This window comes from Sphaerisporangium cinnabarinum, from assembly GCF_055567015.1.
Genome location: NZ_JBVHRG010000001.1, coordinates 397363 through 455033 on the forward strand (window position 1 = coordinate 397363; position 57671 = coordinate 455033).

The window sequence follows — 57671 nt, forward strand, 5'->3', positions numbered from 1 at the left end:
TCCGGCGAGGCGACTGGCTGGCCGGCCACCGACTGGATGGAGGACGTCGTCCTGCGCACGGCGGGCCCCGAGGTCTACGACCAGTGGGTCAACCACGAGATCCCGTTCAACGACCCGCAGATCGCGACGGCCCTCGCCGCGGTCGGCGACGTGCTGAAGAACGAGGACTACGTCAACGGCGGCCTGGGCGACGTGAGCAGCATCGCGACGACCGAGTTCACCGAGGGCGGGTACCCGATCATCGACGGCCTGTGCTACATGCACCGCCAGGCCACGTTCTACCAGGCGAACTGGACGACCCTCGACCCCGACCTCGAGGTCGCCGAGGACGGCGACGTGTGGGCGTTCTACCTGCCGGGCGAGTCGGCCGACGACAAGCCGCTGCTCGGTGGCGGCGAGTTCGTCGCGGCGTTCAACGACCGTCCCGAGGTCCAGGCCTTCCACGCGTACCTGTCGAGCCCCGAGTGGTCCAACGCCAAGGCGAGCGTGACCCCGCAGGGCTGGATCAGCGCGAACAACGGTCTCGACCCCGAGCTGCTGCAGTCGCCGATGGACCAGCAGGCGTACGAGCTGCTCACGGACGAGAGCTACACGTTCCGCTTCGACGGCTCGGACATGATGCCCGCCGCCGTCGGCGCCGGCTCGTTCTGGTCCGAGATGACCGAGTGGATCGCGAGCGACAAGTCCGACCAGGCCGTGCTCGACGCCATCGAGGCGTCCTGGCCGACGTCCTGACCCGCGAGCGGCCCGGGGGCTGACGGCGCGGCGCGAGCCACGTCGTCAGGCCCCGGGCCCCGCGCGTCGACCCGGGGGCGGGTCGCCCGGGCAGGACCCGGGCGGCCCGCCCTCGGCGACCGTCCCTCGTCGTCCACCTCGTCGTCCCGGCCGCCGCCGGCCACCTCAGGAGCCTCACATGGACTGGTTGCTCGAACCCTCCGGGACGGGGGGCAAGCTCGCGGTGATGGTCGTCGCGATCCTGCTCTTCGTCGTCGTCATGGGTCTGATCCTCTTCCTCGTCGACCGGCCGAAGCGCGTGCCCGGCTGGGTCGTCGCGATCGCGTTCGCCGGGCCCGCGGTCGTCATGCTCGCGTTCGGCCTGCTGTACCCGGGGCTGCGCACCATCCGCGACTCGTTCTACAACCGCACGGGCTCCGCGTTCGTCGGGTTCGACAACTACGTCACCGCGTTCACGCGGGACGAGTTCCAGATCGTCCTGCGAAACACCGCGATCTGGGTCATCGTCGTCCCGCTCGTCTCGACGTTCCTCGGGCTGGTGTACGCGGTCGTCGTCGACCGGTCCCGCTTCGAGAAGCTCGCCAAGACCCTGATCTTCCTGCCCATGGCGATCTCCATGGTCGGCGCGGGCATCATCTGGAAGTTCATGTACGAGTACAAGCCGGCCAGCCAGCCGCAGATCGGCCTGTTCAACCAGGTCCTGGTGTGGCTCGGGCTGGAGCCGCAGCAGTTCCTGCTCAGCGCGCCGGCGAACACGTTCTTCCTCATCCTCGTGATGATCTGGATCCAGGCCGGGTTCGCCATGACGATCCTCGCCGCCGCGATCCGCGCCATCCCGGACGACATCGTCGAGGCGGCCCGGCTCGACGGCGTCGGCGGCATGCGGATGTTCCGCTACATCACGGTGCCGAGCATCCGCCCGGCCCTCGTGGTCGTCCTCACGACGATCGCCATCGGCACGCTCAAGGTCTTCGACATCGTCCGCACGATGACGGGCGGCCGGTTCGAGACGTCGGTCGTGGCGAACGAGTTCTACACGCAGGCGCTGCGCCAGGGCGAGCAGGGCCTGGGCGCCGCGCTCGCCGTCATCCTCTTCGTGCTCGTCATCCCGATCATCGTGTACAACGTGCGGCAGCTGAAGCAGGCGGAGGAGATCCGATGAGCACCCCACTGTCCGCCTCCGTGCCCGACGCCCCGCTCGTCGACGAGACCGTCGAGGAGGGCAGCGGCCAGGGCATCGTCGCCGGCCTCGACGCGCGCGCCGACAAGGTGCGCCGCAAGGTCTCCTCGCGGCCCGCGTCGATCATCGCGATCGTGCTCGCCGTCCTGTGGACGATCCCGACGTTCGGGCTCCTCGTCACGTCGTTCCGGCCGCCGCGCGAGATCCGCCGGTCGGGGTGGTGGGAGGCGTTCGCGAACCCGGAGTTCACGGTCGACAACTACACCGACGCGCTGTTCGGCGGCTCGACGAGCTTCGCGACGTACTTCGTCAACTCCCTCGTCATCACGCTGCCCGCGGTGATCATCCCGATCACGCTCGCGTCGCTCGCCGCGTACGCGTTCGCGTGGGTGAACTTCAAGGGCCGCAACCTGCTGTTCGTCGCGGTCTTCGCCCTCCAGATCGTGCCCATCCAGGTCACGCTCGTCCCGTTGCTCACGCAGTACGTGGACTGGGGCATCGACGGCTCGTTCTGGCCCGTCTGGCTGTCGCACTCGATCTTCGCGCTGCCGCTCGCGATCTTCCTGCTGCACAACTTCATGAAGGACATCCCGCGCGAGCTCGTCGAGGCCGCCCGGGTCGACGGCGCGGGGCACGTGAAGATCTTCTTCCAGGTCCTCATGCCGCTCCTCGTCCCCGCCATCGCGGCGTTCGGCATCTTCCAGTTCCTCTGGGTGTGGAACGACCTGCTCGTCGCGCTGACGTTCGCGTCCGGCCAGGACACCGCACCCATCACGGTGCGGCTCGCCGAGCTGTCCGGCTCGCGCGGCGCGAGCTGGCACCTGCTCCCGGCGGGCGCCTTCATCTCCATGGTCGTGCCCGTGGTCGTGTTCCTGGCGCTCCAGCGGTACTTCGTGCGCGGCCTGCTCGCCGGCTCGGTCAAGGGCTGACGCCGGCCGCACCGAGCCCGAGGCGGCGGCTCGTCCCGCACTGCGGGCGGGCCGCCGTCGCACGTCCGGCGTGCGACGTCCCCGAGCGGGCGCGGTCGTAGAGTCGGTCGGTGCCCACCCGAACCGCCGCCCTCGACCGCGTCCCGGCACCGGCGCTGTTCGTCGTCTCGGGCCTCACGCAGTACCTGGGCGCGGCGATCGCCGTCGGGCTGTTCGCCGTCGCCGGGGCGGTCGAGGTGGGGTGGCTGCGCATCGCCGCGTCCGCGCTGCTCCTGCTCGCCTGGCGCCGCCCGTGGCGGCGACGGTGGACGCGGCACGACCTCGCGTGGGCCGCGGTCTTCGGGGTCGCGCTCGCGGCGATGAACCTCGCCTTCTACGTCGCGATCGACCACCTCCCGCTCGGGACCGCCGTCGCGATCGAGTTCCTCGGCCCGGTCGCCGTGGCCGCGGTCACGGGCAGCGGCTGGCGCGAGCGCGGCGCCATCGCCGTCGCGGCGGCCGGGGTCGTGCTCCTCGCCGGCGTGACGGTCGCGTCCGACCTCCCGCGCGACGACGCCGTGCTCGGCCTCGCGGCGATCGGCGTGGCCGCGGCGTGCTGGGCCGCGTACATCGTGCTCGGCCGCCGGGTCGCCGTCGGCGGCTCGGGGGTCACGTCGCTCGCGGTCGGGATGACCGTGGGCGCGCTCGCGTTCGCGCCGTTCCTCGCGCCGGCCGCCGTCCCGGTGCTCGGCGACTGGCGGCACGCCGTGGCCGTCGCGGGGATCGCGCTGTTCTCGTCCGTCGTGCCCTACGCGCTCGAGCAGGTGATCCTGCGCCGCGTCAGCGCGGCGACGTTCTCGGTGCTCCTCGCGCTGCTCCCGGCGACGGCGGCCGTGGTGGGCGCCGTCGTGCTGCGGCAGGTCCCGAGCCCCCTGGAGCTGGTCGGCCTCGTGCTCGTCTCCGGGGCGATCGCCATGACCGCCGCGCGGACGGGGACGAGCACGCGTGGGGAGCCGGACGACGTCGCGCCGACCGACCCCCCGCCCGCCTGAGCGGGCCGGGACCTCAGAGGTACTGGCCCGGGGAGGGACGGCCGTCGTGCTCGTCCGGGCGCGGCTGCTGCCCCGGCATCCCGCCGGGCGCGCCGGGGCCCATGGGCGGCAGCGAGCCGGGCGGCAGGGCGCGGCGCATCTGCGAGAGCTGCGCCTGCGCGGCCATCTGCTGCGCGACGAGCGCCGTCTGGATGCCGTGGAACAGCCCTTCGAGCCAGCCCACGAGCTGCGCCTGCGCGACGCGCAGCTCCGCGTCGGTCGGGACGCTGTCGTCCGAGAACGGCAGCGTGATGCGGTGCAGCTCCTCGACGAGATCCGGCGAAAGGCCCTCCTCGAGCTCCGTGAGGGACCGCTCGTGGATCTCCGCGAGCCGCGAGCGCGCTGCCTCGTCGAGCGGGGCGTCGCGCACCTCGTCGAGGAGCTTCTTGATCATGCCGCCGATGCGCATGACCTTCGCCGGCTCCTCGATGACGGTCGCCGGGTTGCGGTCGGGGTCGGTCGAGTCGTCGCTCTCGACGACGCTCACCCCGGTGCCGTCGGGCATGACCACGGTGGAACGGCCGGGCTCGTCGTCGCCCTGCGCGGTCGTCGCGGGGTCGGGAGCGGTGGGCTCGTCGGGACGGGGGTCGCGCGGTTCGTCAGCCATGGGTCCAGTCTTGCGCGTGCCACCCCCGCGCGCACCGACGGGCGCCCCCGCCGTCACGGGACGAGCAGCACCTTGCCGAACACCTCGCCCGAGTCGAGCAGCTCGTGGGCGCGCGCCGCCTCGTCGAGCGGCAGCCGTGCGTGCACGACCGGCCGCACCCGGCCGTCCTCCACGAGGGGCCAGACGTGCGTCAGCACCTCGTGCACGATGCGCGCCTTCTCCTGCGGCGGTCGGGCCCGCAGCGTCGTCCCCGCCACCGTGGCCCGTCGGGCGAGGAGGAGCCCGAGGTCCAGCTCCGCGCGTCGTCCCTTCTGCATGCCGATGACGACGAGGCGCCCGCCCGTGGCGAGGACCTCGAGGTTGCGCGGCAGGTAGGCGGCGCCGACGACGTCCAGCACCACGTCCGCGCCGTGGCCGCCCGACGCGTCCCGCACCGCGGCGACGAAGTCCTCCGCGCGGTGGTCGACGGCGAGGCTCGCCCCGAGCGCGAGGCACCGGTCGGCGCGTTCTCGGCCGCCCGCGGTCACGGCGACGTGCGCCCCGAGCGCCGCCCCGAGCTGGATGCCCACCGTCCCGACGCCGCCCGAGCCGCCGTGCACGAGCAGCCACTCGCCGGGCGCCAGACGGCCGACGTCGACCACGTTGCTCCACACGGTGCACACGGCCTCCGGGAGCGCGGCCGCGTCCACGAGGTCGACCCCGTCGGGGACCGGGAGCACCTGCGTCGCGCGCACCCGCACCTGCTCCGCGTATCCGCCGCCGTCGAGCAGCGCGACGACGCGGTCGCCGACCGACCAGCCCGACACCGCGTCCCCCACGCGGGCGACCGTGCCCGAGACCTCGAGGCCCGGCCAGTCGGGTGCGCCGGGCGGCGCAGGGTAGGATCCAGCGCGTTGTAGCAGGTCAGCGCGGTTCACGCCAGCGGAAGCGACGTCGACCACGAGCTCGTCCGGCCCAGGGGTCTGGTCAGGGAGCGTGGAAACCGTTAGTTTCTCAGGGCCACCGGGGCCCGTTATCGTGACGCCTCGCACATCGCCGAGACTACGCGGACGGCCCGGGAGGCGCCGGTTCGCCGACGGGGGGCACCGCGGGACGAGGGCGATTGTTCGCGTTCCTCGCGGATTAGGTGTCCGGGAGATGTGCACCGATAGTTAGTACGCACGACCGGGGAGCGAGCCCGGGAGGCGCCGCTGCCACGCGCGTCGACCATGCCGCCGAACGGGTGGACCAGGTGATGGAGGCAGGTTCGTATGCTCCGCAGGTTGAGCGTCCGCGGGAAGATCCTTGCGGCACTCGCGGTGCCCGTCCTCGTCCTCTTCGCCGCCGCGGCGATCATCTCGGCGCAGGCCATCGGGACCGCGCGCGACGCGAGCCAGACGAGCGCGCTCGTCGCGGCGCTCGCGGCGCAGGACGCGGCCGGGACGGAGATCGCGGCCGAGCGCACGTACTCGTTCCTCGACGCCAACAGCACGCGCGACACGGCCGAGGAGGCCGAGGCGCAGATGATGGCGCAGCGCGAGAAGACCGACCGCGCGCTCGACGCGCGCGACCGCGCGTACGAGCGGCTCGACACGTCGGCGCTCGACCCCCGCGTGCGCAAGGCGGTGGCCGACACGATCGGTGACCGGTCCGAGCTCACCGGTGTCCGCCAGGCGATCGACCGCTCCGGCCTCGGCCAGCTGCAGCGCAACTCGATGTACGGCGACCTCATCGACGCGGCGCTGGACGTGCCGCGCACGCTCGCGGACACCACCCCCGACCGCAGCCTCGCGCAGTACCTCGACACCTACGTGCTGCTCGACGAGCTGCTCGCGCAGCAGGCGCTCGAGCAGCCGCTGGCCGGAGCGGTGCTCCAGGCCGCGCAGGCGGGCCAGCAGAACACCGTCACCAACCAGCAGGCCGCCGTCCTCGTCACCACCGGAGACACGCTCGCCGCCCGCGCGCGGGCCGCGGTCCGCCAGCTGCCGGGGGAGTTCCGCCTCGAGACCCCGACGGCGACCTACAACCAGATCCGGCAGAACCTCATCGGGTCCCGCCCGGCCGCCACGCCGCCCAGCCAGGCGGCGCAGTGGCCGACGCTCTCGCAGGAGGACCGCGACCAGACCGCCCCCGTGCGCGACGCCGTGCGCACCGAGACCGCGGAGAAGGCCTCGGACCTCGCCGGGGCCGCCACGACCCGCGCCGTGATCACCATCCTCGTGACGCTCGCCGCGGTCGTCGCCTCGATCCTCGTGGCGGGCTTCATCGCGCGCGCGATCGTCAACCCGCTGCGGCGCCTCACCGACGCCGCCGAGGACGTCCGTGAGCAGCTTCCGAAGCTCGTCGAGCAGGTCGCCGTCCCGGGCCAGGGCCCGGGCATCGACCTCGCGCCGATCACCGTCGAGTCCAGCGACGAGGTCGGCCAGCTCGCGACCGCGTTCAACGACGTGAACCAGACCACGATCAAGGTCGCCCGCGAGCAGGCCGCGCTCCGTGGCTCGATCGCCGAGATGTTCGTCAACGTGGCCCGCCGCGACCAGGTGCTCCTCAACCGCCAGCTCGCGTTCCTCGACGACCTCGAGCGCTCCGAGGAGGACGCGGGCACGCTGTCCAACCTCTTCCGCCTCGACCACCTCGCGACCCGGATGCGCCGCAACGCCGAGTCCCTGCTCGTGCTCGCCGGGATCGACTCGGGCCGTCGCGTGCGCCAGCCCATGCCGGCCTCCGACGTCATCCGCACCGCGTCCTCCGAGATCGAGCTGTACGACCGCGTGCGCCTCAACCTCGTCGTCGACCCGCTCATGCTGGGGCACAACGCGCTCAACGCCGCGCACCTGCTCGCCGAGCTCCTCGAGAACGCGACGATGTTCTCGGAGCCGCACACGCCCGTCGAGGTCACCACGGGCCGCGACGCGGACTTCGTGCACATCACGGTCCGCGACCACGGTCTGGGCATGACGGCCGAGGAGATCGCGGAGGCGAACCGGAAGGTCGCGACGCACGCGGCCTCGGACGTCGTCGGTGCCCAGCGCCTGGGTCTGTTCGTGGTCGGTCGTCTCGCGGAGCGCCTCGGCGCCAAGGTCCGCTTCAGCGCGGGGGGTGACGAGCAGGGCACCGAGGTGGTCGTGTCCTTCCCGGCGGTCCTCTTCGTCCCGGACTCGAACGTCCCGCTCCCGCAGCCGACGGACCCGCTGGAGACGCGCACCCAGGCCGCGGCGCAGCAGCTGACGAGCACGGGCGTGATGCCCGCGCTCCCCGCCGAGCCCGCCGCCCCCGCACCCGTCCCGACGGCGTCCGTCGCGGCCGTGGAGCCCGAGGCGCCCGCCGGTGTGCCCGTCGACCTGGACGCGCTCACCGACGGCACCACGCAGACCGGCATGCCGCGTCGCCGCTCCCGCACGGTCGACCCGGCGGCGGCCGCGCCCAGCGCGTCGTTCGCGTCGGGCCCGCAGACGGGCGCCATCGTGCTCCCGCCGCTCGCGACCCCGGCGCTCCCGGACGAGCTGCCCGCGGGGGACGAGGCCTGGACCCCGCCCGCGGAGGTGGCCCCCGCGACGTCGGCGCTGCCGAGCCGCTCCCGTGCCGCCGCGACCCCGGTCGAGCCCGTCTCGGCCGAGATCCCGGTGCTCGACGTCAGCACCCGCAGCGCGCTCTTCTCGAGCTTCCGCCCCGTGGGCGAGCGGCCGGTCACCGAGAACCCGGTCGAGCTCCCGGTCGCGCCGGACGTCACGGCGACCGACATCCCGCTGGTGAGCGACGTGCCGACGGCCGAGGCCGCCGTCCACCACGAGGTCGTCTGGACCCCGTCGGAGGTCGCGGAGCAGCCGGCCGCCCCGGGCGCGGCCACGGGCACGGAGCAGGCCTGGGCGCCCGAGCAGGGCTGGGCCCCGGAGCAGCCCGCCGAGCAGACGTGGACCCCGGAGCAGCCCGCCGAGCAGACGTGGACGCCGCAGCAGCCCGCCGAGCAGGCCTGGGAGCCTGAGCCTGCGCAGGAGACCGCGTCCGCGGGCTGGGCGCCGTCGTCGTTCGCCGACGAGCCGCTCGACGCGACCCGCGTCGTCCCACCCGTGGCGGCGCAGCCCGAGCAGCCCGCGGCCGAGCACGCACCGCTCGCCGACCGGAGCCAGGCCGCGACCGAGGTCCGGCCCGTGGCGCCCTCCGCCCCGGAGCAGACGGACGTCCCGGTCGTGGCCGAGGGACGTGCCGCGGACCGCGCCGAGGAGATCCCCGCCGAGCTCTCGTTCGAGGCGCTGCCGCGCTTCGAGGAGCTCATGGCCGACCTCCCGACGCGCCGGTCGCTGCGCGAGAGCCAGGCACGCAAGCGCGGTCTCTTCGGTCGCCGCCCGCGGACGACGGCCACGCCGCAGGCGACGCGACCGGCAGGCCCCTCGGCCGAGGCGCTCGCCTCGCGCCCGGCCGGGTCGACGTCGGCACCGGCGTCGTCCGCGCCCGTCGCGCCCAACCCTGCGTCGCCTGCGCCCGCAGCGCCCGCCCCGGTCCAGCCGGCGCCCGCGCCGCAGGAGCCGGGCGCGCCGGCACGCACGTCCGCGTTCGCGCCGCGCGCCGACCTGCCCGCCGCGCCGACGCCGTCCTTCGCCCCCGAGGCGGCGGCGGATCCGGTGCAGGAGACGCGCAGCCTTCCGCCGGTGCAGGACGCGCCGTTCCGCGCCGTCGACCGGTCGTCCGCGCCGGAGCCTGCGGCGGCTGCCGCGTCGGCGTGGGCACCGGCGGAGTCGCGCCCCGAGCCGGCCCCCGCGGCCGCGTGGGACGCCGCTCCCGCCGGGGAGACGGCGTCGGGCTACGGGCCGCCGAGCCCGCTCGCCCGGCGCCCGGTCGCGGAGTCCCTCGAGCCGCTGGACGCGGGGTACGTGTCCGACTCGGTCGAGGCGCGGTCGGACTGGATGGCGTCGGCGGTGCTGTACGAGGAGATGTCCACCCTGCTGCAGGGCAGCACCGATTTCCAGGAAGCGACCTTGGCGGACCCGAACGACGGCATCTACCAGCCGCTCAAGGTCGACGCCGCGGCGTCGGGCCTCGCGCGACGCTCGCGCGGCGAGGAGCGCGACGGGTACGTCGACCGCTTCACGGCGCGGATCGACCGCGACCCGGAGCAGCTCCGGGCGCGCCTGTCGGCGTTCCAGTCGGCGACCGCCCGCGGGCGTGTCGAGGGGCAGGACGAGACGAGTTCGACGTGGAACCCCGAGGCCATGGATTATGTCCCTGATTCAGCGCCGCAGGCGCGGTGACGACATGCCGTCTGCGGCAACTGACGAGGAGGAACAGTGAACGCGCTCAGCACCGAGGCCACGAACTTCGGGTGGCTGCTCGACAACTTCGTGCGGACCGTACCGGGCAGCCGGCACACGCTCGTGGTGTCGGCGGACGGCCTGCTCATGGCGATGTCCGACCAGCTCGACCGGACGAGCGGTGACCAGCTCGCCGCGATCGTCTCGGGCATGTCGAGCCTGACCCGCGGTGCGGCCCGCCAGCTCAACGGCGGGAACGTCCGGCAGGCCATCATCGAGATGGACAACGGGTTCCTGTTCCTCATGAACGTGTCGAACGGCTCCGTCCTGGGCGTGGTGGCCGAGGCGAACTGCGACATCGGCCTCATCGGCTACGAGATGGCGCTCCTCGTCTCGCGCACGGAGGCGACCCTGACGCCGCAGCTCATCTCGGAGATGCGGGGTAGCCTTCCGGTCGACGGTGCGACCCGAACCCCGGTGGGATGAGGACTGATCGATGACGAACGTACCTTTCGGCAGCATGGGAGCCCACGACGGGTACGAGGCGGCGACCGTCCGCCCGTACGCGGTGACGGGTGGTCGCGTGCGGTCCGCCACGTCCGACCTCCCGCTCGAGGCGCTCGTCGAGGTCATGCCGGGCGCCGTGAACAGCTTCGGGCTGCCGCCCGAGAAGCGCTCGATCCTCCAGCACGCCGCGCACACGTACGTCTCGATCGCCGAGCTCTCCGCGCTCCTGCGCCTGCCGCTCGGCGTGACGAAGGTGCTCGTCGCGGACCTCCAGGAGGACAACTACATCACCGTCCACACGTCGACCCCGCTCAACGTCCACACGGGTCACGGCAGCAACCACTCGGGTCTGTCCCTGAGCGTCTTGGAGAGTGTTCTCAATGGCATTTCCACCCTCTGACGGCTCGGGGAGCGGGTCGCAGGCAGGGCAGCCGTCCGGGGCGAGCGGGGGTGCGACCGGCGGTCAGCCGGCGCTGCGCCAGACGGCGTGGGCTCCGGTGAGCGCCCCCGTCGGCGTGCCGACCCAGGCGGCTCCGGCGGCGACGCCCCAGCAGCCGGCCGCGGCCCAGCCCGTCGCTCCGGCGACGCCGCAGCAGCCGGCCGCACCGCAGCCCGCGACGGCTCCGGCAGCACCGCAGCCGGTCGCCCCGGCTCCGGCTGCCGCGCAGCCTGCTCCGGCTGCCGCCCAGCCCGTCCCGGCTGCCACCACCCGACCTGCACCGGCGCCCGTCGCGCAGGCCGCCCAGCCGCGCACCGCGCCGCAGCCCCTGGCCGCCGCGCAGCCCGCGGCGCCCGCGCAGCAGGCACCGGTGCAGCCCGCGACTCCGGTGCAGCAGGCCGCGCCCGCGCGGCCGGTCGCGGCGGCGCCCGTGGCGCAGCCCGCCGCGGCGGCGCAGCCCGGTGGCGCGGCAGCGGCGTCCCGGACCGCGCCGACGGTGGTCAAGATCGTCGTCGCGGGCGGCTTCGCCGTCGGCAAGACGACGTTCATCGGCTCGATCTCCGACGTGGAGCCGCTCAACACCGAGGCCGCGATGACGGAGCACTCGGTGGGCGTCGACGACGCGGGTGGCGTGTCCGACCGCAAGACGACGACGACCGTCGCGATGGACTTCGGTCGCGTGTCGCTCCCGGGCAACCTGTGGCTCTACCTGTTCGGCACGCCCGGCCAGGACCGCTTCCTCTTCATGTGGGACGACCTGGTCCGTGGCGCGATCGGCGCCGTCGTGCTCGTCGACACCGACCGCCTCGAGCAGTGCTTCCCGGCGATCGACTACTTCGAGTCGCGCAACATCCCGTTCGTCGTGGGCGTCAACTGCTTCGACGGCGTGGCCAAGCACAAGCTCGAGGACGTCCGCGAGGCGCTCCAGATCCCGCCGCACGTGCCGATGCTCTACACGGACGCGCGCTCGCGCGCGGCGACGAAGCAGACGCTCATCGCGCTCGTCCAGCTCGCGATGCGCCAGCTCCGCGGGGCGGCCTGACCACTCCCGCACCCCGCGCCACGGCACGACGGCGGGCCGCCCTCCACGGGTCGGCCCGCCGTCGTCGTGCACGGGCGGGGCGTGCCACAATGGCTCGCCGGGAGGGCTGACAGAGCGGCCTAATGTGACGGTCTTGAAAACCGTTGTGCGGCAACGCACCGGGGGTTCGAATCCCTCGCCCTCCGCCAAGCGTGCCATCAGGCCGGGTCGGGAGCCGCGCTCCGTCCCGGCCTGACGCGCGCCGGGCGCAGCGCTGCCGGCGCGTGCGCGGGCACCCGCGGGTGCCGCGGTGCCACCGGGTCCAGCGCGACGTACGCAGCGCCGAGCGGCGGGCGAGCGTCCTCGTCCCCCGCGTTGGGCCAGAGCGCACAGGCCCGCTCCGCGAGCGCCGTGATCGTGAGAGACGGGTTCACCCCGAGGTTCGCGCTCACGGCGGACCCGTCCATCACGTGCAGGCCCGGCTGACCGTGGACGCGGTGGTACGGGTCGATCACGCCCGTCTGCGGCGAGGTGCCGATCGCGCACCCGCCGAGGATGTGAGCCGTCATCGGGACGTCGAAGGGCTCGCCGACGGTCCCTCCCGGCATGCCGCCCATGCGCCGGGCCATGCGCCGTGCGGCGTCGTTCCCGGCGGGGATCCAGGTCGGGTTGGGCGCGCCGTGTCCCTGGCGGGAGGTGAGGACCCTGCGGCCGAGGAGCCCTCGCCGTAGTGAGGTCGTGAGCGAGTTGTCGTGGCTCTGCATGACGAGCGCGACGATCGTCCGCGACGACCAGTCGCGCAGGTCGGCCATCGCCGGCAGGTCCCGACGTCGGCGCCACAGCTCCCGCAGCCAGGTGCGCCACCTGCCCGGGCCACCGTCCGTGAGGACGGTCTGGAGCAGCCCCATGGCGCCCGACCCCTTCCCGTACCGCACGGGCTCGACGTGGGTCCGGGTGTCCGGGTAGAACGACGACGTGATGGCGACGCCGCGCGAGTAGTCGGGCGCGTCGGGCCGCCGCCGGTGGTCGCGACGCCGGACCGTGGCGCCGAGCAGGGCCTCGGAGTTGGTGCGCGTGAGGTGTCCCAGTCGCTCGGAGACTCCCGGCAGGCGTCCCGAGTCCCGCATGGCGTGGAGGAGTCTCTGCGTGCCCAGCGCCCCCGCGGAGAGCACGACGTGGCGTGCCGTGTAGCGCTGCCGTCCTGCCCAGGGCCGCCCTGAGCGGTGGGCGAGGACCTCGTGCAGGACGCCGCCCGCGCCGTCGGGCACGGAACGGACCTCGGTGACGGTCGTGAGCGGCAGGACCTGGGCGCCACCGGCCTCGGCGAGATAGAGGTAGTTCTTCACGAGCGTGTTCTTCGCCCCGACCCGGCACCCCGTCATGCACGCGCCGCACTCGGTGCAACCGCGTCGCTCGGGCCCGGCTCCGCCGAAGTAGGGATCGGGGGCGGTGACGCCCGGCTCCGGTGTCCCGCCTCGGCCGAAGAACACACCGACCGGCGCTCTGACGAAGGTGTCGCCCACCCCGGTCTCGCGGGCCACGTCCTCCATGACGTCGTCCGCGGGGGTACGTCCGGGGTAGGTGGTGACGCCGAGCATCCGGCGCGCCTGGTCGTACCAGGGCGCCAGCTCGGCCCGCCAGTCGGCGACGTCGGCCCAGGCGGGGTCCGTGAAGAAGTCGTCGAGCGGCTCGTGCAGCGTGTTCGCGTACACGAGGCTGCCTCCGCCGACACCGGCGCCGGCGAGGACGAGCACGTCGCGGAGGCGGTGGATGCGCTGGATCCCGAAGCATCCGAGGGCGGGAGCCCAGAGGAACGACCGGAGACGCCACGACGTGCGGGGCAGCGCCTCGTCGGTGAAGCGGCGGCCCGCCTCGAGGACCCCGACGCGATAGCCCTTCTCGGTGAGGCGCAGGGCGGTGACGCTCCCGCCGAACCCCGAGCCGACGATCAGCACGTCGAAGTCGGTCGGGACGTGCGGGCCTCCGCGCCCGGGTGCGTCGGCGGGGGCGGTGCGGGGGACGTCGGCGGCCATGGGCAGACGTTACGTCACGACGGCGCGGGGCTCTGGCCGGGCGTTCCGGGACCTTCGGCGAGTGCCGGGCGCGGGGCGGTACGGGATCATGGCGTCGTGACGCCTGAGCCCTCCCCGGCCGACGAAGCCGGTCTCGAACCCGTCGACCTCATCCGCCGGTCGGGCACCGTGCTGCGGATCGGTCGTCTCGCGCTGTCCGCGGGCACCGGCAGCTACCGCGTGAAGTCGCACATGACGCGCGCTGCCCGGGCGCTCGGCCTGGACCGCATCGCCGCGCACGTGACGCTCACGGAGATCACCGCGACGTCGTACCGGGGGCCGATCTTCCGCACGGAGCTCACCGAGGTGCGCTCCATCGGGATCAACGCCGACCGGCTCGCGCAGCTCGAGCGCTTCTCGGCCACGCTGCCGGCCGGGGCCGACCTCGACGAGGTCGACGCCGAGCTCGACCGGATCGCGCGGCGCGAGCCGCTCTACGGAGCGTTCCTCAACGCGCTGTGGGCGGGGATCGCGTGCGCCGCGTTCGCGTTCCTCAACCACGGCGGGCTCGTCGAGTGCGGCGCGGTGCTCGTCGCGGCGGCGCTCGGGCAGGGCGTGCGGCGCGCGATGCTCCACCGCGGCATCAACCAGTTCGGGGTGACGATGCTCGCGGCCGCGGTCGCGAGCGTCGCGTACCTGGGGCTCGTGCTGGCGCTCTCCGCGCTCGCGGGGGTCGAGGGCGGGCACGAGGCGGGGTACGTCTCGGCGGTGCTGTTCCTCGTGCCCGGGTTCGCGCTCGTGACGGGCGCGCTCGACCTCGCGAAGCTCGACTTCTCCGCGGGCGTCGCGCGCGTGACGTACGCGCTGATGATCCTCGCGTCGGCGGCGCTGGCGGTGTGGGGCGTCTCCGCCGCCGCGGGGCTCGCCCCGGACCCGGTGCCGCCGCCGGTCCTCGCGGAGCCCGTGCTGCTCGGCCTGCGGGCGGTCGCGAGCTTCCTCGGCGTGCTCGGCTTCGCGCTGATGTTCAACAGCCCCTGGGCGATGGCGCTCGGGGCGGCCTCGATCGGGATGGTCGCCAACGTGGGGCGTCTGCTCCTCGTCGACGCCGACGTCGTCCCGCAGGCGGCCGCCGCGGCGGCGGCGCTGCTCGTGGGGCTCCTCGCGGCGACGGTGGCGCCCGCGCTGCGCGTCCCCCGCATCACGGTGTCCGTCCCGGCCGTGGTCATCATGGTCCCCGGCGTCACGGCGTACCGGGCGGTGTACGAGTTCAACACCGGGGCGACGGCGCAGGCCCTCGCCTACGCCGTGGAGGCGGGCCTGGTGATCGTCGCTCTCGCCATCGGGCTCGCCGTCGCGCGGATGCTCACGGATCGCGAGTGGACGTTCGAGCGGTAGGAGGGGACGCCGTCGGGCCGGCGGTTTGGTCTGGTGGCGACGCCCTTGTACCCTGGGCGACGCAGGCTCTCCGCAGAGCCCTGCGAGGAGACGTCGCATAGTCAGGTCTAGTGCGCCACCCTGCTAAGGTGGTAACGGGGCAACCCGTTCGAGGGTTCAAATCCCTCCGTCTCCGCTCAGGAAGGTCTCGGTGTGCACGCACCCGGGGCCTTTTCTGTTGCCCGGATCGCGTGGCCGCATCACGTGGCCCGACGCGCGGGCGGGGCGGCCGGGCTCGTGGCCGAGCCCCTGCCGCCCCGGTACCGCCACCGGGCCTCTGGTGCCCTCGGCGTCGTTCCCCTACGCCGTCCCCCTACGCCGTGCCGGTCGTCGCGAGCGCCGACCGCACGACGAACCGCGACGCCCCCGCACCGGCGAGCACGAGCGCGGACGCGCCCAGCACGCACAGGAGGAACTGCAGCGCGACGCTCGCGTTCGTGAAGGCGTTGATGCCGAGGACGGGCACCATGAACAGCAGCACGGCGGCTGTCGCGACGCCCACGCTCACGGCGAGCGGCACGAGCGTCTCGCGGAAGCGCGCCCGGTCGAGCGTCCGCAGGTCGGTGCCCGCGAGGACGAGCGTGCGGTACTCGCCGCGCTGGTCGATGACCCGGCCCGCCTGCATGACGCCCGTCGAGACGGCGGCAAGGACGCCCGCGATGGCGAGGGTGAGGAAGCCGCCCGTCTTGATGTCGACGAGGAACTGGGCCTCCGCGGGGTCGGACGCCATGCCCGGGTCGAAGAGCGCGAAGATGCTCGCGAGACCCGCGATGAAGGTCGCGAGCGCGACCCCGCCCACGGACCGCCACGCGGTCTTCGGGTTGTCCACGATGCGCCGCCCGGCGAGCAGCGTGGGCACGCGGCGTGCGGAGCCGGCGGTGATCCTGCCGACGACCCAGATGACGAACGGCCCGACGAGGTTGAGCGTCGCGAAGCCGATCAGCAGGATGACGACCACGACGGTGATCCCGACCGCGGCCGAGCCGAACGACAGGTTGGTCGCGACGATCATCGCGACGGCCGCGAGCCCGGTCGCGAGCAGGCGCACCGCCTTGAGGCCCGGGGGAGTGACGCGCGCGGCGACGCCGAGCGGCGTGATCGCGACGCGCCGGAGGCTGACGAGCGCCGACACGAGCGCGACCGCGACCACGAGCACCACGGCGCCCAGCAGGGCGGGCACGCCGACCCACAGCTCGCCGAGGTCGAACGTGCGGCCCTGGAACCGCAGCTGCGCGACGAGCGGCAGGAGGGCGCCGTAGCCGACCAGGCCGACGAGCGCCCCCGTGACGGCCTGGGCGGCGGCGTCGAGCACCGTGAGCGACGTGACCTGGCCGGTCGTGGCCCCCGCGAGCCTGAGCGCCGCCAGGCGCGCGTCGCGGCGCGCGACGGCGAGCCGCGCGGCCGCCCCACCGAGCGTGACGAGCGGGATGAGCAGCAGGAGCGAGGCGATGCCGGCGAAGATCGGGTACTGCGTGTCGTACGACGTGACGGCCGCGTCCACGCCCTCCTGCATGCCCTCGATGCCGCCGGCACGACCGAGGAACGCCCCGAACCCGCCCACGACGACGAGCAGGATCGCGGTGGTCGTGGCGAACGCGATGACGGCGAGCACGTTGGTCAGGCCCTGCGGGTCGCGCTCGTCGGCGCTGCGGCGGCGCAGGAGCCACCAGAGGTCGACGGTCCTCATCGGGCGCTCTCCTGACCGGGGGCGGCCGGGGCCGCGACGTCGTGGCCGGGTGCGAAGAACTCGCCGGAGACGAGCCCGTCGCGCATCGTCACCGTGCGCGAGCAGTGCCGCGCGACCCCGGCGTCGTGGGTCACGACGACGAGCGCGGCGCCCGAGTCGCGGGTCGCGCGCGTGAGGACGTCGAGCACCTCGGCGCCGGTCGACTGGTCGAGGGCGCCCGTCGGCTCGTCGGCGAAGACGACGCCCGGCGACCCGACGAGGGCGCGCGCGATCGCGACGCGCTGGGCCTGCCCGCCGGAGAGCTCGCCCGGCCGGCGCTGCTCCATCCCGGCGAGGCCGAGGTGCGCGAGCCAGCGGGCGGCGACCGCGGTGGCCTCCGCGCGGGCCGTGCCGGCGAGCATGAGCGGCAGCGCCGCGTTCTCGACGGCGGGCAGCTCGGGCAGGAGCTGTCCGGACTGGAAGACGAAGCCGAAGTCCTGGCGCCGCAGGATCGTGCGCCGCGCCTCCGAGAGCGTCGTGACGTCCTCGCCGCGCCACGACACCGAGCCGGACGACGGCGTGATGATACCCGCGAGGCAGTGCAGGAGGGTCGTCTTGCCGGACCCGGACGGGCCCATGATGGCGAGCGACTCGCCGGGGTGCACCGTGAGGCTCACGCCCGCGAGGGCGTGCGTCGCGGTCTGGGCGGAGCCGTAGACCTTGGTGAGCGCGCTCGCGACGAGGGGCGAGCCGCCGGGGACGGGAGTGGGGCCGGTGAACGTCATGCGTCGATCGTCCGCCGCGGCGGGGCGCCGCCGCGTCGGGCTGGGGACGGGACGTCGTCGGGTCCGGGTCCGACCGTGGGGGGACCGCGCGGCGCGGCCCGTGCGGCGACGGTCGGACGGCGTGGCGTCCGTCACGCCGCGGCCTCCGGGCCCGGATCCGGTTTGGGATCAGGGCGAGGAGGCGGTAGTGTTCTCGACGGCCGGTGAGCGATCAACGGCCGGCACGACCAGCGCCCGTAGCTCAACGGATAGAGCATCTGACTACGGATCAGAAGGTTGGGGGTTCGAATCCCTCCGGGCGCACAGCGGAACGGCCTCACCCGACGGGTGGGGCCGTTCGTCGTTTCCCGCGCGTCTCGTGACGCCGCGGCCGGGCGACCTGCCCTCCCGGTTTTCGCACGGTCGTGCTACGTTCGCCGGGTGACCAAGGGCGACGACACGCGGCAGGCGATCCTGCACCGCGGCGTGGAGGCCGCGTACCGCGTGGGCCTGGCGGGCCTGACGATCGGTGAGCTCGCGCGCGCCACGGGCATGTCGAAGAGCGGGCTCTACGCGCACTTCCGCTCGAAGGAGTCGCTCCAGCTCGCGGTGCTCGACCAGGCGCGCGCGGAGTTCGTCGACACGGTCGTCGCCCCGGCGCTGCGCACGCCCCGGGGCGAGCGCCGCCTGCGCGAGCTGTTCGAGCGGTGGCTCGTGTGCGACCTGCGGCAGCAGCCCGGCGGCTGCCTGTTCGTCAAGGCGGCGACGGAGCTCGCCGCCCAGGAGGGGCCGGTCCGGGACCAGCTCGTGCGCGACCACCAGGACCTGTACGACGCCGTCGCGCAGGTCTACCGGACGTGCGTCGCCGAGAGCGGCTTCCGCGACGACGTGGATCCGCAGCAGTTCGCGTCGGAGCTCTACGGGGTGATGCTCGCGCTGCACCACGCGCACGTCTTCATGGCCGACCCGTCGGCCGAGGACCGCGCGCGCCGCGCGTTCGCGGCTCTCCTCGACGCGTCGCGCGCGCCCGTCCCGGTCGCCTGAGCGCCCGCCCGCACCTGACCGCATCCCTACGGAGAGGACCCGCGTGACCGCCTCGCGAGCCGAGAAAAGCACGACCGTTCGGCTGGAACGGCGGCGCGCCGCGCGCCGTCGCAAGGCCGCGGCCCGCCTCGCGCTCGTGCGCGCCCGGTTCGCGGTGCTCCAGACGGTGTCGCCTCGGCGCGCCGCGCGGCTCGCGCTCGACCTGTGGTGCACCCCGCCCGACGGCGCGGGTCGCCGCCGGGACGACCGCGCCGTCGCCGGTGCGCTGAGCACCGTGACGACGTCGTCCGGTGCGCGGGTCGTCGTCGAGTCGTGGGACCCGCACGCCTCCGCGGACGACGCGCCCGTCGGGGCCGCGGGACACGGGACGGGGGCCGGTGTCGTCTACCTCGCGCACGGGTGGGGCGGCCGGCGCGGCCAGCTCGGGGCGTTCGTCGAGCCGCTGCGCGCCGCGGGCCACCGTGTCGTCGCGTTCGACGCACCGAGCCACGGCGACTCCGGGCCCGGCCGCCTCGGTCCGCGGCGGAGCACGATGCCCGAGCTCGCGGACGCCCTCGCCGCCGTGGTGCGCGAGCACGGGGAGGCGACGGCCGTCGTCGCGCACTCGCTCGGCACGGCGACGACGGTGCTCGCGGTGCGCGACGGCCTGCCCGCGGGACGCCTCGTGCTCGTCGCGGCGATCGCCGACGTCCTCGGCCAGCTCGACGGGTTCGCCGACCTGCTGGGCCTGTCGCGGCCGACGCGCGCGCTCCTCCAGAGCCGGCTCTCCGACCTCGCCGGGCGCCCGCTGCCCGAGCTCGACGTGCGGGACACGCTGCGCACGCACCGGGTGCCGCCGGCGCTCGTCGTGCACGACCGCGCCGACAAGGAGGTGCCGTACCCCGTCGGCGCCGCGCTCGCGGCGGCCTGGCCCGAGGGCGAGCTGCTCACGACCGAGGGGCTCGGGCACCACCGGCTGCTGCGCGACCCCGACGTCGTGCGGGCGGTCGTCGAGTACGTGGCCCCGCCCGTCACCCGTTCCGGGCCGACGCCCGCCGTCAGGCCGGCGGCCGGTAGCCGGTGACCTGCGTGAGCGCGCGCGCCCGGTTCGAGCGCGCGAGCATCACGCAGCCCGGCACGAACGCGCCGAGCAGGAGCGGCCCGGCGACGAGCATCGCGGCCCACGTCAGCAGGGCGAGGTAACCGGCGGCGGAGTTGTTCGACGGGTCGCTGTCGGCGTAGGCGAGCAGGCCGATGCTCAGCGCGCCCGCGGCGACCATGAGGACGACCGGGACCCAGATGAGCACCCAGGCCGTGCGCCGGTACCGCGGCGTGAAGGCGGCCGCGGGCGGCACGGGCGACGGCGCGTACCCCGGGGCCGGGTGCCCAGGGGGCGGCGGATACCCGGGGCGCGGCGGGAAGGCGGGCTGCGTGCCCGGTGGGGGACCGCCGTACGGGGACCCGTGCCGCGGGTCGTGCGGGGGGAAGGGCGGCGGGGAGGTCACCCCTCCTGGATATCAGGCGTGCGGGGCCCGTGCGCGGACCGTCCGTCGGCGTGCTGCGTGTCGGCGGGGCCCGGTAGCGTCGGGCCATGCCGTCGGACAAGGTCGACCTCAAGGCGTCCCACCGCGAGCTCTACGCGCCGCCCCGCGGCCGGTTCGTCGAGGTAGACGTCCCGACGCTCGCCTACCTCGCCGTCGACGGCGAGGGGGACCCCAACACGGCGCCGGCCTACGGGCAGGCGGTCGAGGCGCTGTTCTCCCTCTCCTACGCCGTGAAGTTCGCGAGCAAGCGCGCGGGGCGGGACTACGTCGTCGGGCCGCTCGAGGGGCTGTGGACGGCCGACGACCCGGGCACGTTCGTACGTCGCGAGAAGGGCGCGTGGCGGTGGACCCTCCTCGTCCTCCAGCCCGACTGGGTGGACGAGGACACGGTGGTCGCCGCCACGGAGACGCTCCGGGCGAAGAAGGAGCCCCCGGCCGCGCTCGACCTGGTGCGCCGCACGAGCCTCACGGAGGGGCGGTCGGTGCAGACGCTGCACGTCGGCCCGTACGACGACGAGGGCCCGGTGCTCGCGGAGCTGCACGACGTCTACCTCCCCGAGCACGGGCTGACGTTCGCCGGGCCGCACCACGAGATCTACCTGAGCGACGTCCGGCGCACGGACCCCGCGAAGCTGCGCACCGTGCTCCGTCAGCCGGTCCGCCCGGTCTGACCCCCGGCCCGTCCGGCGACTCCAGGATCGACCTGGCCGCCGCGCGCGGCCCGACGCCGCGACGTCAGGGCGCGACGTCAGGCGGCGGCGCGCCGCCGCGCCCAGGCGAGGTCGGTCACGTCGAGGACGTCGGCGAGGCGGCGGCCCGCGAGGCCGCGCGCCCAGGTGGGGGACGCGCCGTCGGGCACGGCCTCCTGGAGCACCCACTCGCGCACGCCGAGGCGGCGCAGGTGCGTGCCGAGCGCGAGGAGCTCGGTGCGCGAGTGCACGCTCGGGTCGACGGTCGTGCGCACCTCGTGGTCGACGCCCGAGCGCAGGATCACGGCCAGCGCCTCGAACGCGCGGCGCCCGGACGGGATCGTGCCCGTCACGACGGGGTAGCGGGACGGCAGGTGCTTGATGTCCAGGCCGACCCAGTCGACGAACGGCAGGAGCCGGGCGAGCCGTGCGGGCCACGGGCCGGCGGTGTGGAGCCCGACGTCGAGGCCGAGGCCCCGCACGTCGTCGATCGCGCCGAGCAGCCCGGGGTGCAGGGTGGGCTCGCCGCCCGAGAACACGACGCCGTCGAGCAGGCGGCGGCGTGGCGCGAGGAACGCGACGACCTCGGACCAGGGGACCGTGTCCTGCGGGGGCGCGCCGCCGGGCGCGGCGACCGCGCACAGGCCGGGGTGGTGGCAGTAGCCGCAGCGCCACGGGCAGCCCTGGGTGAGGACGGTGGCGACCCGTCGGCCGGGCCAGTCCGTGACGGACAGCCGGTCCAGTCCGGCGACCACGAGGCCGGGGCGGGTCATCGGCGGCTCCTTCGGACCACGACGGCCCGGCGGTCCGGACCGCCCGACGGCGGTGCCGTCAGGACCTCGAACGTATCCTCGCGAGGCCCTGCGCCGGACCGGCCGAAGGTCCCGACCTGCCGGGCCCGATCCGGGCCCGACGCAGGCCCGCGCGGGGACGTGCGCGCCGGACGCGACGGACCCGGGGCCGCGCGCCACGGGCGGGCGCACGACCCCGGGTCCGGGGGAGCGGCACGGTCAGCCGCAGGCGGGCTGCCCGTGCTCCGGCGTCGCGACGGTCTCGCGCTCGTCGGCGTCGTCGGACGGCGTCGCCGTCGTGGTCACGGGGCCGCTCGTGGCCCCGCGGACGGCGAACGACTGGTACGCGTTCTTCCCCGGGGCGACCGAGGAGAAGCTCTTCGCGCCCCACGGGGTGGCGACCTCGACGTCGAGCGGGACGTCGTCGTCGTTCACGACGCGCACCGCCACGTACGCCTTGCCCGCGAGGCACCGCACCTCGGCCGTCGCCGTCACGGCGACCCCGGGGTGGGCCGCGGGGTCCGCGGCGCCGGGCGCGAGCACGCGCAGCGCCGTGAGGCCCGGGTCGCCGTCGCGCCACGACGTGCTCAGCGCGACGTACCGGGCCGTGCGGTCCACGGCGAGCGCGCCGCGCACGTCGCCGGTGCCGATCGTCCCGACGTCGGTGAACGTCAGGCCGTCGTCGCTCACCGAGACGACCGACTCCGGCGCGCCGCCGCGCTCCCACGCGGCGACGACGGTGCCGATCTCGCGCGGCGCGCCCAGGTCGGTGACCATGCGGCCGTCCGGTCCGGGCACCCACGACGTCGCGGCGTCGCCGTCCACGGCGAGCGACGGCGACGTCATGCCGGCGGGCAGCACGGACGCGGGGAACGTGAGCGTGCTGAGCGCGTGGTCCGCGACCGGGAACGGGGTCGCGTCCCGGAGGGTGACGCGCGTGCCCGACGGCGTCGCCCCGACGGTGCGCGTCGCGCCCGTCTCGGCGTGGTGCAGCACGACCGGCGCCCCGTCACCGCTGACGCGGAACGAGCGGGCGTCGTCGACGGCGACCGTGACCCCGGAGGGGGTCTGCCCGGCGGGCGTGGCGACCGTCGCGCGCGGGGCGAGGACGACGGCGTCGCCCGCGGGGACCGTGACCGCGAGCGTCGAGGCGTCCGACCCCACGGCCTGGGTGCCGGCGTAGACCGGGACGGCCCCGCCGTCGTGCGGGACGGTGAGGGTCGTCGCGACGTCGGCGCCCGTGAGGTTGAACGCGACGACGTACCCGTCGACCGCGCTCACGAGCACGCCCGCCGCGTCGGCCGTGGGCACGCGAGCCCCGGCCTGCGCGGCCGTGGCCGCGGCGTCGCCCGGGACCATCTCGACGAGCCGGGGCCCGGTCGCGCCGTCGGTGAGCCGCACGACGTGGCGCGTGTCCGTCGCGCGCGAGACGGTCACGGGGGCGTCCGAGCCGCGCACGACGAACCCGGCCTCGCCCTCGACGTTGAGCCAGTCGCCCTCGCTGCTCAGCACCTGGTCGCCCGTGTACCGGAACGACGCGGCGTCGTGCCACGTCTGCCCGTCGAGCGACGCCTGCACGCGGTACTCCTGGCCCGCGGCGACCTCCCAGCCGAGCTGGACCTGGCTCACCGCGGTGGGCACGCCGAGGTCGACCTGGACCCAGGAGTCGGGCCGCGTGCGGTCCGCGATCGCGACGGCCCAGCGGGTCGTGGCGGAGCCGTCGGTGACGGCGCTCGCAGGGTTGGACCCGTTGGCGCTCGACGCCGTGGCCGCCTTGCCCGCGGCGACGTCGGTCCCCGTGGGCGAGAACGCGCGCAGGTGGTAGAGCGAGTATCCGTAGGCCGCGTCGCCGCGCACGCCCTGCATGCGGACGTAGCGCGTCGTGACGGGGCCGGGCTCGTCGGCGCCCGCGGGCGTGAGGTCGACGGTGTCGAGCCGCGCGACGTTCACGTCCGCCGGGGCCTTGCCGTAGGCGGTCGCGGTGGTCCAGGTCTCGCCGTCGGTCGACGTCTGGACGAGGTAGCGCGCGCCCGCGCTCGCCTCCCACGCGAACCGCACGCCGCCCACGGTGGTCTCCTCGCCGAGGTCGACCTGGATCCACGAGTCGGGGCGCGTGCGCTCGCCGACCGCGACGGCCCAGCGGGTCGACGGGTTGCCGTCGGTCACGCGCGCCGCGGTGCGGCCGCCCGCCGTGTCCTGGCTCGACGCGATCGCGACCTTCCCGGCGGCGAGGTCGGTCGTCGACCGCTCGTCGCCGTAGGCGTGGAACGCGAACATCGAGTAGCCGTACTGCGGGTGGCCCTGCTGGCCGAGGAGCCGGACGTAGCGGGCCGTGACCGGCGCGAACGACAGGTCGTCGACGCGCGCGGCCTTCGCGTCCGCGGGGTCGGCCGGACGCGTCACCGGGAGCGTCGCGGTGGTCTCGCCCTCGGCGGTCGTGTAGGTGCGCGACCCGTCGAGGCCCGAGTAGCCGTTCATGTCGAGGTTGCGGACCGACAGGCTCGCGTCCTCCGTGCCGGCGCCGGTCGACGCGTAGACGGCGGCGCCCGTCGGGAGCGTGACCTGGCCCGCGTACCCGCCGCCCACCCGGAACACGGACGACGTGCCCTCGAAGCCGTCCCGCGGCCCGGTGTACGTCCGCACGTGCCGGTCGTCGACCGTCGCGCCCGTGGTCGGGTAGAGGAACGGGGTCGAGCCGGAGACGTGGAACAGCCACGAGTCGTGCGCCGGGACCCAGGGGAACTTGACGAAGCCCTTGCGGCTCGACGCCGCGGCCCACGCGTCCGCCGTCTGCTGGACGGTCAGGCCGGGCCCGGCCCCGAAGTCGCGCACGCCGGAGAGACGCTCGAAGAACTCGTCCTGCGGCGTCGGCTCGACGGGACCCTCGGGCGACTCGGCGGCCTCGACGTGCAGGAGGTAGGAGATCGCGATCTCCGCGCGGGCCTCGGGCTCGTACTTGGGCTCGCCGGAGAACTTCGCGAGCCGGTAGACGGGCGCGTACGACTGGTAGTCCTCGAGCGCCGCGGCGAGGTTCGCCTCGGCGCGCGCGGCGTCGGGGTCGCGCAGGACCTGGCCGAGGAACGCCATGGGGATGGCGTCACGGCCGTAGAGGAACTCGCGGTCGGCGACCATGGGCATGAACGGCTCGCCCGCGTCGGACATGACGAGCTTGATGGACTCCCAGAGCTCGGCCGAGTTCGGCTGGTGCAGCAGGATCTCGGGGAGCGGCTCGTCGCGCAGGAGGAAGTGGATCGCGTTGCGGCCGCCCGAGCGCCAGATGTCGGACTGGTAGTGCGGCCCGAACGACCCGTGGTTCTCCACGAGGTACGTGTCGTGGATGGTCTGCATGGTGTTCGTCGACACGGGCTTGCCGGCGACGACGGCCGGGTTGTTCCGGTCGGCCGTCGGCTGGCCCGCGGCGTTGCGGCCCCAGTCGCCGAGCTGCTCGGCCCAGCGTGCGGCGTCGGCGTCGTCGGGGGCCCAGGCGAGGCCGGGCGCGAGGGCCTGCGTGTAGACGCCGACCTCCTCCTGCGCGGTGTCGCCCTCGTGCTTGCCCGTCGGCCAGTCGGCGGTCCACGACCCCGAGAGCGGGTCCTTGCCGAAGTCGAGGTCGGCGGTGTACTTCGACTGGCCCGTCGCGATGGTGGTGAGGTTGGCCTGCGTCGTCGCGTCGAGCTCGTCCCACAGCAGCGTCCCCGCCGCGAGGAAGTAGGACTGGAACGTCGAGTCCCAGAACAGCTTCTTGCCCCACGTGCCTGCGGGGTCGACGAAGCGGTTGGTCGCCGCGTAGTGCCGGATCGTCGCGAGCGTGCGGGCGCGCAGCGTCTCCTCCGGGACGCCCGCGAGCTCGGCGTCGTACTCGCCGTGGGTCAGGAGCACGGCGTTGCCCAGCACGACGGCGAAGTTGAAGTCCTTGAGCTGGTACACCCCCGCGGACTCGTCCCAGACGGTCTCGACCCAGCGGGTGTGGCGCAGCAGCGCGCCGTAGTAGTCGGCGGCGGTCGCGTCGGGGGCGCCGTACGCCGGAGCGGCGTCGACCGTGGTCGACGCCGGGGCCGCGGGCGGGGAGGCCGGCGCGCCCTGGGCGGTCGCGGGGGCCAGGAGGAGGTAGCCGGCCGTCGCGAGCGCGAGGGCGGCGGTCGTCGTGCGGCGCCGAGCGCGGCGCACGGCAGGGGGCGGGGCGGGCGATCGGGTCATGGTGCGTGTCTCTCGTCGTCGTCGTCGGGAGCGGGTCCGCCGGGGACGGCGGTGCGGCGCGGGTGGTTGCCGAGGGGCCAGGGGTGCGGAGCGCCGGTGCTCGCCATCCTGACAGCGCTGTCTGGCTGTGTCCAGGGGTTCCGGAGAACTGCTGCGGGTGATCCTCGGCGGTGCGGGACGAGCGGAGGCCCGCCGGGGAACGTGGTGCGACCACGCTCCCCGACGGGCCTCCGGGCGGCGGACGACGCCCGGTCGGGGCTCAGCCCTTGACCGAGCCCGACATCAGCCCCCCGACGAAGTACTTGCCGAGGACGATGTACACGAGCAGCGTCGGGAGCGACGCGAAGAGCGCGCCGGCCATGGAGACGCCGTAGTTCTGCAGCAGCGCGCCGTTCGCGAGGTTGTTCAGCGCGAGCGTCACGGGGCCGTTCTGGCTGGAGGAGAAGAACACCGCGAAGAGGAAGTCGTTCCACGCGGACGTGAACTGCCAGATGAGCACGACCACGAAGCTCGGGATCGAGATCGGCAGGATGATCGACCAGTAGGTGCGCAGCATCCCGGCGCCGTCGACGCGCGCGGCCTCGACGAGCTCGTGCGGCACGGTCATGTAGTAGTTGCGGAAGATGAGCGTCGTGATCGGGATGCCGTAGATGACGTGCAGCAGGATCAGGGACGGCACGCCGCTCGGGATGCCCAGGCCCAGCACGAGCTGGTTGAGCGGGATCATGACGGCCTGGTACGGGATGAACATCCCGAAGAGGATCAGCGTGAAGACGATGTTCGCGCCCTTGAACGACCAGCGGGAGAGCACGAACCCGTTGAGCGACCCGAGGAAGGCCGCGATGATCGCCGACGGCACGACCATCTGCACCGTGCGCCAGATGGCGGGGGACAGCGCGGTCCACGCCGTCTGCCAGTTCTCCGTCGTCCACGTCTGCGGGAGCGACCACGCGCGCGCGGGCGACGCGTCGCCCGCGCCCTTGAAGCTCGTCACGAAGAGCACGTAGACGGGGATGAGGACGATGACGAGGAACAGGACCAGCGCCGCGTACTTGAGCGTGCGGCCGACGGAGAAGCGCTCGCGCGGCGTGCGGCGCGCCGGCTGGCGCGGCGTGCCGACGACGTCGGGGGCGGGGACGGCCGGCGTCGAGGTGGTCGTCATCGCTTCTCCTGACGGTTGGTGCGGATCAGGTAGGGCACGATGACGACGGCCACGATGATCAGCAGGATCGAGCCGACGGCCGCCGCGTTGGCGTAGTCGAAGCTCGACTTGAAGACGTACATGTCGACGGCCGGAACCTTGGTCTGGTAGTTCGCGGGCTTCGAGATCGACATGATGAGGTCGAACGCCTTGAGCGACATGTGGCCGATGATGATGAGCGCCGAGAGCGCGATCGGCGAGAGCTGCGGGAACAGCACGTGGCGGTACAGCTTCCACTCGCTCGCGCCGTCCATGCGGGCGGCCTCGCGCAGCTCGTCGGGGATGCCGCGGAACCCGGCGAGGAACAGCGCCATGACGTACCCGGAGAGCTGCCAGATCGCGGGGATCGCGATCGCCGTGATGCCCCACGTGACGTTGTTCCACCAGTTGTTCTGCAGGAAGTCGAGCCCGACGATCTGGAACAGCCGGTTGAGGCCGCTCGCCTGCTCGCCCTGGTTCGAGTTGAGCAGCCAGCGCCACACGACACCGGACGCGACGAACGACACGGCCATGGGGAACAGGTAGACCGAGCGGAAGATCCCCTCGCCCTTGACGGGCTTGTCCAGCATCCACGCCCACAGGAAGCCCATGAGCATCGTGCCGGCGAGGAAGACCACCGTGTAGAGCACGAGGTTCTTCAGCGAGTGCTGGAACGCCTCGCTGCCGAGGAGGGCCGTGTAGTTCTCGAACCACACGACGACCGAGGGCTTCTGGCCCGTGGCCTGTGCCGCGGTGTGGTTGTCCGTGATCGACGTCCTGAAGTTCGCGCCGATCAGGCCGTAGACGAACACGCCGACGAGGATCAGCGAGGGGGCGAGCAGCAGCAGCGCTGGGCCGGCTCGTCGCAGTGACTTGAGCATGGTGGGTCTTCCCGGTCGTGGAGTGCGGAGGACGCGGCGCTCGGGAGCGCCGGCGTCCCCGGGGACGTGTTCCGCTCGCGGGGCTGCCGCGCGCCGTCGGGACGTGCCCGACGACGCGCGGCGGCTCCGTGGAGCGGTGTCAGCCCTGTGCGGTGGCCGCGGCGAGCTCGGACTGGTAGGTCGCGAGGTCGGACCCGCCGGACGTGAACTTGCTCGTCGCGTCGGAGATCGCGTTGAGCGTCGCGACCGGGGCGGCGGCGCCGTGCGCGAGCGAGGAGACGATCGTGTCGTTGCCGAACGACTCGATCGCCGTCTGCTGGTACTCCGAGAACTCGGCCGGGTCGGCGTCGGTGCGAGCCGGGATGGATCCCTTGGCCTTGTTGAACGCGACCTGGCCCTCGAGCGAGCCCACGGTCTCGAGCCACGCCTTGGCGCCGTCGGGGTGCGGGGCGCCCACCGGGAGGGTGAACGAGTCGGCGAGGAAGTCGAACACGCCGTCGGTACCCGGGACGGGGAACGCGGTGAAGTCGGTGCCGAGCGTCTTGCCCTGCTCCTCGAACGCCGCGACGGCCCAGTCGCCCATGACGTTGAACGCGGCGTTGCCGTCGATCACCATCTGGGTCGCCTCGGGCCAGTCGAGCCCGTCACGGTCGGTGTTGGTGTAGCTCATGAGCTTCTCGAAGTCCTCGAGGGCGGCCGTGACCTCGGCGCCCTCCCAGTCGGTCGAGCCGTCCCACAGGCCGTTGTAGCCCTCGGCCCCGAGGTCCGCGAGGAGCACGGTCTCCAGGAGGTTGACCTGGGTCCAGGTCGTCGCGACCGACAGCGGCGTGACGCCCGCGGCCTTGAGCTTGTCGAGGTCCGCCATCCAGGCGTCGAGGTCCGCGTAGGTCGCGGCCGGGTCGACGCCGTTGGCCTCGAGGACCGTCGGGTTCGCCCAGACCACGTTCGCGCGGTGGATGTTCGACGGGATCGAGTAGATCGCGCCGTCGTCGGACTTGAGGCGGTCGACGAGGTCGGCCGGGAAGACGTCGGTGAGGCCGAACTCGTCGTAGAGCGAGGAGACGTCCTCGATCTGCGCGGCGTCGATGTAGTCCTGGAGCTCGGCACCGGCGTGCGCCTGGAACGTGTCCGGCGGGTCCTGGGCCTGGAGGCGGGACTGGAGGAGGTCCTTGGCGGCCGAGCCGGCGCCGCCGGCCACCGCGCCGTTGATGAACTCCACGTCGGGGTGCTGCTCCTCGAACACGCCGACCAGCGCGTCGAGACCGGCCTTCTCGGAGCCGGCGGCCCACCAGGTGAAGACCTCGACCTCGTCGCCGCCCCCCGAAGCGCCCCCGTCACCGGTGCCCCCGTCACCGGAACCACCGCCGCTGCACGCGGCGAGTGCGAGACCCACGAGGGCGGCCGTCGCCACCGTCGCGCTCGTCCTGCGATCGATTCGCATCGTGATATCCCTACGCCTTCTTCGGTCGTGGGGGACCGGCGGGACGACCACGTCGCACCGGCCGGGCGCACCGGCGCGCCCTCGAACCCGAGGCCCATACAACGGCGCCCGACCCTTGATGTCAAGAAATGAACGCAAGCGTCGCTGAATCGTGATGTACGCGTCAGGAGATGGATCCAAACCCCGCGGCCGTGCGGCGACCATCATTCTGACAGCGCTGTCCGATCCTTGTCGAGCCGTCCGTCCCCACCTGCACGGCGAGGCGTCCCACCAGGACCGGCGCGTCCCGGCGGTATCCTGACCGACGTGCGCGCTGACCGGGTGACACCGGGCTCGCAGACTTCACTGCGTGAGGCCAACCGAGCCCGGATCGTGAGCGCCGTCCAGCAGCGTGGCTCCCTCACGCAGATCGAGCTGGCCGGCGTCACCGGGCTGTCCCCGGCCACCGTCTCCAACATCGTCAAGGAGCTCACCGGCGCGGGCGTCCTGCACACCTCGCCGTCCACGCGCAGCGGGCGCCGCGCCCTCCAGGTCACCCTCGCGCGCAACCTCGGGCTCGTCGCGGGGGTGCACTTCGGCACCCGCTCGATGCGCGTCGCGCTCGCGGACGCGTCCATGCGCGTGCTCGCCGACCAGCGCATGCCGCTCGCCCCGGACCACCGCGCGGACACCGGCCTGCAGCGCGCCGCGCTGCTCGTCGGGGAGATGGTCGCGTCGGTCGACGCGTCCCCCGAGGAGCTGCTCGCCGTCGGTGTCGGGGTGCCCGCCCCCGTGGACGTGCGCGCCGGGCGCATCGCGACGGTCGGCATGATGCGGGGCTGGGACGGCGTCGTCGTCCCCGAGCTGCTCGAGGCCGAGCTCGGCGCGCCCGTGACGGTCGACAACGACGCCAACCTCGGCGCCCTCGCCGAGACCCGGTTCGGGGCGGCCGTCGGGCACGACGCCGTCGCCTACCTGCGCGTGTCCCACGGCGTGGGCGGCGGGCTCGTCCTGGGCGGGCGCGTCGTGCACGGCCGCGCGGGCGTCGCGGGCGAGATCGGGCACGTGACGATCGACGAGAACGGCCCCGTGTGCCGCTGCGGCAACCGCGGGTGCCTCGAGATGTACGTCGGCGCGGGCGTGCTGCTGTCCATGCTCTCCGAGAGCCGCGGCCACCTCACGCTGCGCGACGTCATCGCGCGCGCGCAGGAGGGCGACCCCGGCTGCCGCCGCGTCCTGTTCGACGCCGGGCAGCACCTCGGCGTCGCGGCCGCGAACCTGTGCAACCTCGTCGACCCGGAGATCGTCGTCGTCGGCGGGCAGCTCGCCGAGGCGGGCGAGGCCCTGCTCGGTCCGCTCCGCACCGCGCTCGAGCAGCGCACGGTCCCCAGCACGGCGGGCCCGGTCGAGGTCGTCGCGTCCGAGCTGGGGTCGGCCGCCGAGGTGCGCGGCGCGCTCGCCGTCGCGCTCGACCTCGCGCGCGTGAGCGGTTCCCTGGGGGTGAGCGCATGACGGGGGCCCTCGTCCGGGCCGGGGGCGCCCGCCGTCGCGCGCGGGGCGCGGTGACGGCGGCTGTCACGGCGGTCGTGCTCGCCCTCCTGGCGCTCGCGGGCTGCGCGCCGTCGGAGGAGCCCGCCGGGCCCTCGGAGGGGACCATCGGGCTCCTGCTACCCGAGGCCAAGACCGCCCGGTACGAGACGACCGACCGCCCGACCTTCGTCGGGGTGGTCGAGCGGCGCTGCCCGTCGTGCGAGGTGCTGTACGCGAACGCCGCCCAGGACGCCGCGAACCAGCAGCAGCAGGCCGAGTCGATGCTCGCGCGCGGCGCGGACGTCCTCGTGCTCGACGCGGTCGACGCCGTCGCCGCGGTGAGCGTCGTCGCCGAGGCCCAGCGCCTCGGCGTGCCCGTCATCGCCTACGATCGCTTCGTCGACGGCGCGAACTACTACGTCTCGTTCGACAACGAGCTCATCGGGTACCTCATGGGGGAGGCGCTCGTCGGCGCGGTCCTCGACCGCGCGGAGCAGGACCCGCCGGCGCAGGGCCGGCGGCCGGGTGTCCTGCTCGTGCAGGGCTCGCCGACCGACCCGAACGCCGCGGAGCTCGCCGCCGGCGCCCACCGTGCGCTCGAGGGAGAGGACATCGACGTGCTCGCCGAGTACGACACGCCCGACTGGAGCCCCGACAAGGCGACCGAGTGGGTCGAGGGGCAGCTCACGCAGTACCCGGGTCGCGTCGACGGCGTCTTCGCGGCGAGCGACGGCATCGCGGGCGGTGCCATCGCCGCGATGAAGGCCGCCGGCCTCGACCCGGTGCCGCCCACCACGGGTCAGGACGGCGAGCTCGCGGCCGTCCAGCGCGTCGTCTCGGGCGACCAGTACATGACCGTCTACAAGGCCACGACGCAGCAGGCGCGCACGGCCGCCGAGCTCGCCGTGCGGGTGCTGCGCGGCGAGGACCCCCGCGCGACCGTGGTGATCGACGGCGTCCCGAGCCTCCTCCTCGCACCGCGCGCGGTCGGCGTCGACGACGTCCAGCGCGTCCTCGTCGACGGCGGCGTCTACACGGTCGACGAGATCTGCACCCCGTCGTACGTCGACGCGTGCGTCGACGCGGGTCTCCTGGAGGCGGCGCCGTGAGCGCCCCCGTCCTGACCCTGCGCGGGGTCTCGAAGAACTTCGGCGGCGTCCGGGCGCTCGTCGACGTCGACGTCGAGGTGCGCGAGCACGAGGTCCTCGCCGTCGTGGGCGACAACGGCGCCGGCAAGTCGACGCTCGCGGGCGTCGTCGCGGGCGCGTTCCGGCCGGACGCGGGCGAGGTGCTGCTCGACGGCGCGCCCGTCGTGCTCGACTCCCCGGCGGCGGCGCGCCAGCACGGGATCGCGGCGGTGTTCCAGCAGCTCGCGCTCGTCGACGACCTCGACGTCGTCGAGAACGTGTTCCTCGGCCAGGAGGTCCTCCGCGGGCCGTTCCTCGACGAGATCGCGATGGAGCGCGAGGCATGGGGTCTGCTCGACCAGCTCGCCGCGACCGTCCCGTCGGTGCGGCAGCCGGTGCGCACGCTCTCGGGCGGCCAGCGGCAGGTCGTGGCCGTCGCGCGCGCCCTCCTCGGGTCGCCGCGCGTGCTCGTCCTCGACGAGCCGACGGCGGCGCTCGGCGTCCGGCAGACGGCCGAGGTGCTCAACCTCATCGAGAAGCTGCGCGAGCGCGGGCACGCCGTCGTCCTCATCAGTCACCAGGCGGGCGACCTCCAGGCCGTCGCCGACCGCATCCTCGTGCTGCGGCTCGGCCGCGTGCACGGCGAGTTCCCGGGCGACACCTCCTACGAGGACCTGCTCGCCGCGATGACGGGCGCCGTGCGCCCGGCGCGCCTGGGCGGTACGGGCAGCAGCGCGGGCGGCGCCGAGCGCGAGCGGCGCACGGGCGGCACCGGGGCGGTGCACCGATGAGCGTCCCCGGTCGCGCCTCGGGCGCTGCGATCGACCGGCCCGCGACGGGCGCGCTGTCCGGGTCCGTCGTGCAGCAGCTGCGCGGCGCGCACCTCGGCATGCTGCCCATCGTCGCCGCGCTCGTCCTCATCTGGGTCGTGCTCGGCGCGATCAACCCGGCGTTCCTCTCCGCGGAGAACCTCGTCAACCTCACGCTCCAGAGCGCCCCCACGGGGATCATCGCGCTCGGCGTCGTGCTCGTGCTGCTCGTCGGCCAGATCGACCTGTCGGTCGGCTCGGTGAGCGGGCTCGCCGCGGCGGTGCTCGCCGTCGGCACGGTGGGGCTGGGCTGGCCCGTCGGGGTCGCGATCGTCGCGGCGCTGGCCGTGGGCGTCGTCGTCGGGCTCGGCTACGGCCTGCTGTCCACGCGCCTCGGGCTCGCGTCGTTCGTCTTCACGCTCGCGGGGCTCCTCATCTTCGCGGGCGTCCAGCTGCGCGTCCTCGGGCCCAAGGGCTCGATCAACCTGCCGTTCGAGTCGTGGCTCGTCCGCACGGTCCAGCAGGGCTTCCTCGCCCCCGCGGTCGCGTGGGGCCTCGTGGTCGTGGTCGTGGCGGGGTACGCCGCGCTGCGCGTGACCGACCACGTGCGCCGGGTCCGGGCAGAGCTCCCGAGCCCGGGCCTGGGCCGCATCGCGGTCCGCACGGCGGTCCTCGCGGCGGTGCTCGTCGCGACCGTCGCGTACCTCGGCACGGCGCGGGGGATCGGCTACACCGTGGTGCTCTTCGTGGCGCTCGTGGTCGTGGTCGACGTGCTGCTGCGCCGCACGCGCTGGGGACGCTCCGTGCGCGCCGTCGGCGGCAACCGGCGCTCCGCGCTCCTCGCGGGCGTCGCCGTGCGCCGCACGGTCGTCTCGTGCTTCGTCGCGTGCTCGACGTTCGCCGCGCTCGGCGGCGTCCTCGCCGCGGGCCGGCTCGCGGCGGCGAACCAGGGGACCGGCGCGGCGGACACCTACCTGACGGCGATCGCGGCCGCGGTCATCGGCGGCACGAGCCTGTTCGGCGGGCGCGGGAGCGCATGGTCGGCGCTGCTCGGCGTGCTCGTGCTCCAGTCCATCGCGAACGGGCTCACGCTGCTCAACCTCGACACGGCCACGCGGTACATCGTGACCGGAGCGGTCCTGCTCCTCGCTATCGTCGTCGACATGCTCATTCGTGGTCGACGGGAGGTCTGAGATGGTGATGCAGGGGGAGAGCGCGGGGACGGTCCCGCCGGGCGAGGTCGGGGTCATGGTGCCCGACACGCCGACGGAGGCGGCCGTGACGCGTCCGCACGGCGGACGTGGAGGCCGGCGCCCGACGCTCGCCTCCGTCGCGGAGGCCGCCGGCGTGAGCCTCAAGACGGCGTCGCGCGTCCTCAACGACGAGCCGAACGTCGCGCCGCAGACGCGCGCCAAGGTGCAGGAGGCCGCGCAGCGGCTCGGCTTCCGGCGCAACGCCGTCGCGGCGGACCTCGCGCGCGGCGGCTCGTCGCGGCTCGTCGGCTTCGTCACCGGCGACCTCGCCAACCCGTTCTACTCCGCGCTGGCCAGCGGCATCGAGCGCGAGCTCCGCCACCACGGCCTCCAGCTCATCACCACGAGCTCCGACGAGGAGCCGGAGCGCGAGCGCTCCCTCACCGAGGCGCTCGTCGAGCGCCGCGTCGGCGCGCTCGTCGTCACCCCGACGTCCACCGACCACTCGGCCCTGCGTCGCGAGCTCGACGACGGCCTGCCGGTCGTGTTCATCGACCGGCCCGCGCGCGGCGTCGAGGCGGACACGGTCGTCATCGACAACCGCGGGGGAGTGCGCGACGCCGTGACGCACCTCCTCGCGCACGGGCACCGCCGGATCGCGCTCGTCGGCGACGTGTCGCGCCTGTGGACGTTCCAGGAGCGTCGCGACGAGTTCGTCGCGACGTTGCGGGCCGCGGGCGTCGAGGACCCGGCGCGGTACGTGCGCGACGGCGCGCACGACGCCGACCTCGCGCGCGTGTTCGTCGCGGAGCTCCTCGCCCTGCCGGAGCCGCCGACGGCGCTCGTGACGGCGAACAACAAGATCACGGTCGGCGCGCTCCACGCGCTGCGCGACCGGGCGTCGTCGGGCGACGCGGCGGACGTCGCGCTCGTCGGCTTCGACGACTTCGAGCTCGCTGACCTGCTGCACGTGACGGTCGTCGGGTACGACGTCGTCGAGATGGGCCGGCAGGCGGCGGCGCTCGCGGTGTCGCGCGCCGAGAACCCGGAGCTCGCCCCGCGGCTGGTCGTGGTGCCGACGGAGCTCGTCGTCCGGGGCACGGGAGAGGTCCCCGGCCCTGCGGTCTGAGCGTGGCCGCGGTGCTCGTGCTCAGCGTCGGTCCGAGCACGGTCGTGCCGACACCGTGCGACGTGCTCGGCGGTCGAGCGGATGGCGCGAGAGCCACGCTGAGCGTGACTTTCGCGCCAAGGGGGCCTCTCGTCCGTGCCTCCCGGCGGGGCCTCTGGCCGCGTTGACAAAGCCCGGAACCGACGCATAGGTTCAGGTCGCCCCTGACAACGCTTCCCCCCTGCGCGTTGTCAGGGGCACCCCTGCAGCCTGACAGCGCTGTCAGACGATCGAAGGAGATCGCGGCATGACCAGACCACTCCCGCCCGGACGCGCGGTCGCGCGGTCCGGCAGCGGCCGCGCCCGGCCCCTCGGCCTCGTGCTCGCCGCCGCACTCGCCGTCCCGCTCGGGGTGCCTCTCGCGGCCCCCGCGGGAGCCCTCGCTGCCGCGCCCGCCGCGGCCGCCGAGCCCGGTGACTTCTCGTCCTCGTTCGAGTCCGGCGACCCGGCCGCGCTGCCCACCACCGTGGCGGAGCGCGACGGCGCGCCCTGGCAGGCGAACGTCGGCTCGTTCACGGCCGGCCTGCCCGGGAGCGTCCTCGGGCAGCTGAAGGGCGTCACCGCGAGCGCGCAGAACCTGCCCAACGAGGGCGCGGCGAACCTGGCCGACGGCAGCTCGGGCACCAAGTGGCTCGCGTTCGCGTCGACCGGCTGGGTCCGGTACGAGTTCACCGAGCCCGTCTCGTTCGTGGCGTACACGATGACCTCGGGCGACGACGCCGCCGGTCGCGACCCGAAGACCTGGACGGTCGAGGGATCGAACGACGGCACGACGTGGACCCCGCTCGACCAGCGGACCGACGAGGACTTCCCGAGCCGGCAGCAGACGCGCACGTTCGAGCTCGAGGCGCCGACCGCGGCGTACACGTACCTGCGTCTCAACGTCACGGCGAACTCGGGCGACTCCATCGTCCAGCTCGCCGGGTGGGACCTCTCGGGCGACCTGAGCGCCGGCCCCTCCGCGGCGCCCATGAACACCAAGGTCGGCACGGGCCCGCGCGTGAGCTTCACGAACAAGGCGGGCGTCGGGTTCTCCGGCCTGCACTCGCTGCGGTACGACGGCTCGCACCTCGCGGACGGCGAGACCTACGCGACGAACGTGCTCTACGACGACGTGGACGTCGTCGTCGGCGAGGACACGCGTCTGAGCTACACGATCTTCCCCGAGCTGCTCGACGACCTCCAGTACCCGTCGACCTACGCGGCGGTGGACGTGCTGTTCACCGACGGGACCTACCTGTCCGACCTCGGCGCGCGCGACGCGCACGAGACGGTCGCGACCGCGCAGGCGCAGGGCGAGGGCAAGATCCTCTACGCCGACCAGTGGAACTCGGTGCGGGTGGACCTCGGCGACGTCGCCGCGGGCAAGACCGTGGACCAGGTGCTCCTCGGGTACGACAACCCGGGCGGCCACGCCGGGACGAAGTTCGCGGGCTGGCTCGACGACGTGGCGATCACGGCGGAGCCGGCGACGATCGACGGGTCGAGCCTCGCCAACTACGTCGACACGCGCCGCGGCACGCTCGCGTCCGGCAGCTTCTCGCGCGGGAACAACATCCCGGCGACGGCGACGCCCAACGGGTTCAACTTCTGGGTGCCCTACACCAACGCGTCGTCGCAGAGCTGGCTGTACGAGTACCACAAGGCCAACAACGCCAACAACAAGCCCGTCCTCCAGGGCTTCGGGATCTCGCACGAGCCCAGCCCGTGGATGGGCGACCGCAACCAGCTGACGTTCCTGCCGTCCACGGTCTCCGGGACGCCGAACGCCACGCTCTCGACGCGCGGCCTCGAGTTCGACCACGCCGACGAGACGGCGCGGCCCGACTACTACGGGGTCACGTTCACCAACGGCTCCGCGATCGAGGCGACTCCCACCGACCACGGCGCGGTCCTGCGCTTCTCCTACCCGGGGAGCGCCGGGCACGTGCTCGTGGACAAGGTGGACGGCTCGTCCAGGCTCACGCTCGACCAGGCCACGGGCACGGTGTCCGGCTGGGTCGAGAACGGGTCGGGCCTCTCCGTGGGCCGCACGCGGATGTTCGTCGCCGGCACCTTCGACCGTAGTCCGACGGCGGTCGGGACGGCGGCGGGCAACCGTGCGGACGCGCGCTTCGCGACGTTCGACACGTCGTCCGACAAGACGGTCGAGCTGCGCGTCGCGACGTCGTTCATCAGCCTCGACCAGGCGCGCAAGAACCTCGACCTGGAGGTGACCGGCAAGACCTTCACGGAGGTCAAGGCCGCGGCCGCGCAGGCGTGGAACGACCGGCTGGGCGTCATCGAGGTCGAGGGCGCGAGCGAGGACCAGCTCGTCACGCTGTACTCCAACCTCTACCGCCTCAACCTGTACCCGAACTCGCAGTTCGAGAACACGGGCACGGCCGAGGAGCCGGTGTACCGGTACGCGAGCCCGGTCTCCGCGACCACGGGCTCCGCGACCGACACGACGACGAACGCGAAGGTCGTCGACGGCAAGATCTACGTGAACAACGGGTTCTGGGACACGTACCGCACGGCCTGGCCGGCGTACTCGCTCCTCTACCCGGAGCTCGCGGCCGAGCTGGTCGACGGGTTCGTCCAGCAGTACCGTGACGGCGGCTGGATCGCGCGCTGGTCCTCGCCCGGCTACGCCGACCTCATGACGGGCACGTCGTCCGACGTGGCGTTCGCCGACGCGTACCTCAAGGGCTCGCTCCCGACGGGCACGGCGCTCGAGGCGTACGACGCCGCGCTGCGCAACGCGACCGTCGCGCCGCCGAGCAACGCCGTGGGCCGCAAGGGCCTGCAGACGTCGCCGTTCCTCGGGTTCACGCCGGAGTCCACGCACGAGTCCGTGTCGTGGGGTCTGGAGGGCCTGGTAAACGACTTCGGCATCGGCAACATGGCCGCCGCCCTCGCGGAGGACCCGGCGACGCCGGACGAGCGCCGCGACACGCTGCGGGAGGAGTCCGCGTACTTCCTCGAGCGGGCCACGCACTACGTCGAGCTGTTCGACCCCGAGGTCGACTTCTTCGTGCCGCGGCACGAGGACGGCTCGTGGGCCGTCGACCCGGAGACGTATAACCCGGAGGCCTGGGGCGGCGGGTACACCGAGACGAACGGCTGGAACTTCGCGTTCCACGCCCCGCAGGACGGCCAGGGCCTGGCCAACCTCTACGGCGGCAAGCAGGGCCTCGAGGACAAGCTCGACGAGTTCTTCTCCACGCCGGAGAAGGGCGCCGGCAACGGCGGCATCCACGAGCAGCGTGAGGCGCGCGACGTCCGCATGGGCCAGTGGGGCATGAGCAACCAGGTGTCGCACCACATCCCGTGGCTCTACGACGCCGCGGGCGCGCCGTCGAAGGCCCAGGAGAAGGTCCGCGAGGTCACCCGCCGCCTGTTCGTGGGCAGCGAGATCGGCCAGGGCTACCCGGGCGACGAGGACAACGGCGAGATGTCGTCGTGGTGGATCTTCGCCTCGCTCGGCTTCTACCCGCTCCAGGTCGGCTCGGACCAGTACGCGGTCGGTTCGCCGCTGTTCGACAAGGCGACCGTGCACCTGCCGGACGGCGACCTCGTCGTCAACGCCGAGAACAACTCGGTCGACAACGTCTACGTGCAGTCCCTCGCGGTGGACGGCGAGGCACGCACCTCGACGTCGCTCTCGCAGGCCGACCTCTCGGGCGGCGCGACGCTGGACTTCGTCATGGGTCCGGAGCCGTCGGACTGGGGCACGGGCGAGGACGACGCCCCGCCGTCGCTCACCGAGGGCGACGAGCCCCCGACGCCGGTGCAGGACGCGACGACGGCGGGCCTCGGCACGACGACCGTCGCCGACGGGGACGCGACCACGAGCGCCGCGGCGCTGACGGACAACACGTCCGGCACGCGCACGACGTTCGCCACCTCGACGCCGTCGATCACGTGGGCGGGCAACGGCATCCGCCCGACCGTCGGGTCGTACACGCTGACCTCCGGGGCGAGCGGGACGGCGTCGCCGTCCGCGTGGACCCTCGAGGGCTCCGACGACGGTGAGACGTGGACGACGCTCGACGAGCGGTCCGGCGAGCAGTTCCGCTGGGCCCTGCAGACGCGGCCGTTCACGGTCGCCGAGCCGACGGCGTTCGCGCGGTACCGGGTGACGGTCACGTCGACGTCGGGTTCCGGTGCGCTGTCGCTCGCCGAGGTCGAGCTCCTCGCCGACCCGAAGGAGTCCGGGGCCGAGGAGCTCACCCTCTCGGCCGCGCCGGACCGCGACGCGGTCACGGGCCGCGAGGTCTCGGGCTCGTTCGCGACCCTCACCGGGGTCGAGGGCGACGTCGCGGCGCTCGACGTCAAGGTCGCGTTCGGCGACGGCTCCGAGCCGGTCGCCGGGTCGCTGCGGGCGGGCGCGTTCGGCGGGTACGCGGTGGACGCCGCGCACACGTGGGCCGCACCCGGCGTCTACCCGGTGACCGTCACGGTCTCGGGCGAGGGGATCGAGCCCGTCTCGGCCTCCTCGTACGTCAGCGTCTCGCTCCTGCGGGAGGGCTCGCTGCTCGCCGCGTACGACAACGTCTGCATCGGCGACGCCGGGACGACGGTCGGCTCGTGCGACGGCCAGGGCGTGTTCTTCGACCGGGCGCAGCTCGCGGCGAAGGGCTTCGTCCAGGGCGAGCGCGCGACGGTGCCGGGCACGGACCTCGCGTTCGACGTCCCGGCGGTCCCCGCCGGGCAGCCGGACAACGCGACCGGCGACGGGCAGACCGTCGAGCTCGACGTCCCGGCCGACGCGGAGCAGCTCTCCGTGATCGGCACGGGCACGGAGAAGAACCAGCAGGCCACCGGCACGCTGACCTTCGACGACGGCTCGACCCAGCCGATCGACCTGAGCCTCGGCGACTGGTCGGGCGCGGCCCGCAACCCCGTGTTCGGCAACATCCCCGTCGCGGTGACGGACAACCGCCTCCGCGGCGGCAGCCCGCAGACCGGCACCCCCGCCGCGTTCTTCGCGACGGCGCCGATCACCCTGCCCGAGGGCAAGCGGCCCGTGAGCATCACGCTCCCGGACCAGCCGGGCGAGCTCTCGCGCGACGGCCGCATCCACGTGGTCGCGGTCGCGCACGACGGCACGTTCGCCGAGCACCCCGCGCTCGAGGTCACGGCCGCGGAGGGCGTGACGCTCGCCGTCGGGCAGACCACGGACGTGGCGCTGGCCCAGGTGGCCGGCGGCCGCGAGGGCGCCGACCTCCGGGCGGCCGTCACGTGGGGCGACGGGTCCGACGTCGCGGCCGGCACGGTGGCCGACGGCGCGGTGACCGGCGCGCACGCCTACACGGCGGCCGGGACGTACACCGCGTACGTCGTGGTCGACGACGGCTGGACCAGCCGGGTGGTCGAGGTCCCCGTGACCGTGACCGAGGGCCAGCCGACGCTCGCCGTCGACGTCACGGTGAGCACGCGCTGCCTCGCCGGCAAGGCGTACGTCGCGGTCCGGGCCGAGAACGGCGAGGACGTGCCGCTCGCGATCCGGCTCGTCACGCCGTTCGGCACCAAGGAGGTCGCGGCCGTCGCGCCGGGCGCCAACGCCTACCAGTCGTTCGCGACGCGGGCCACGGCGGTCGAGGCCGGCACCGTCACCGTCGAGGCGACGCGCGGCACCGGCGACGAGGAGGTGACGGCGTCGATCCAGGCCGACTACGCCGCCGTGACCTGCGGCTGAACCCCTGAGCCCGCCCCGCCCCGCGTCCGACCGGGGTGAGGTAGGCATGCACCACCGGCGGTGCCCCGGGATGATCGTCCCGGGGCACCGCGCCGTACGGGCACCGCGCCCGGCGGCGCCCCGCACCCAGCACGAGAAGGACCGAGAGATGACCGAGCACCCGACCGAGCAGCCCACGCCAGCGACCGACCTGCGGAGCTGGCGTCGCGAGCAGCTCGCCGACCTGCTGCGCTTCGGCGAGGCGTCGCTGCGTGCGGACGGCGCCGCGCAGTGGCTCGACGACGACGGGCGCCCCGACCTGTCGCAGCCGGTGCACACGTGGATCACGTCGCGCATGGCGCACGTGTACGCGTTCGCGTCGCTCCTCGGCGTGCCGGGGGCGGGGGAGCGGGCCGACGCCGCGCTGCACGGGCTGCGGGCGGTGCTCGTCGACGCCGAGAACGGCGGCTGGGTCTCGTCGCGCGGCCCCGCGCGACGCCCCGGTGACGGCCACGACCCGGCGGCGGGCGAGGCCGTCCCGGTCGACGGGACGAAGAGCGCGTACGCGCACGCGTTCGTGGTGCTCGCTGCCGCGTCGGGCACGATCGCGGGCCGGGAGGGTGCGCGCGAGCTGCTCGACGCGGCGCTCGCCGTGCTCGACGAGCGGTTCTGGGAGCCCGGGCCGCGCATGCACGCCGACGAGTGGTCGCGCGACTGGACCGTGCTCGACGCGTACCGCGGCGTCAACGCGAACATGCACTCCGTCGAGGCGCTCCTCGCCGCGCACGACGCGACGGGCGACCCCGAGTGGCTCGCGCGCGCGGCGTCGGTCGCGGACCGCGTCGTGGGGTGGGCGCGCGAGAACGACTGGCGCATCCCCGAGCACTTCGACGCGGACTGGAACCCCCGGCCGGACTACAACGCGGACCGGCCCCGGGACCCGTTCAAGCCGTACGGGTCGACGCCGGGCCACGGCCTGGAGTGGGCGCGCCTGCTGCTCCAGGTCGACGTCGCGGCCGGCACGCCCGGCGCGCGCACCGACGCCGCAGTTGCCCTGTTCGACCGGGCCGTCGCGGACGGCTGGGACGGCGAGCACGGCGGCGGCTTCGTGTACACGGTCGACTGGTCGGGCACGCCGGTCGAGCCCCGGCGCTACCACTGGGTCGCCGCGGAGGCCGTCGCGGCCGCCGACGTGCTGGGCCGCGTCACGGGCGACCCCCGGTTCGCCGAGGCCGCCGCGGGCTGGTGGGCGTGGATCGACGAGCACCTCGTCGACCACGAGCGCGGGTCGTGGCACCACGAGCTCGACACCGCCAACCGGCCCGACGGCGTCACGTGGGTCGGCAAGCCCGACGTCTACCACGCGGCCCAGGCCGTGATCCTGCCCGACCTGCCGCTCACCGGCTCCCTCGCCGCCTCGGCCAAGGCCGCCGGCAGCATCCTGGGCTGACGCCCGGGCCACCGACCGCCGAACCCGGGGTCGCGCGCCACGTCACCGTCGCCGTGGCGCGCGACCTCGGGCTCGGCGACGACACCCCCATCGAGTTTGGTTTTCTTGGTGGGGGGTTCGATCGGAGGGGATCTCAGGAGCGGGAATCCTCGGGCACTCGACGGCTCGATCCCTCCGAGCATGCTCGACCGGTCCCGGGGTCGGTGCCGCGACCCCGCTCGTCGCGGTCTGCCCGGCCGGTGCCGACGACGACCCGCGCCTGTCCCGGGTGGACGGCCGACGACCTGCTTGCCGCCTGGTCATGACGAGAGAGCCCCGCACCGGTCCGGTGCGGGGCTCTCTCGAAGGCTGAGCGGGTGACGGGAATCGAACCCGCGCTATCAGCTTGGGAAGCTGAAGTTCTACCATTGAACTACACCCGCGCGGCGCCGGTAGCGTTCGCCCCGGGCCCTCTGGGAGGATCCTCGGCGAACCAGCGCGCGACCCGATCATAGCGGACGACGCCGGTGATGCCAGAACCGCCCGCACCACGACCACTCCCGCGCCGACGAGCGGCGCGCCGCCCGAGGAGCCGCCTTGTCCGAGAACCCGTACCAGCAGCAGCCCGACCCGTCGCAGGGGACGCCCGCCCCCGGCGACCCGGTCTCCGGGGGCTCCGCCGCGCCGTCGGACCCGACGCCCGGCTACGGCCAGCAGCCCGGGGCCGGTGACGCGTACGGCCAGCAGGCGTACGGGACGCCGGGTGCCCCGGGCTACGGACAGCCGACGCCCGACCAGGGCTACGGCTCCGCCCCGCAGCAGGGCTACGCCCAGCAGGGCTACGGCCAGCAGCCGGGCTACGCGCAGCCCGGCGCCTACGGCCAGCCCGGGGCGTACGGCCAGCCCGGCTACGACCCGGCGTACGACCCCCAGGCGAAGTCGCGCCTCGCGGCGGGCCTGCTGGGCATCCTCGTCGGGAGCCTCGGCATCCACCGCTTCTACCTCGGGTACACCGGCATCGGCCTGACGATGCTGCTCGTGTCGGTGCTCTCCTTCGGGTTCGCGGCGCCGGTCATCGCGATCTGGGGCCTCGTGGAGGGCATCCTCTACCTGACCTCGAAGACGGGCTACTACTCCGTGGACTCGACGGGCCGCCCGCTGCGCGCCTGACCTCCCGACGGCGGGCGGGGTCCGCGCCGTCTCGACGACGAGGCGGCCCGCGGACCCCGGCCCGACGGCACCTGCCGCCCGCCGGTCCACGGCGCTGGTCCACGGTGCCGATCCACGGTGCGGCGCCCGGTCCGGGCACGCTCCGGCGTCGGCTAGCGTGGGCCCGTGCTGCTCTCCGACCGCGACATCCGGGCCGAGCTCGACGCCGGCCGCGTCCAGCTCGAGCCGTACGACCCGGCGATGCTCCAGCCGTCGAGCGTCGACGTGCGCCTCGACCGGTTCTTCCGGCTGTTCGACAACCACAAGTACCCGTTCATCGACCCGTCGCAGGACCAGCCCGACCTCACGCGCCTCGTCGAGGTCGACCCGGCGGAGCCCTTCGTGCTGCACCCGGGGGAGTTCGTCCTCGGGTCCACGTTCGAGACGGTCACGCTGCCCGACGACGTGGCGGCGCGCCTCGAGGGCAAGTCGAGCCTGGGTCGCCTCGGTCTCCTCACGCACTCCACCGCCGGGTTCATCGACCCGGGCTTCTCCGGCCACGTGACGCTCGAGCTGAGCAACGTCGCGACGCTGCCCATCACGCTGTGGCCGGGCATGAAGATCGGCCAGCTGTGCTTCTTCCGGCTGTCCTCGCCCACGGAGAACCCGTACGGGTCGAGCGTCTACGGCTCCCGCTACCAGGGCCAGCGCGGCCCGACGGCCTCCCGCTCGTGGCAGAGCTTCCACCGCACCGACGTCTGAGCGCGGCCCGCCGCGTCGGACGCCGCCCGACCCCGCAGGACCCGAGGCCAGGAGGACCGCACCGCATGAGCCCGCTCCCGCCCCTGCCGCACCCCGCCGGGCCCGGCGCCGCGCAGTCGTACCAGGCGCGGCACGTGCTGGGGCTGCCCGCCGACGTCCTCGTGGACGAGGTCGAGACGCTCGCGCTCTCGCGGTTCGCGGGTGCGCGGTGGGACGTCGCTCCGGAGGGCACCGAGCCCCTCGTGCCGCCCGCGCGCACCGCGCGGCCCGGAGAGCCGGGCGTGCTGCGCACGTCGCGCCACACGACGCTCACCGGGCCGTACGCGGGCCCCGGCTCCGGCGTGCCGGGCACCGCGCTCGTGTTCGACGTCGTCTGCCCCCGCGAGCGCGGGGACGTCCCCTACCCGGGCGGCGGGGACCGGGACGGCGTCGGGCGCGCGTTCCCCGGCGGCCTGCCGGTCCGGGAGGAGGAGCGCGTGGTCGCGTTCCTCGTCGCGGCGGCGCGGCGTCTCGGCGGCTCGCTCCGGACCGACGTCGGCAACCCGGCCGGGCCGGGCGTCGTCCTCGCCCCGGACCCGGGCGTCGCCGTCGACATGACCCTGTACTCGGACGTGTGGCTCGACCCGCACGCCGCGCTCGCGCTCGTCGGTCGGCTGAACCCCCGGACGCGGCTCGCGACGGAGGGCAAGCCGTACGAGGGGCCGCCGAAGGGCATCACCGAGCTGCCGCTCTACCCGGGCGAGAAGATGGACCCGGAGCTGCGGCGCGCGCTGCACGCCGCGGCGGACGACGTCGACATCAAGGCGCTGACGACGGGCGCGGTGCTCGACGGGTACGGCCTCCTCGTCGACCTGGGCATGGACGGTCTCGTCGCGGTCGAGGTCGGCGGCGAGGAGGCGCTGCCCCTCCTGCTGCGCGGGCTGCCGTGGACGGTGGACGGCGCGGTGAGCTACCGCGTGCGCTGGGAGCCGCAGGACCTCGCCGAGTCGCAGCGGGAGCAGCCGTCGCTCGACCACCAGATCGCGCGCAAGCGCGCCGCGGAGGTGGTCACGCAGGTCACGCGGACGCTGCACCAGGCGGTCGGCGGGGAGATCGCGGACGAGGCCGAGTTCCTCGTGGACCCCGAGGATCTGTGACGGCCGACTGAGGAATCGGTCACGGACGGGGCTGCGGGCGCCCCGCACGGCTGAGGAGTCGGTAAAATGATTCTCGGCCCGGCCTCGTCGGCGCCGTGAACTGTCGTGCCCTGCGGCTTCCCCCCGCCCGGGCGCGGCGATGACAAGTCCAGCAAGAACTTCGCCCACCCGCCCCCGACCCGGACGGAGCGGCCCGTGCTCTACGTGCTCCTTGCCCATCTCGTGATGGCACTGGGCGCGCCTGCACTCGTCTCGTTCCTCGGCCGCCGGGCGTTCCTCGTCATGGCGCTCGCGCCGGCGTCCGCGGCGGTCTACGCGCTCGCCTGGACCGAGCGCGTCATGTCGGGAGAGCACCCGACGCAGGTCATCGAGTGGGTGCCGGGGCTGGGGCTCGAGCTCGCCTTCCGCATGGACACGCTGTCGTGGCTCATGCTGCTGCTCGTCGGCGGCGTGGGCGCGCTCGTCCTCGTCTACTGCTCGGCCTACTTCTCGCCCACCGCGCAGGGCCTGCGGCGGTTCGGCGGCGTCCTCACCGCGTTCGCGGGCGCGATGGTCGGGCTCGTCACCGCGGACGACATGCTGCTCCTGTTCGTGTTCTGGGAGCTCACGACCGTCTTCTCGTACCTGCTCATCGGCCACTACGCCGACCGCAAGGCGAGCCGTCGTGCCGCCATGCAGGCGATCATCCTCACCACCGCGGGCGGCCTGGCCATGCTCGTGGGGGTCGTGATCCTCGGGGTCCAGGGCGGGACCTTCCGCATGTCCGAGATCATCGCGGACCCGCCGACGGGCGGCGCCGTGACGGCGGCGATCGTGTGCCTCCTCGTCGGGGCGGCGAGCAAGTCCGCGCTCATCCCGTTGCACTTCTGGCTGCCCGCCGCGATGGCGGCGCCCACGCCGGTGAGCGCCTACCTGCACGCGGCCGCGATGGTCAAGGCCGGTGTCTACCTCGTCGCGCGCTTCGCGCCCGCCTACTCGGACACCACGGTCTGGCGCACGCTCGTCATCGTGCTCGGCGCGGGCACGCTGCTCGTGGGCGGCTACCGCGCGCTGCGGCAGTACGACCTCAAGCTCGTCCTCGCGTTCGGCACCGTGAGCCAGCTCGGCCTCATCATCCTGCTCGTGGGCCTCGGGACGCGAGGCGCCGCGCTCGCCGGGCTCGCGATGATCGGCGCGCACGCGATGTTCAAGGCCTCGCTGTTCCTCGTCGTCGGCGTGGTCGACGCCGCGGCCGGGACGCGCGACCTGCGCCGCCTCACGGGCGTGGGCAAGGCCCTGCCGTGGACGGCGGTCGCGGGCGGGCTCGCGACCGCGTCGATGATCGGGCTGCCGCCGTTCGCCGGGTACGTCGCGAAGGAGGCGGCGCTCGAGTCGCTCCTGCACGGCGAAGGGCCGGTCTGGGTGGACACGGTCGTGCTGTGGTCGGTCGTCGTCGGCTCGATGTTCACGGTCGCGTACGGCCTGCGCTTCTGGTGGGGCGCGTTCGCGTCCAAGCCGCACCTCGGTCGCTCGCCCGCGCGCGCCAACGCGCACGAGAAGGCGTGGGGGGCCGACGCCGGTACCGGCGCGCGCCGCCCGGCCGTCGAGGCCGAGGAGCCGCCGATCGACCCGGCGCGCATCCACCGCCAGCCGTTCCTGCTCGTGGGCCCGGCCGTCGTGCTCGCGGTCCTCGGGCTCGCGACGGCGCTCGTGCCGCACTTCGGCGAGGACCTCCTCGCCCCGTACGCGGACACCTACCCCGTCGGCGACCCCGGGCACCTCGTCCTGTGGGCCGGCTTCACCCCCGCGCTCGCGCTGACGGTCCTCGTGCTCGCGGTCGGTGTCGTGCTGTTCTGGCAGCGGTCGCGCGTCGAGCGGTTCCAGGCCTCGCTGTGGACGGGGCCCGAGGCCGACGTCACGTACCGCAAGGTGATGCGCAAGCTCGACGACCTGGCCGCCGACATCACGGCCGTCACGCAGCGTGGTTCGCTCCCGTTCTACCTCGGCGCGATCCTCGTGGTCCTCGTGCTCGGGCCGGGCATGGTCATGGTCGCGCAGACGGCGTGGCCCGAGCAGCTCCGGGCCTGGGACCGCCCCGCGCAGCTCGTCGCCGTCGCCGCGATCTGCATCGCGTCGGTGCTCGCCGCGCGCTCGCGCCGCCGGCTCAAGGCCGTGATCCTCGTCGGGATCGCGGGGTACGGCAACGCCGTCCTCTTCCTCCTGCACGGCGCGCCCGACCTCGCGCTCACCCAGGTCCTCGTGGAGACGATCACGCTCGTCGTCATGGTGCTCGTGCTGCGACGCCTGCCCGCGTACTTCTCGAACCGGCCGCTGGCGGCGAGCCGGTGGGTCCGCCTGGGGATCGGCCTCGCGGTCGCGGTCGTCATGATGGGCTTCGCGCTCGTCGCGCCCCTCGCGCGCGTCGCGACGCCCATCTCGGTCGACTTCCCGGCCGAGGCGTACGAGTTCGGGCACGGCAAGAACATCGTCAACGTGACCCTCGTCGACATCCGCGCCTGGGACACCATGGGCGAGATCTCCGTCCTCCTGGCCGCCGCGACGGGTGTCGCGTCGCTCGTCTTCCTGCGGTCGCGCAGCGGCGAGATCCTGCGTGCCTCGGGCGCGCGGCCCGCGACGACGGCGTCGGGCTCCGGCGTCTGGAGCGACACCGACGACCCGGGTGCGGCGCTGCGCCGCCGCGGGGTCACGGAGAAGGACCAGCCGCGCATGCTCGTGTGGCTGAGCGCCGGCCGCACCCTCGCGCCCCAGCGGCGCTCGGTGATCTTCGAGGTCGTCACGCGCGTGCTGTTCCACGCCATGATCGTCTTCGCGCTCTTCCTGCTGTTCTCGGGCCACAACGCGCCGGGCGGCGGGTTCGCCGCAGGCCTCGTCGTCGGCATCGCCCTCATCGTGCGGTACCTCGCGGGCGGCCGGTACGAGCTCGGCGAGGCCGCGCCCGTCCACCCCGGCCTGCTCCTCGGGACGGGCCTGTTCCTGTCCGCGGGCGTGGGGCTCGTCGCGTTCCTGCTCACCGGCAACGTGCTCGGCAGCGAGGCCTACGACCTCGCGCTCCCGCTCGTCGGGGAGATCCACCTCGTGACGTCGCTGTTCTTCGACGTCGGCGTGTTCCTCGTCGTCGTGGGCCTCGTCCTCGACATCCTGCGGACCCTCGGCGCCGAGATCGACCGGCACGCGGAACGCGCCGCCGCGGGCCGCGAGCCCGGCGAGGACACGGGGCCGCTCGAGGCCATGGAGCCCGACTCGATCGGAGGTGGCCGCCGGTGAACGCCATCGACATGGCGCCGAGCGTCGTCCTCGTCCTCGCGATCGGCGTGCTGTTCGCCGCGGGCGTCTACCTGCTTCTCGAGCGCAGCCTCACGCGCGTCCTGCTCGGGTTCATCCTCATGGGGAACGGCGCCAACCTGCTCTTCCTCGTCGCGGGCGGGCGCGCCGGGGGAGCGCCGCTCATCGGCACGACGCCCGAGGAGGACATGAGCGACCCGCTCGTCCAGGCGATGGTCCTCACGGCGATCGTCATCACGCTCGGCATCACGGCGTTCGTGCTCGCGATGGCCTACCGCTCGTGGCAGCTGCACGGCCACGACGAGGTGCAGGACGACCTCGAGGACCGCCGCGTCGCGCGGCACGCCGCCCGCAACGCGCCCGCGTTCGAGGACGCGGACACGGAGGAGAGCGGCGCGACCCTGGACGACGAGGCCGCCGAGGTCCGCGACGAGACCGACGGCGACGGCGACGGCGTCACGGACGGCGAGGAACCGCCGTCAGGCCCGGCCGGGCGGGACGCCGGGGACGCCACGGACGGCCGCACCGAGGGCTCCGACGCCCGACCCGATCACGCCCGACCTGACGATGCACGACCGGACGACGCACGGCCGAACGACCGACGGACCGACGGGAAGGAGCCGCGATGAACCTCACCGCCGCGGCCCTCGTCCCGCTCCCCGTGGTCCTGCCGCTCGTCGCGGCCGGTCTCGCGCTCGCCCTCTGGCGCCACCCGCGCGCGCAGCGGATCATCACGGTGGCCGCGCTCGCGCTCGTCCTCGCGGCGGCCGTCGGCCTCCTGGTCGCGGCCGACTCGGGCCCGATCGTCGTCGACGTGGGCGGCTGGGCCGCTCCGGTCGGGATCGACCTCGTCGCGGACCGGCTCTCCTCGCTCATGCTCGTCGTGTCGAGCTTCGTCATGCTGTGCGTCCTGCTGTACTCGCTCGCGCAGGGCGTGGCGGACGGCGACGAGGAGGCGCCGGTCGCGATCTACCACCCGACGTTCATGGTCCTCGCGGCGGGCGTGTTCAACGCGTTCCTCTCCGGCGACCTGTTCAACCTCTACGTCGGGTTCGAGATCTTCCTCGCCGCGAGCTACGTGCTCCTCACGCTCGGCGGCACGGGCGAGCGCATCCGCGCCGGGTCGATCTACGTGGTCGTGGCGCTGCTCTCGTCGATCGTCTTCCTCGTCGCGATCGCGCTGACCTACGCCGCGACGGGCACGGTCAACCTCGCCCAGCTCTCGGAGCGGTACGCCGAGATCGACCCGGGCACGGCGCTCGCGATCCAGCTCCTGCTGCTGCTCGCGTTCGGCATCAAGGCGGCGATCTTCCCGCTGTCGGCGTGGCTGCCCGACTCCTACCCGACGGCGCCCGCGCCCGTCACCGCGGTCTTCGCGGGCCTGCTCACCAAGGTGGGCGTCTACGCGATCATCCGCACGCAGACGCTGCTCTTCCCGGAGGACAGCGTCGTCGACGACGTCCTCATGTGGCTCGCGCTGCTGACCATGGTCGTGGGCATCCTCGGCGCCGTCGCGCAGAACGACATCAAGCGACTCCTGTCGTTCACGCTCGTGAGCCACATCGGCTACATGATCTTCGGCATCGCGCTCGCGTCCGAGCCGGGCATGGCGGCCGCCATCTTCTACGTGGTGCACCACATCACCGTGCAGACGACGCTGTTCCTCGTCGTCGGCCTCGTGGAACGCCGCGGCGGCTCGACGTCGCTCGACCGGCTCGGCGGCCTCGCCAAGCTCGCGCCCGGTCTGGCGATCCTGTTCTTCATCCCCGCGATGAACCTCGCCGGCATCCCGCCGCTGTCGGGCTTCCTCGGCAAGGTCGGTCTCCTCGAGGAGGGCGTCGCGCAGGGCACGCCGCTCACGTGGGCGCTCGTCGTGGGGTCCGTCGTGACGTCGCTGCTCACGCTGTACGCGATCGTCAAGGCCTGGAACAAGGCCTTCTGGCAGACGGCGCCCGTCGAGATCCCCGCGGATGCTCGCCTCCCGCGCGGGATGGTCGGGCCGGCGACGGCGCTCGTCGCGTTCGGCCTCGCGCTCACCGTGGTCGCCGGCCCGCTCTACTCGTACACGGAGCGCGCCGCCGCGACGCTGCTCGACGGCCACACGTACGTCGACGCCGTGTTCCCGGGGAACTCTGACCGGGGGCAGGGCGAGTCGAGCGACGTCGCCACGGGCGAGACGGACGGCGCGGGACCCGTCAGCACCGAACCCGCCGGTGCGGACGGGGGTGCGGACGGATGAGCCTGCACCGCCGCCGCCGCGCGCTCGCGTCCGGGTGGTTCGCCCGCGTCACCACGCAGTGGCGCACCATCCTCTGGCTGACGATCGTCTGGGTCATGCTCTGGGGCGACCTGTCGGTGGGCAACGTCCTCGCGGGCGTCATCATCGGGTTCGCCGTCATCACGTTCTTCCCGCTGCCGTCGATCGCGGCGCGCGGGAAGTTCCGGCCGTGGCCGTTCCTCGTGCTCGTCGGGCGCTTCGTCTCCGACCTCGTCGTCGCGTCGTTCCAGGTGAGCCTCCTCGCGCTGAACCCCCGGCACACGCCCCGCGGCGCCGTCGTCGGGGTGCGCCTGCGGAACCCGTCCGACATCTACCTGACCATCACGGCCGAGCTGTCGTCGCTCGTCCCCGGCTCGATCGTCGTCGAGGCGCACCGCCTCACGGGGATGCTCTACCTGCACGTGCTCGACGTCGAGACCGCGGGCGGCGTGGAGAAGATCCGCGAGGACACGCTCGCGCTCGAGGCGCGCGTGCTGCACGCGTTCGCGTCGAACGACGAGCTGCGGGCCGCCGGCCTGTACGACGTCCCGTCCGCGCGAGAGGTGGCCGAGGCATGAGCGACACCGTCTACCTCGTGATCGTCGTGGCGAGCGCCGTGCTGCTCGCCGCGGGAGCCAGCCTCGCCGTCGCGCGCGCCGAGCGCGGTCCCTCGATGCTCGACCGCACGATCGCGCTCGACGTCTTCACGACGACGCTCGTCGGGGCGATCGCGCTCGAGGCCGCGTTCTCGCGGCGCACGGACACCATCCCGATCCTCGTCGTGCTGTCGCTCGTCGGGTTCGTGGGCTCGGTGACGATCGCGCGGTTCGCGTCGGTCGAGCCCGAGGACGAGGGCCGCATCCGCACGGCCGAGGAGATCGCGGCCGAGGACGCCGCCCGCCGCGAGGCCGAGGAGTCCGACCGGGACGCGGCGGTCGACGGCGAGCACCACGGTGGCGCGCCCGAGGGGGAGGTGCGCTGATGGACCCGACCACCGGCCTGTGGGACACGGTCGCCGACGTCGTCTCCGCCGTCTTCCTCCTGTGCGGCGCGTTCCTCGCGTTCGCCGCGGGCGTCGGCGTCGTGCGGTTCCCCGACCTCCTGGCGCGCATGCACGCCGCGACGAAGCCCCAGGTCCTCGGGCTGATCCTCGTGCTCGCGGGCCTGAGCCTGCGGCTGCGCTCGTGGGGTGCCGTCGCGACGCTGTTCCTCGTCGTCGTGTTCCAGCTCCTCACGTCGCCCGTCGCGGCGCACATGGTCGGTCGTGCCGGGTACCGCACGGGCAAGGTCCGCACCGACCTGCTCGTCGTCGACGAGCTCACGCGCGACCAGGAGGCGGCGGAGCGCGAGGACACGGGCGAGCACGACGACACGGACCGGCACGGCGAGCCGGGCGCGACCGGCGACGTCGAGCTCGCCGACACGAGCGACCCCGGGCCCGACGGCGCGGGCGACCCCGGGTCCGACGGCGCGGGTCGTGCCGCCGGTGCGGAGGGCCCGGCGCGCTGACGTCGCCTCGCGGCGCGTGCGCTGCCGGGCCCGGTGCCCGGGCCCTGCACGCCCGGCCCGGGCGCGCCCGGCCTCCGCGCGCGGGTCGTGCACGCGGCTGGTAGACCGGCAGCATGCCCGACGCCCCCACGCCCGCCCCGCCGCAGCCGGAGTCGCGCAATCCGCGCGTCGCGCGACCGGAGGGCGGCGACAGCACGGTGACGGTGATCGTCGCGTTCCTCGCGAACGCGCTCATCGCGGGCGCGAAGACGGTCGCCGCGACGGTCACCGGCTCGGCGTCGATGCTCGCGGAGGCGGTCCACTCGTGGGCGGACACGGGCAACGAGATCTTCCTCCTCGTCGCCGACCGGCGCTCGCGCCGCCCGGCGGACACCGAGCACCCCCTCGGGTTCGGCCGCGAGGCGTACGTGTGGTCGATGTTCGCGGCGATCGGGCTGTTCGCCGTCGGCGCGGGGGTCTCGATCACGCACGGCATCCAGGAGCTGGTGCACCCCGAGCCGGCGGACAACTACGTCGTCGCCTACGCGGTCCTCGCCCTGGCGTTCGTGCTCGAGGGGGTGTCGTTCCTGCGCGCCCGGCGGCAGGCGCGTGCCGAGGCGCGGGCGGCGGACCGCGACACCCTGCACCACGTGCTCGTCACGTCGGACCCGACGCTGCGCGCGGTGTACGCGGAGGACGCCGCCGCGCTGATCGGCCTCGTGGTGGCGTTCGCGGGCGTCCTGGCGCACCAGCTCACCGGGTCGCCCGTGCCCGACGCCGTCGGGTCGATCGTCGTCGGCCTCGTCCTCGCGGTGGTGTCCGTGGTGCTCATCGACCGCAACCGGCGGTTCCTCGTCGGGGAGGCGGCGATGCCCGCGACGCGCGCCGCGGTGCTGACGGGGATCCGCGACCTGCCCGAGGTCGAGCGCGTCACGTACCTGCGACTCGAGTACGTCGGGCCGCGCGCGCTGTACCTCGTGGCGAGCGTGGACCTGCGCGGGGACGAGTCGGAGACGTCCGTCGCCCGTCGGCTCGACGAGCTCGAGCGTCGGGTGACGTCCGTGCCGCTCATCGCGGGCGCGGTGTTCACGGTCTCCGCCCCGGAGGAGCCGTCGATCGTCTGACCTCGCGGTCGACCCGGCCATCGATCTTGCCGTCGACCCGGCCCTCGATCCGGCCGTCGACCGGGCGCAGAACGGACGAAGCGGTACACATCCACGGGCGCGATGGGTAAGGTCGGGCGATGGTCTCGCAGCGCACGCCCCGGCACCGCTCGGCGGGGGCGGCGCCCGCGCCGTCCCCCGTGACCCCGTCGTCGTCCGCGCCCGCACGACGGCGGGGCGGCCCGTTCGCCCGGCACCTGCGGTCCGGTCCGCGCGTCGCGGTGACGACGGGCGTCGTGGCCGCCCTGCTGCTGGGCCCGGCGCTCGGGCTCACGGCCGCCACGGTGACGGGCGAGATCCGTCCCGAGCACGCGGGTCCGTTCGGCCCCGTCGTCGCGGCGCTCCCGTGGCAGGGGACCTCTCCGCAGGAGTGGCTCGCGGGCCGGGACCCGCGCGACGACCGCGCGTCGCGCACCCTGGCCGACGCGCGCGACGACCTCCCCTCGGACGTCCCCACCGCGCCGGGAGCGCCCGCGGCCGACGACGCCCCCACCGGCTCCGAGGCCTCGCCCGCGCCCGCGGCGGCCGAGGAGCCTCCCACCGCCCCGGCACCGACGGGCACCCCGGAGGACGTGCCGCCCGCGGGCGAGGCGGACCCCGCCGGCCCGGACGACGCCACCGCGACGGACCCGGCACCTGGCACCGCACCGGCCGACGCGGCGACTCCTGCCGCCGGGACCGCGACGGCCGCCGGAGCGGCGGCGCCGGGCAGAGCAGGTCCCGGGGCGATCACGGCGGAGGGCGCGGCGGTCGTCGAGCTGACGAACGCGGCGCGGGCCGCCGCCGGGTGCGAGCCGCTCGCCGTCGACGACCGCCTCACCGCTGCGGCGCAGCTCCACAGCGAGGACATGGACGCGCAGGGGTACATGGACCACACGAGCCTCGACGGCCGGTCGCCGTGGGACCGGGCCCACGCGCAGGGCTACCCGAACCCGGGCGCCGAGAACGTCGCGAAGGGCTACCGGACCGCGCAGGACGTCGTGCGCGGGTGGATGGACTCGCCCGGCCATCGCGCGAACATCCTCGACTGCGGCCTGCGGGAGATCGGCGTCGGGCACGCGAACGGGGCCTGGACCCAGGTCTTCGGCCGGGGCTGATCCCGGCCCCTCTCGTCGGCGGCGCACCGCCCGTCCCGCGTCTCGCGGGAGCGGGCCCACGCGCGGCGAATATCGCAGGTCCGCTATCTTATCGCCGGAAAGTGGAACGCTCCTGCTCGACGAGGAGTTCAGAATGGCCCCCACCGGACCCGCCGCACCGACCCCGTCCACCGCCGCCCCCGTCGCGGAGGAGCCGCGGCGCGCCGCTGCCCGGCGGCTCCGCGAGGGGCTCTGCGAGCGCCTCGCCGTCTGGTCCGTGCCGGCACTGCGGGTCGCCCTCGGCCTCGTCTTCCTCGGCTTCGGGGTGCTCAAGTTCTTCCCGGGCGCGAGCCCGGCGGAGCAGATCGCGCGCCGCACGGTCGAGGCGCTGACCTTCGGCCTCGTCGACGGCACCGCCGCCGTGGTCCTCACGGCGGTCGTCGAGACGGCGGTCGGGCTCGCGCTCCTCACCGGTCGCGCGCTGCGGGCGGGGCTCGTCGTGCTCGCCGTCACGCTGGCCGGCGTCCTCTCCCCGGTCGCGCTCTTCCCGGGCGACCTGTTCGGCGACGGCATGACCCTCATGGGTCAGTACGTGCTCAAGGACGTCGTGCTCGTCGCCGCCGCCGGGGTGGTGGCGGCGGCGACGCTCGGGGCCCGGTTCACGCTCGCGGCGGCGGAGCCGGCGCGCGCTCCGGCGGCGTGATGCCGGGGCGGGCCGCCCGCGGCGGGCTCAGCGCGCCGGTGCCGTGACGGTCGCCCGGGCCTCGCGGTCGAGGAGGCTGCGCTTGACGTCCAGTCCGTAGCGGAAGCCACCGAGGCTGCCGTCCGTGCGCAGCACGCGGTGGCAGGGCACGAACAGGGCCGCCGCGTTCATCGCGCAGGCGCCCGCGGCGGCGCGCACGGCGGCGGGCCGCCCCGACAGCTCGGCATACCGGGTGTAGGTCACCGGGTCGCCGGGCTCGACCGTGCGCAGCACGTCCCACGCGTGCGCGCGGTAGGGTCCCGAGGCCTGTCGCACCGGCACGGCGTCGATCGCCCGCACGTCGCCCGCGTAGTAGGCCCGGACCGCGGCGACGGCGGTCGCTACGGCGGGGTCGTCGTCGGGCACGGGGGTCACCTCCGCGGGGCGCAGCCCGGGGTGCACGAGGGCGACGAGGGACGCGGCGTCGTCGGTCCAGCCGGACGCGAGGACCGCGCCGGCGGCGTCGACGACGACCGTGAACGGACCGTCGGGCGTGGTGAGCGTCGTGGTGACGGCCGGGCTCGTGCCTGCCGTCGCGGTGGTGGTGGGAGCGGGTGCGGTGGTCACGGGGTCTCCTTCGGAGGGGTCGGGGCAGGCGCGGAGGCGCGCCAGAGGTGCATCGCGGCGTACGAGCGCCACGGCGCCCAGCGCTCGGCGCGGGCGGCGAGCGCGCGGCGGTCGTCGGGCAGGCCGAGCGCGGCGGCACCCGCGCGGAGGGCGAGGTCGCCGTCGAGCAGGACGTCGGGGTCGTGCAGCACGCGCATCGCCACGTACCCGGACGTCCACGGCCCGACGCCGGGCATCGCCTCGAGCGCCGCGCGCTGGGCCGCGGGGTCGTCGGCCGGGGAGAGGGCGAGCGACCCGTCGGCGAGCGCGTGCGCGACGCCGAGCACCGCCGCCGTGCGCCGGGCGGGGCCGCGCAGGTGGTCCGCGCCCCCGGCGGCGAGCTGCGCGGGCGTCGGGAACAGGCGTGTCGGCCCGAACCGCGACGCGAACGGCGTCCCGAGCGCGACGGAGAGCCGCGACAGGTGCGTCCGCGCGGCCGCGACCGAGATCTGCTGCCCGACGAGCGCGCGCACGAGGATCTCGGCGGCGTCCACCGCCCCCGGGACGCGGATCCCCGGGACCGCGTGGACCGACGCGGCGAGCGCCGGGTCCGCGGCGAGGGCGGCGTCCACGGCCGCGGGGTCGGCGTCGAGGTCGAACAGCCGCCGGACGCGCGCGATCGCCGCCGGGAGGTCGGCCACGGACGTCAGCTCGAGCTCCACGTGGAAGCGCGGCGGGCGCCGTCGGGTCCCGGGCGGCGGCCCGTAGGTGGCTCGGAGAGCGCCCGGCCCGTGCGGCAGCGCGAGCGTGCGCGCGTAGGAGAGCAGCGGGCCGTCGAGGTCGACGACCTCGACGCCGTCCACCGCACGCGCCGCGAGGAACGCGAACACGCCGTGGGCGTCGAACGGCTCGCGCAGCGGGAGGGTGAGGTCGAGCGCGGCGGTGGCGCCGCCGTCGTCCGCGGGGGACCCGGCGGTCTCGGCGCGCGAGCCGGGGTCGCCGGTCGACGTCGCCCGGTCGGGCCGGGCGCGACGGCGCAGCTCGCCCGGCGTCGTGTCGAAGACCTCGGCGACCGTGTCGTTGAACTGACGCACGCTGCCGAAGCCGGCGGCGAACGCGACGTCGGCCAGCCGCAGGTCGGTCCCGGTGAGCAGGGCGCGCGCCGTCTGGGCGCGCACCGCACGGGCGAGCGCGACCGGACCGGCGCCGAGCTCCGCGACGAGCACGCGGTGCACGTGCCGGGCCGAGTAGCCGAGGCGGGCGGCGAGGCCGTCGACGCCCTCGCGGTCCACGACGCCGTCCGCGACGAGGCGCATGGCCCGGGCCGACAGGTCGTGCCCGAGGTCCCAGCTCGGCGTGCCCGGCACCGCCTCCGGGAGGCAGCGCTTGCACGCGCGGTAGCCGGCCTCGTGGGCGGCGGCCGAGGTGAGGTAGAAGGTGACGTTCTCGGGCTTCGGGGTACGCGCCGGGCACGACGGCCGGCAGTAGATGCCGGTGCTGCTCACGGCGGTGATGAACTGCCCGTCGAAGCGGCGGTCGCGCGACGCGATGGCGCGGTAGCGCTCGGCGAACACGGGGTCCGTGGTCGCCGGGCGCGTCGCGAGGGTCGTCGTCATGACTCGATCCTCACCCGCCGGACCACGCCGTGGCTAGCGGGATTCGGACACGACGGTGAGCGGCGTCAGACGCGTGCGTCGAGCCAGTCGAGGACCTCGCGCAGGTACGTCGACCGGGCAGGCTCGGGGGAGAGCGCGAGGTCGTGCGCGCCGCCCTCGACCGTGACGACCGTGACGTCGTCGCCCAGCCGCTCGGCCCGCGACGTGATGTGCCCGACGTCG

45 protein-coding genes and 4 tRNA genes (2 of these 49 only partly in view) are annotated in these 57671 nt (G+C 74.4%); 34 read left to right on the top strand and 15 right to left on the bottom strand.

Annotated features, from left to right (window positions below; translation table 11 throughout):
• The 4 genes from ACZ4MO_RS01770 to ACZ4MO_RS01785 form a co-directional block, all read left to right on the top strand.
• Positions 1-735: the 3' portion of an ABC transporter substrate-binding protein gene (locus ACZ4MO_RS01770; protein ID WP_085386685.1), read on the top strand. Its footprint begins 672 nt before the window's first position; 735 of the gene's 1407 nt are visible here — the last part of the coding sequence; its start codon lies off the left edge, out of view; the stop codon is at positions 733-735.
• 178 nt (positions 736-913) lie between these two features.
• Positions 914-1897: a carbohydrate ABC transporter permease gene (locus ACZ4MO_RS01775; protein ID WP_074805176.1), complete on the top strand. Its 984-nt coding sequence runs from the start codon at positions 914-916 to the stop codon at positions 1895-1897.
• A complete protein-coding gene (locus ACZ4MO_RS01780) occupies positions 1894-2844 on the top strand; it encodes a carbohydrate ABC transporter permease (RefSeq protein WP_074805179.1) in 951 nt (316 codons plus the stop codon). Before ACZ4MO_RS01775 ends, ACZ4MO_RS01780 begins: the two co-directional genes overlap by 4 nt.
• Before the next feature lie 110 nt (positions 2845-2954).
• On the top strand, positions 2955-3875 hold the full coding sequence (locus ACZ4MO_RS01785) for an EamA family transporter (protein ID WP_175007466.1): 921 nt from the start codon (positions 2955-2957) through the stop codon (positions 3873-3875).
• Between the two features lie 13 nt (positions 3876-3888).
• Here ACZ4MO_RS01785 and ACZ4MO_RS01790 read toward each other — a convergent pair whose 3' ends face one another.
• Positions 3889-4419, bottom strand: coding sequence for a bacterial proteasome activator family protein (locus ACZ4MO_RS01790; protein ID WP_198163194.1), 531 nt, complete (start codon positions 4417-4419; stop codon positions 3889-3891).
• A 155-nt stretch (positions 4420-4574) separates the two neighbouring features.
• On the bottom strand, positions 4575-5666 hold the full coding sequence (locus ACZ4MO_RS01795) for an NAD(P)H-quinone oxidoreductase (RefSeq protein WP_342779512.1): 1092 nt from the start codon (positions 5664-5666) through the stop codon (positions 4575-4577).
• Between the two features lie 117 nt (positions 5667-5783).
• Between ACZ4MO_RS01795 and ACZ4MO_RS01800 the strand changes: the two genes are divergently transcribed.
• The 5 genes from ACZ4MO_RS01800 to ACZ4MO_RS01820 all read left to right on the top strand — a co-directional run bounded on the left by ACZ4MO_RS01800 (position 5784) and on the right by ACZ4MO_RS01820 (position 11922).
• Positions 5784-9746, top strand: coding sequence for an ATP-binding protein (locus ACZ4MO_RS01800; protein WP_186810314.1), 3963 nt, complete (start codon positions 5784-5786; stop codon positions 9744-9746).
• Positions 9747-9782: 36 nt separating this feature from the next.
• Complete coding sequence (locus tag ACZ4MO_RS01805; protein WP_021483502.1) at positions 9783-10232, top strand: roadblock/LC7 domain-containing protein; 450 nt, start codon at positions 9783-9785, stop codon at positions 10230-10232.
• Between the two features lie 10 nt (positions 10233-10242).
• Positions 10243-10653, top strand: coding sequence for a DUF742 domain-containing protein (locus ACZ4MO_RS01810; protein WP_021483501.1), 411 nt, complete (start codon positions 10243-10245; stop codon positions 10651-10653).
• 535 nt (positions 10654-11188) lie between these two features.
• On the top strand, positions 11189-11734 hold the full coding sequence (locus ACZ4MO_RS01815; RefSeq protein ID WP_286186217.1) for a GTP-binding protein: 546 nt from the start codon (positions 11189-11191) through the stop codon (positions 11732-11734).
• 100 nt (positions 11735-11834) lie between these two features.
• Positions 11835-11922 (top strand) — tRNA-Ser (locus tag ACZ4MO_RS01820).
• Between the two features lie 9 nt (positions 11923-11931).
• Here ACZ4MO_RS01820 and ACZ4MO_RS01825 read toward each other — a convergent pair.
• A complete protein-coding gene (locus tag ACZ4MO_RS01825; protein ID WP_175007470.1) occupies positions 11932-13746 on the bottom strand; it encodes a GMC oxidoreductase in 1815 nt (604 codons plus the stop codon).
• 96 nt (positions 13747-13842) lie between these two features.
• Here ACZ4MO_RS01825 and ACZ4MO_RS01830 point away from each other — a divergent pair, with 96 nt between their 5' ends.
• Positions 13843-15120 (top strand): threonine/serine exporter family protein, encoded by a 1278-nt coding sequence (locus tag ACZ4MO_RS01830; RefSeq protein ID WP_175007471.1) that lies wholly within the window; start codon positions 13843-13845, stop codon positions 15118-15120.
• 86 nt (positions 15121-15206) lie between these two features.
• Positions 15207-15295 (top strand) — tRNA-Ser (locus ACZ4MO_RS01835).
• Between the two features lie 177 nt (positions 15296-15472).
• Here the strand turns inward: ACZ4MO_RS01835 and ACZ4MO_RS01840 are convergent.
• Together ACZ4MO_RS01840 and ACZ4MO_RS01845 are read right to left on the bottom strand one after the other, a co-directional pair.
• Positions 15473-16846: a hypothetical protein gene (locus tag ACZ4MO_RS01840; protein ID WP_043657548.1), complete on the bottom strand. Its 1374-nt coding sequence runs from the start codon at positions 16844-16846 to the stop codon at positions 15473-15475.
• A complete protein-coding gene (locus tag ACZ4MO_RS01845) occupies positions 16843-17610 on the bottom strand; it encodes an ABC transporter ATP-binding protein (protein ID WP_051028386.1) in 768 nt (255 codons plus the stop codon). Before ACZ4MO_RS01845 ends, ACZ4MO_RS01840 begins: the two co-directional genes overlap by 4 nt.
• 230 nt (positions 17611-17840) lie before the next feature.
• Between ACZ4MO_RS01845 and ACZ4MO_RS01850 the strand changes: the two genes are divergently transcribed.
• The 3 genes from ACZ4MO_RS01850 (at position 17841) to ACZ4MO_RS01860 (ending at position 19696) form a co-directional block, all read left to right on the top strand.
• Positions 17841-17913 (top strand) — tRNA-Arg (locus tag ACZ4MO_RS01850).
• 117 nt (positions 17914-18030) lie between these two features.
• The gene (locus ACZ4MO_RS01855; protein WP_074805208.1) at positions 18031-18633 is read left to right on the top strand and encodes a TetR/AcrR family transcriptional regulator; all 603 of its coding nucleotides are present in this window, start codon (positions 18031-18033) and stop codon (positions 18631-18633) included.
• A 43-nt stretch (positions 18634-18676) separates the two neighbouring features.
• Complete coding sequence (locus tag ACZ4MO_RS01860) at positions 18677-19696, top strand: alpha/beta fold hydrolase (protein ID WP_175007472.1); 1020 nt, start codon at positions 18677-18679, stop codon at positions 19694-19696.
• Here ACZ4MO_RS01860 and ACZ4MO_RS01865 read toward each other — a convergent pair.
• On the bottom strand, positions 19671-19967 hold the full coding sequence (locus ACZ4MO_RS01865) for a hypothetical protein (RefSeq protein WP_175007473.1): 297 nt from the start codon (positions 19965-19967) through the stop codon (positions 19671-19673). The two genes, ACZ4MO_RS01860 and ACZ4MO_RS01865, sit on opposite strands and share 26 nt — an antisense overlap.
• 236 nt (positions 19968-20203) lie before the next feature.
• Between ACZ4MO_RS01865 and ACZ4MO_RS01870 the strand changes: the two genes are divergently transcribed.
• Positions 20204-20827: a GyrI-like domain-containing protein gene (locus tag ACZ4MO_RS01870; protein WP_175007474.1), complete on the top strand. Its 624-nt coding sequence runs from the start codon at positions 20204-20206 to the stop codon at positions 20825-20827.
• Between the two features lie 77 nt (positions 20828-20904).
• On the opposite strand, the gene ACZ4MO_RS01875 is transcribed toward ACZ4MO_RS01870, so the two are convergent.
• The 5 genes from ACZ4MO_RS01875 to ACZ4MO_RS01895 form a co-directional block, all read right to left on the bottom strand.
• The gene (locus ACZ4MO_RS01875) at positions 20905-21618 is read right to left on the bottom strand and encodes an anaerobic ribonucleoside-triphosphate reductase activating protein (protein WP_175007475.1); all 714 of its coding nucleotides are present in this window, start codon (positions 21616-21618) and stop codon (positions 20905-20907) included.
• Positions 21619-21855: 237 nt separating this feature from the next.
• Entirely contained in the window at positions 21856-25833 is a 3978-nt protein-coding gene (locus tag ACZ4MO_RS01880) for a discoidin domain-containing protein (protein ID WP_175007476.1), read from the bottom strand.
• A 259-nt stretch (positions 25834-26092) separates the two neighbouring features.
• A complete protein-coding gene (locus tag ACZ4MO_RS01885; protein WP_021482932.1) occupies positions 26093-26995 on the bottom strand; it encodes a carbohydrate ABC transporter permease in 903 nt (300 codons plus the stop codon).
• A complete protein-coding gene (locus ACZ4MO_RS01890; RefSeq protein ID WP_021482933.1) occupies positions 26992-27894 on the bottom strand; it encodes a carbohydrate ABC transporter permease in 903 nt (300 codons plus the stop codon). Before ACZ4MO_RS01890 ends, ACZ4MO_RS01885 begins: the two co-directional genes overlap by 4 nt.
• A 139-nt stretch (positions 27895-28033) precedes the next feature.
• A complete protein-coding gene (locus ACZ4MO_RS01895; protein ID WP_499278581.1) occupies positions 28034-29305 on the bottom strand; it encodes an ABC transporter substrate-binding protein in 1272 nt (423 codons plus the stop codon).
• A 402-nt stretch (positions 29306-29707) separates the two neighbouring features.
• Here ACZ4MO_RS01895 and ACZ4MO_RS01900 point away from each other — a divergent pair, with 402 nt between their 5' ends.
• The 7 genes from ACZ4MO_RS01900 to ACZ4MO_RS01930 all read left to right on the top strand — a co-directional run bounded on the left by ACZ4MO_RS01900 (position 29708) and on the right by ACZ4MO_RS01930 (position 42253).
• The gene (locus ACZ4MO_RS01900) at positions 29708-30826 is read left to right on the top strand and encodes an ROK family transcriptional regulator (protein ID WP_081599862.1); all 1119 of its coding nucleotides are present in this window, start codon (positions 29708-29710) and stop codon (positions 30824-30826) included.
• Positions 30823-31953, top strand: a complete 1131-nt coding sequence (locus ACZ4MO_RS01905; RefSeq protein WP_175007477.1) for a substrate-binding domain-containing protein — start codon at positions 30823-30825, stop codon at positions 31951-31953. Before ACZ4MO_RS01900 ends, ACZ4MO_RS01905 begins: the two co-directional genes overlap by 4 nt.
• Positions 31950-32762 carry an ATP-binding cassette domain-containing protein gene (locus ACZ4MO_RS01910; RefSeq protein WP_081599863.1) on the top strand — a complete coding sequence of 271 codons (813 nt, stop codon included), beginning with the start codon at positions 31950-31952 and terminating at the stop codon, positions 32760-32762. Before ACZ4MO_RS01905 ends, ACZ4MO_RS01910 begins: the two co-directional genes overlap by 4 nt.
• Positions 32759-33973: a sugar ABC transporter permease gene (locus ACZ4MO_RS01915; protein WP_043652990.1), complete on the top strand. Its 1215-nt coding sequence runs from the start codon at positions 32759-32761 to the stop codon at positions 33971-33973. Before ACZ4MO_RS01910 ends, ACZ4MO_RS01915 begins: the two co-directional genes overlap by 4 nt.
• 1 nt (position 33974) lies before the next feature.
• On the top strand, positions 33975-35102 hold the full coding sequence (locus ACZ4MO_RS01920; protein ID WP_198285591.1) for a LacI family DNA-binding transcriptional regulator: 1128 nt from the start codon (positions 33975-33977) through the stop codon (positions 35100-35102).
• Positions 35103-35388: 286 nt separating this feature from the next.
• A complete protein-coding gene (locus tag ACZ4MO_RS01925) occupies positions 35389-40824 on the top strand; it encodes a GH92 family glycosyl hydrolase (RefSeq protein WP_175007478.1) in 5436 nt (1811 codons plus the stop codon).
• A 148-nt stretch (positions 40825-40972) separates the two neighbouring features.
• Positions 40973-42253 carry an AGE family epimerase/isomerase gene (locus ACZ4MO_RS01930; protein ID WP_175007479.1) on the top strand — a complete coding sequence of 427 codons (1281 nt, stop codon included), beginning with the start codon at positions 40973-40975 and terminating at the stop codon, positions 42251-42253.
• 351 nt (positions 42254-42604) lie between these two features.
• On the opposite strand, the gene ACZ4MO_RS01935 is transcribed toward ACZ4MO_RS01930, so the two are convergent.
• Positions 42605-42675, bottom strand: a tRNA-Gly gene (locus ACZ4MO_RS01935).
• 154 nt (positions 42676-42829) lie between these two features.
• Here ACZ4MO_RS01935 and ACZ4MO_RS01940 point away from each other — a divergent pair.
• The 12 genes from ACZ4MO_RS01940 to ACZ4MO_RS01995 all read left to right on the top strand — a co-directional run bounded on the left by ACZ4MO_RS01940 (position 42830) and on the right by ACZ4MO_RS01995 (position 55248).
• Positions 42830-43402 carry an NINE protein gene (locus ACZ4MO_RS01940; RefSeq protein WP_175007480.1) on the top strand — a complete coding sequence of 191 codons (573 nt, stop codon included), beginning with the start codon at positions 42830-42832 and terminating at the stop codon, positions 43400-43402.
• Positions 43403-43567: 165 nt separating this feature from the next.
• Positions 43568-44143 (top strand): dCTP deaminase, encoded by a 576-nt coding sequence (gene dcd, locus ACZ4MO_RS01945; protein ID WP_074805252.1) that lies wholly within the window; start codon positions 43568-43570, stop codon positions 44141-44143.
• Positions 44144-44208: 65 nt separating this feature from the next.
• Positions 44209-45279 (top strand): hypothetical protein, encoded by a 1071-nt coding sequence (locus ACZ4MO_RS01950; protein ID WP_175007481.1) that lies wholly within the window; start codon positions 44209-44211, stop codon positions 45277-45279.
• 204 nt (positions 45280-45483) lie between these two features.
• Positions 45484-48543 (top strand): Na+/H+ antiporter subunit A, encoded by a 3060-nt coding sequence (locus ACZ4MO_RS01955; protein WP_499278595.1) that lies wholly within the window; start codon positions 45484-45486, stop codon positions 48541-48543.
• Positions 48540-49190, top strand: coding sequence for a Na(+)/H(+) antiporter subunit C (locus ACZ4MO_RS01960; RefSeq protein WP_499278582.1), 651 nt, complete (start codon positions 48540-48542; stop codon positions 49188-49190). The genes ACZ4MO_RS01955 and ACZ4MO_RS01960 overlap by 4 nt, the downstream gene beginning before the upstream one ends.
• Entirely contained in the window at positions 49187-50800 is a 1614-nt protein-coding gene (locus ACZ4MO_RS01965; protein WP_175007483.1) for a Na+/H+ antiporter subunit D, read from the top strand. Before ACZ4MO_RS01960 ends, ACZ4MO_RS01965 begins: the two co-directional genes overlap by 4 nt.
• Positions 50797-51396, top strand: a complete 600-nt coding sequence (locus ACZ4MO_RS01970; RefSeq protein WP_074805261.1) for a Na+/H+ antiporter subunit E — start codon at positions 50797-50799, stop codon at positions 51394-51396. Before ACZ4MO_RS01965 ends, ACZ4MO_RS01970 begins: the two co-directional genes overlap by 4 nt.
• Positions 51393-51800, top strand: a complete 408-nt coding sequence (locus tag ACZ4MO_RS01975) for an MrpF/PhaF family protein (RefSeq protein ID WP_175007484.1) — start codon at positions 51393-51395, stop codon at positions 51798-51800. Before ACZ4MO_RS01970 ends, ACZ4MO_RS01975 begins: the two co-directional genes overlap by 4 nt.
• Positions 51800-52327, top strand: coding sequence for a monovalent cation/H(+) antiporter subunit G (mnhG, locus tag ACZ4MO_RS01980; RefSeq protein ID WP_175007485.1), 528 nt, complete (start codon positions 51800-51802; stop codon positions 52325-52327). The genes ACZ4MO_RS01975 and mnhG overlap by 1 nt, the downstream gene beginning before the upstream one ends.
• A gap of 113 nt (positions 52328-52440) precedes the next feature.
• Positions 52441-53430 (top strand): cation diffusion facilitator family transporter, encoded by a 990-nt coding sequence (locus ACZ4MO_RS01985; RefSeq protein ID WP_175007486.1) that lies wholly within the window; start codon positions 52441-52443, stop codon positions 53428-53430.
• A gap of 119 nt (positions 53431-53549) precedes the next feature.
• The gene (locus tag ACZ4MO_RS01990; protein WP_222592327.1) at positions 53550-54566 is read left to right on the top strand and encodes a CAP domain-containing protein; all 1017 of its coding nucleotides are present in this window, start codon (positions 53550-53552) and stop codon (positions 54564-54566) included.
• 133 nt (positions 54567-54699) lie between these two features.
• Positions 54700-55248, top strand: coding sequence for a DoxX family membrane protein (locus ACZ4MO_RS01995; protein WP_175007487.1), 549 nt, complete (start codon positions 54700-54702; stop codon positions 55246-55248).
• A 27-nt stretch (positions 55249-55275) separates the two neighbouring features.
• Here ACZ4MO_RS01995 and ACZ4MO_RS02000 read toward each other — a convergent pair whose 3' ends face one another.
• The 3 genes from ACZ4MO_RS02000 to ACZ4MO_RS02010 all read right to left on the bottom strand — a co-directional run.
• The gene (locus ACZ4MO_RS02000) at positions 55276-55854 is read right to left on the bottom strand and encodes a methylated-DNA--[protein]-cysteine S-methyltransferase (protein WP_175007488.1); all 579 of its coding nucleotides are present in this window, start codon (positions 55852-55854) and stop codon (positions 55276-55278) included.
• Positions 55851-57449, bottom strand: coding sequence for an AlkA N-terminal domain-containing protein (locus tag ACZ4MO_RS02005; RefSeq protein WP_175007489.1), 1599 nt, complete (start codon positions 57447-57449; stop codon positions 55851-55853). Before ACZ4MO_RS02005 ends, ACZ4MO_RS02000 begins: the two co-directional genes overlap by 4 nt.
• Before the next feature lie 65 nt (positions 57450-57514).
• Positions 57515-57671: the end of an alpha/beta hydrolase gene (locus ACZ4MO_RS02010; protein ID WP_209828164.1), read on the bottom strand. The gene runs 821 nt beyond the window's last position; the window shows 157 of its 978 coding nt (coding positions 822-978); the start codon falls outside the window, past its right edge; its stop codon occupies positions 57515-57517.

Bases quoted from the DNA above. Each gene is read 5' to 3' on its own strand.
- ACZ4MO_RS01930 (WP_175007479.1), top strand. From the start codon at position 40,973: ATGACCGAGCACCCGACCGAGCAGCCCACGCCAGCGACCGACCTGCGG.
- ACZ4MO_RS01905 (WP_175007477.1), top strand. From the start codon at position 30,823: ATGACGGGGGCCCTCGTCCGGGCCGGGGGCGCCCGCCGTCGCGCGCGG.
- ACZ4MO_RS02005 (WP_175007489.1), bottom strand. From the start codon at position 57,449: ATGACGACGACCCTCGCGACGCGCCCGGCGACCACGGACCCCGTGTTC.
- ACZ4MO_RS01790 (WP_198163194.1), bottom strand. From the start codon at position 4,419: ATGCCCGACGGCACCGGGGTGAGCGTCGTCGAGAGCGACGACTCGACC.
- ACZ4MO_RS01985 (WP_175007486.1), top strand. From the start codon at position 52,441: ATGCCCGACGCCCCCACGCCCGCCCCGCCGCAGCCGGAGTCGCGCAAT.
- ACZ4MO_RS01870 (WP_175007474.1), top strand. From the start codon at position 20,204: ATGCCGTCGGACAAGGTCGACCTCAAGGCGTCCCACCGCGAGCTCTAC.
- ACZ4MO_RS01920 (WP_198285591.1), top strand. From the start codon at position 33,975: ATGGTGATGCAGGGGGAGAGCGCGGGGACGGTCCCGCCGGGCGAGGTC.
- ACZ4MO_RS01965 (WP_175007483.1), top strand. From the start codon at position 49,187: ATGAACCTCACCGCCGCGGCCCTCGTCCCGCTCCCCGTGGTCCTGCCG.
- ACZ4MO_RS01975 (WP_175007484.1), top strand. From the start codon at position 51,393: ATGAGCGACACCGTCTACCTCGTGATCGTCGTGGCGAGCGCCGTGCTG.
- ACZ4MO_RS01890 (WP_021482933.1), bottom strand. From the start codon at position 27,894: ATGCTCAAGTCACTGCGACGAGCCGGCCCAGCGCTGCTGCTGCTCGCC.
- ACZ4MO_RS01950 (WP_175007481.1), top strand. From the start codon at position 44,209: ATGAGCCCGCTCCCGCCCCTGCCGCACCCCGCCGGGCCCGGCGCCGCG.
- ACZ4MO_RS01780 (WP_074805179.1), top strand. From the start codon at position 1,894: ATGAGCACCCCACTGTCCGCCTCCGTGCCCGACGCCCCGCTCGTCGAC.
- ACZ4MO_RS01775 (WP_074805176.1), top strand. From the start codon at position 914: ATGGACTGGTTGCTCGAACCCTCCGGGACGGGGGGCAAGCTCGCGGTG.
- ACZ4MO_RS01925 (WP_175007478.1), top strand. From the start codon at position 35,389: ATGACCAGACCACTCCCGCCCGGACGCGCGGTCGCGCGGTCCGGCAGC.
- ACZ4MO_RS01915 (WP_043652990.1), top strand. From the start codon at position 32,759: ATGAGCGTCCCCGGTCGCGCCTCGGGCGCTGCGATCGACCGGCCCGCG.
- ACZ4MO_RS01825 (WP_175007470.1), bottom strand. From the start codon at position 13,746: ATGGCCGCCGACGTCCCCCGCACCGCCCCCGCCGACGCACCCGGGCGC.
- mnhG (WP_175007485.1), top strand. From the start codon at position 51,800: ATGGACCCGACCACCGGCCTGTGGGACACGGTCGCCGACGTCGTCTCC.
- ACZ4MO_RS01885 (WP_021482932.1), bottom strand. From the start codon at position 26,995: ATGACGACCACCTCGACGCCGGCCGTCCCCGCCCCCGACGTCGTCGGC.
- ACZ4MO_RS01875 (WP_175007475.1), bottom strand. From the start codon at position 21,618: ATGACCCGCCCCGGCCTCGTGGTCGCCGGACTGGACCGGCTGTCCGTC.
- ACZ4MO_RS01880 (WP_175007476.1), bottom strand. From the start codon at position 25,833: ATGACCCGATCGCCCGCCCCGCCCCCTGCCGTGCGCCGCGCTCGGCGC.
- ACZ4MO_RS01970 (WP_074805261.1), top strand. From the start codon at position 50,797: ATGAGCCTGCACCGCCGCCGCCGCGCGCTCGCGTCCGGGTGGTTCGCC.
- ACZ4MO_RS01845 (WP_051028386.1), bottom strand. From the start codon at position 17,610: ATGACGTTCACCGGCCCCACTCCCGTCCCCGGCGGCTCGCCCCTCGTC.
- ACZ4MO_RS01840 (WP_043657548.1), bottom strand. From the start codon at position 16,846: ATGAGGACCGTCGACCTCTGGTGGCTCCTGCGCCGCCGCAGCGCCGAC.
- ACZ4MO_RS01995 (WP_175007487.1), top strand. From the start codon at position 54,700: ATGGCCCCCACCGGACCCGCCGCACCGACCCCGTCCACCGCCGCCCCC.
- ACZ4MO_RS01990 (WP_222592327.1), top strand. From the start codon at position 53,550: ATGGTCTCGCAGCGCACGCCCCGGCACCGCTCGGCGGGGGCGGCGCCC.
- ACZ4MO_RS01810 (WP_021483501.1), top strand. From the start codon at position 10,243: ATGACGAACGTACCTTTCGGCAGCATGGGAGCCCACGACGGGTACGAG.